The following is a 57,671-nucleotide window of genomic DNA, read 5'->3' as shown; positions in this document are numbered from 1 at the left end:
TTTGCAGATCGACTCCGTGCATTTGCAAAGGGATGATCTGAGCCTGAATCTTTCAGGCCTGCTACAACCCGGCGGCAACTGGCCGCTGACCGCCGAAGGCAAACTGACCTTGCCGGCGCCCGGCACCGAGCCTTGGACGCTGGCCCTGAAGGTCGACGGCGATCTGCTGAAAACCCTGAACCTGAAAGCCGACAGCAGCGGTTACCTGAACGGTCAACTGACCGGTGAACTGCAACCGCTGGTGGAAAACCTGCCGGCCAAGGTGCGGATCACCGCTGACGACTTCAAGCCCAGTGCCGATCTGCCGGACACCCTGCAACTCAATCAGCTTGAACTCAAAGGCGACGGCGACCTGAAAAACGGCTACCAGTTGCTCGGCAAAGCCACGCTGCCCGCAGAAGTCGGCCCGGTCGCGTTGTTGTTGCAAGGCAAGGTCGATGCCAACGGCGCTCAGATCGCCGGGTTGGACCTCACGGCCAATGACAAGCAAAGCCTCAAACTCACCGGAAACCTCGACTGGAGCAAAGGCCTGAGCGCCAACGCGAAAATCGACTGGCTGGATTTCCCGTGGCATCGCCTCTATCCGCTGATCGACGAGCCAGAAGTGGCATTGCGCAGCTTCAACGGTGAAGTCTCCTACACCGACGGCAAATACCTCGGGAGCTTCAAAGCCGCACTCGACGGCCCGGCCGGGGCGTTCAGCCTGACCAGCCCGTTCAGCGGCGACCTGACGAAAATCTACCTGCAACACATTCAGCTCGAAGCCGGGCAGGGCAAGGCCGAAGGGCACCTGAACCTGCAATTCGCCGAGGGCATTGCCTGGGACACCGCGCTGGACCTGTCGGCGATCAACCCGGCGTACTGGGTCGCGGAGTTGCCGGGCACGCTGGCCGGACCGTTGCGCAGCAAAGGCGAGATAAAGAATGAAAAACTCAGCCTGACCGCCGACCTCGATCTCAAAGGCAAACTGCGCGGCCAGCCGGCCGTTCTGCAAGCCAAAGCCGATGGCGGCGGCGAGCAATGGAACCTTAGTGCGCTACAGATTCGTCTGGGCGACAACAGCATCAATGGCAAAGGCAGTCTGCAACAGAAGCTCGCCGGCCAGATCGATATCAAGCTGCCGCGCCTGGCCCAGCTTTGGCCGCAACTGCGCGGTCAGCTCAATGGTCGCATCGATGTCGCCGGCACGCTCAAGGCGCCGCAAGGCAAGCTCGGGTTGCAAGGCACGCAACTGGTGTTCGAAGACAATCGCCTGCAAAGCTTGAATCTGGATGCCGCCCTCGACAGTGCGCAGCGCGCGAAAATCGACCTCAAGGGTAGTGGCATTCAGGCCGGTGAGACGTCACTGGGCACGCTGACCGCCAGCGGCCAGGGCGATATCAAAAACCAGAAACTCGCCCTCGACCTACAAGGACCAAAGCTGAAACTTGCGCTCGGCCTCGATGGCAATCTGGATAAAGGCAATTGGCGTGGGCGGCTGGCCAGCGGTGACATCCAGGCCGGCGGTCAGGACTGGAAGCTGCAAGGTCCGGCGAAGCTTGCGCGGCTGGCGGACGGCAAGGTCAATTTAGGCGCCCACTGCTGGACGTCCGGCCCGGCCAGCCTGTGCGGTGAGGATCAGCGCCTGATGCCTGAGCCGAAGCTGCGTTATCACCTCAAACAGTTCCCGATCGACAGCCTCGCGCAATGGTTGCCGAAAGATTTCGCCTGGAAGGGCCGGCTCAACGCCGACCTGCAACTGGACCTGCCGGCCAGCGGCCCGAACGGCCAGATCAGCGTCGATGCCAGCGGCGGCACGTTGCGCATAAAGGAGAAAGACCAGTGGCTGGACTTCCCGTACCAGACCCTGAAACTCAACAGCAAACTCACCCCCAAGCGCATCGACACGGACCTCAACTTTGTCGGCGGCAAGCTCGGTGAGCTCATGCTCCAGGCGCAGATCAATCCGTTGCCGAAGGACAAACCACTGACCGGCTCGTTCCGCTTGAGTGGTCTGGACCTGTCCGTGGCGCGGCCGTTTGTGCCGATGGTCGAGAAGCTGACCGGTCGTTTGAATGGCAGCGGCACGCTTGCAGGTACGCTGCTGGCGCCGCAGGTCAACGGCAATCTGCTGCTCAGCGACGGCGAGATTTCCGGGGCTGAACTGCCGATGGATATCGAAGCGCTGCAACTTAAAGCCGTGATTGCCGGCGAAACCGTGCAATTGAACGGCGGCTGGAAGAGCGGCAAGACAGGACAGGGCACCTTGAGCGGCAACATCGCCTGGGGTCAGGCGCTGGTGGTGGATCTGGCGCTCAAAGGCACGCAATTGCCCGTCGCTGTCGAGCCGTACGCCAAACTGGAAATGGCGCCGGACCTGAAGATCTCGATGAAGGACGACAAACTGGCGATTGCCGGCAAGGTGCTGGTGCCGAAAGGCGAGATCACCGTGCGTGAGCTGCCGCCGTCGACGGTCAAGGTGTCCGATGACACGGTGATCGTCGGCCAGCAGACCGAAGCGGGCAAACCGCCGATGGCCATGGCCATGGACATCGATGTGGTAGTCGGGCAGGACAAGCTCAGCTTTGCCGGGTTTGGCCTGACTGCCAACCTGCAAGGTCACGTGCACATCGGCGATAACATGGACACCCGCGGCGAACTCTGGCTCAACGATGGGCGATACCGTGCCTACGGTCAGCGATTGACGGTGCGCCGTGCGCGGCTGCTGTTTGCAGGTCCCATCGATCAGCCGTATCTGGACATCGAAGCGATTCGCCAGACCGACGACGTGATCGCCGGCATTCGCCTGAGCGGCAGCGCCGAGCAGCCGACGACACAGATCTTTTCCGAGCCCGCCATGAGCCAGGAGCAGGCGTTGTCCTATCTGGTGCTGGGGCGCCCGCTGGCCACCAGCGGTGAAGACAACAACATGCTCGCGCAGGCGGCGCTTGGATTGGGCTTGATGGGGAGTTCCGGCGTGACCAGCGGGTTGGCCAAGAACCTGGGCATTCAGGACTTCCAGCTCGACACCCAAGGCAGCGGCAACGCAACCAGCGTGGTGGCCAGCGGCAATATTTCCGAGAAGCTCAGCCTGCGTTATGGGGTTGGCGTGTTTGAGCCAGCCAACACCATCGCCTTGCGTTACAAGTTGAGCAAGAAGGTCTACCTCGAAGCCGCCGGCGGCGTGGCCAGTTCGCTGGACATCTTCTACAAGCGGGATTTCTAGACCCCGCATCCTTCAAATTCGAGTCGCGCCCTTCGATCCGAAGCAACTTTCCCGCGCCATTTATCAACTAAATAGCAAGCAACCTAACTATTGCGTTGACATTCGCTGCCTAGGCAGTAACATCTCGTCATACATTCTCTGCCTAGGCAGCTAATTGGTGGTCAGATGAAACATTTCACTCCAGACGAATTCCATACTTGCCATCTCGGCCTCCTGCTCGGGCGTGCTGCGCTGCTCAAGGACCGGATCATCGACACGCACATGGAACCCCACGGCATCACCGCCGCGCAGTTCAAAGTGTTGATCATCATGGCCCAGTTCGGCGTTGATACCCCGGCTGAGCTGTGCCGTCACCTGTCGCTGGACAGCGGTTCGATGACCCGCATGCTCGATCGTCTAGAACAGAAAGGTTTCCTCGCCCGCCAACGTTCCGAGGCGGACCGCCGTCAGGTTCAGTTGGTATTGACCGAGCAAGGCCAGCAGTTGACTGACCGCCTGCCGGAGATCGGCGCCGACGCCATGAATGAGCTGGCAGGCGCGATCACCCCTGAAGAATTGAAAACCCTGGAACAGATCCTGAAGAAAATTTTGGTGGCAGCCGGTGACTCGATCACCCTGCTGCGGGTAGGTGACAAATGAGCAGCAAAACCCTGCGTGCCGGACTGAGCCTGGTGCTGTTGGCCATGACCCTGGCCGGTTGCGCCAGTTACAGTGGCCTGACCACCGAAGGCGTCAGCCTCGATGCGAAAAACCTCAAGGCCGGGCAATCGCTCAATGGCGTGACCCTCTCGCCCGCGGCTTGGCCGAAAAGTGACTGGTGGAAAAGCCTCGGTGACCCTCAGCTCGACGGCTTGATCCGCGAAGCCCTGCACGACAGCCCCGACATGCAAATTGCCGATGCCCGCGCCCACCAAGCGAGCGCCGCCGCTTACGCCGCCGACGCTGCGCGGATGCCAACCCTCGATGCCAGCGCTGGCGTCAGCCGTTCGCGTCTGGCTCGCGATCAGGACCCGAGCGGGCAGGGTGGGACTTATTCCACCGTGCGCAACATCGGCGCCAGTTTCAATTACAACTTCGATCTCTGGGGCGGTCAGCGTGATGCCTGGGAAGCCGCACTGGGTCAGGCCCGTGCTGCCGAAGTTGATCAACAAGCCGCTCAGCTGACCTTGTCCGCCGACGTGGCTCGCGCCTACAGCGATCTGGGTCAGGCGCACATCGTCTATGACCTGGCCAGTGAAGACCTCAAGCGCACCAAACAAATGCTCGACCTGAGCCAGCGTCGCCTGAGTTCCGGAATCGACAGTCAGTACCAGTTCCAGCAGACCGAAAGCCTGGAAGCCAGCTCCGAAGCGAGCTTGATCGACGCCGAGAAACGCCTGCAAAGCGCGAAAATCGCGCTGGCCGTATTGCTCGGTAAAGGCCCGGATCGCGGCAATGAAATCGCCCGGCCGAAAATCCTTCAGGCCAGCGCCGTCGCGTTGCCTTCGGTGCTGCCAGCCGAGTTGCTGGGTCGTCGTCCCGACCTGGTGGCCGCCCGTTGGCGGGTTGAGGCGGCGAGCAAAAACATCGACGCCGGAAAAACCCAGTTCTACCCCAACCTCAACCTGAGCGCTGCGGCCGGTGCCGAGTCGTTGCTGGGCGACGCGATGTTCGGTTCGGCCAGTCGCTTCTTCAATATTGCGCCGACGATCTCGGTGCCGATTTTCGACGGCGGCCGCCTGCGCGCCGACCTCGATTCCCGCGACGCCGACTACGACCTCGCCGTGGCGCAATACAACAAAAGCCTGGTGAAAGCGCTGGGCGATGTCAGCGACACCATCAACCAGTTGCGCGACATCGGCCGGCAGATCGGGGCTCAGCAGCACGCCACCGACATTGCCCAGGATTCCTACAACACCGTGGTCCAGCGTTACGGTTCCGGCATCGGAAATTACCTGGACGTGCTCAGCATCGAGCAGCAATTGCTCCAGGCCCAGCGTCAACTGGCCAACCTGAATGCCGAGCAGATCGACCTGTCGATCCAACTGATGCAGGCGCTGGGCGGCGGCTTCCAGGGCGAAACCCTGACCGCAGCCAACGCAACCTCAGCCACGCAGCACAACTAATTCAAGGTACTTGTCATGGCCACTGCCGAAACGACAACACAAACCCCTGACAACGCTCAAGACACCAGCAACCCGCGCAAGCGCAAAATCATGCTGGTAGTGTTGGCGATCGTGGTGATCCTCGGCGGTGTCGGCGTCTGGGGTTATCACGAATTCTACGGGCGCTGGAACGAAAGCACCGACGACGCCTATGTGAACGGCAACGTGGTGGAAATCACTCCTTTGGTCACCAGCACCGTGGTCAGCATCGGTGCCGACGATGGCGACCTGGTTCACGAAGGTCAGGTGCTGATCAACTTCGACCCGAACGACGCCGAAGTCGGTCTGCAAAGTGCCCAAGCCAATCTGGCCCGCACCGTGCGTCAGGTTCGCGGCTTGTACAGCAACGTCGACGGCATGAAAGCCCAAGTCAACGCCCAGCAGGCTGAAGTGCAAAAAGCTCAGGACAACTTCAATCGCCGGAAAAACCTCGCCGCTGGCGGGGCGATTTCCCAGGAAGAGCTGTCCCACGCTCGCGATGACCTGACCTCGGCACAAAACGCCCTGGCCAACGCCAAACAGCAACTGAAAACCACCAGTGCGCTGGTCGATGACACCGTTGTGTCGTCGCACCCGGACGTGATGTCTGCCGCCGCGCAATTGCGTCAGGCTTACTTGAACAACTCCCGCAGCACCTTGATCGCGCCGGTCACCGGTTACGTGGCCAAGCGCTCCGTACAACTGGGCCAGCGCGTCCAGCCGGGTACTGCACTGATGGCGGTCATTCCGCTGGATCAGCTGTGGATCGATGCCAACTTCAAGGAAACCCAACTGCGTGACATGCGCATCGGTCAACCGGTGGACATCGAAGCCGACCTTTACGGCAGCGACGTGAAGTTCAGCGGCACCATCGACAGCCTCGGCGCCGGTACCGGCAGCGCGTTTGCCCTGCTGCCGGCGCAGAACGCCACCGGTAACTGGATCAAGATCGTGCAGCGTGTGCCAGTGCGGATTCACATCAACGCCGAAGAACTGGCCAAGCACCCGTTGCGGGTGGGCCTGTCTACTCAAGTTGATGTGAACCTGCGTGACCAGAGCGGGCCGGTGCTGGCGCAACAGCCGCCGCAAAAGGCTTCGTTCAGCACCAACGTCTATGACCGTCAGTTGGTCGAGGCCGACGCGATGATCGCTCAATTGATCCACGACAACAGCGCTGCGGTCAGCAAAACCGTTCAACGCTGATTCGCCAATCCCTCAGCGGCGCTCGTTAAAGGGCGCCGCGCCAGTCCAGTTTCAAAGGATTCGCGATGAGCAATAACGCGTCTTTCACGCCGCCAAGCCTGGTGCTCAGCACCATCGGCCTGTCGCTGGCGACCTTCATGCAGGTGCTCGACACCACCATCGCCAACGTGGCGCTGCCGACGATTTCCGGCAACCTCGGCGTAAGTTCGGAGCAGGGTACCTGGGTCATTACCTCGTTCGCGGTGAGTAACGCCATCGCGCTGCCACTGACCGGTTGGCTCAGTCGGCGGTTCGGTGAGGTGAAGCTGTTTCTCTGGGCGACAGTCCTGTTCGTGCTGGCCTCGTTTCTCTGCGGTATCTCGACGTCGATGCCCGAACTGATCGGCTTCCGTGTGCTGCAAGGTCTGGTGGCCGGTCCCCTTTATCCAATGACCCAGACGCTGCTGATCGCCATCTATCCGCCGGCCAGGCGCGGCATGGCCCTGGCGTTGCTGGCGATGGTCACGGTGGTCGCACCGATTGCAGGTCCCATCCTCGGCGGCTGGATCACCGACAGTTACAGCTGGCCGTGGATTTTCTTCATCAACGTGCCGATCGGGATTTTTGCGGTGATGGTGGTGCGTTCGCAGCTCAAGGCGCGGCCGGTGGAAACCAGTTACCAGCCGATGGATTACGTCGGTCTGATCACGCTGATCATTGGCGTCGGTGCCTTGCAGGTGATCCTCGACAAGGGCAACGACCTGGACTGGTTCGAGTCGAACTTCATCCTCATTGGCGCGGCCATTTCAGTGATTGCGCTCGCGGTGTTCGTGATTTGGGAAATGACCGACAAACACCCGGTGGTCAACCTGCGGTTGTTCGCTTATCGCAACTTCCGCATTGGCACCATTGTGTTGGTGCTGGGTTACGCCGGGTTCTTCGGGATCAATCTGATCCTGCCGCAATGGCTGCAAACCCAGATGGGCTACACGGCGACTTGGGCGGGGCTGGCGGTGGCGCCGATCGGGATTCTGCCGGTGCTGATGTCGCCGTTTGTCGGCAAGTATGCGCACAAGTTCGACCTGCGACTGCTGGCCGGGCTGGCGTTTCTGGCGATCGGGTTGAGTTGCTTCATGCGCGCCGGATTTACCAATGAAGTGGACTTCCAGCACATCGCGCTGGTGCAGTTGTTCATGGGCATTGGTGTGGCGCTGTTCTTCATGCCTACCTTGAGCATTTTGATGTCGGACCTGCCGCCGAGCCAGATCGCCGACGGTGCGGGCCTGGCAACGTTCCTGCGGACCTTGGGCGGTAGTTTTGCGGCATCGCTGACGACGTGGATCTGGATTCGCCGGGCGGATCAGCATCATGCCTATATGAGCGAAAGCATCAGCACTTATGAACCTGCGACCCGCGAGGCACTGAATGCGCTAGGCGGGCCGAGCAACCCGGCGTATGCGCAGCTGGATCATGTGCTGACCAGTCAGGCGTACATGCTGTCGACCGTGGATTACTTCACGTTGCTGGGGTGGGGGTTTATGGGGTTGATCCTGCTGGTGTGGCTGGCGAAACCGCCGTTTGCGGCGAAGGCGGGGCCTGCTGCCAGCGGCCATTGATTTAGCGGCGTCTGTTGAAAAGATCGCAGCCTTCGGCAGCTACAGGGTTTTGTGTACACCTGTAGGAGCTGCCGAAGGCTGCGATCTTTTGATCTTAAGAAGCTGCAAAGTCAAACGGCGCCAGCGCAAACCCATTCTCATCCACCTGCAACGCCCACCCCTGACGATCCCAATCCCCCAGCACAATCCGCTTGGCCGCCTGTTCGCCAATCTGCAATTTGTGAATGGCCGGGCGATGGGTATGCCCATGGATCAAGGTCTTCACGCCAGAGGCCTGCATGATCCGCGGCACTTCTTCCGGCGTGACGTCAACAATGTCATTGGCCTTCATCCGCGTCTGCGCACGGCTTTCACTGCGCAGCTTGCGCGCCAGTTTATGGCGAGTCCGCAAGGGCAGGTGCCGCAGGATGAACAAGGTAATGGGATTGCGCAGGTAGCGACGCAGCTTCATATAGCCGACGTCGCGGGTGCAGAGGCTGTCGCCGTGCATCAACAGCACCGGTTCACCGTAAAACTGCACGACACTCGGGTCTTTCAATAACGTACAGCCGGCCTGTTTACAGAAGGCCTGGCCGAGCATGAAGTCGCGATTGCCGTGCATCAGAAAAATGGCCGTGCCGCTGTCGCTGAGTTCGCGCAGGGCCTGGCAGATGGAACGCTGAAAGGGCGTCATGGCATCGTCGCCAATCCACGCCTCGAAAAAGTCGCCCAGAATGTAAAACGCACTCGCCGAGCGGGCGCGTCCGGCGAGCAAATCCAGAAACGCCCGGGTAATGTCCGGGCGCTCCTCTTCCAGATGTAAGTCTGAAATCAGCAGTATCACTCAATGATCTCGGCTTTCTCGATGATCACGTCTTCTGCAGGTACGTCCTGGTGGCCGGATTTCATGGTGGTGGAAACACCTTTGATCTTGTCGACCACGTCGGTGCCGGAAACGACTTTGGCGAATACCGCGTAGCCCCAGCCCTGAGTGGTCTTGGCGCTGTGGTTCAGGAAGCTGTTGTCAGCCACGTTGATGAAGAACTGGGCGGAAGCCGAATGCGGTTCCATGGTGCGAGCCATGGCCACGGTGTACTTCTCGTTCGGCAGGCCGTTGTCGGCTTCGTTCTGGATGCTTGGGCGCTTGTCTTTCTTTTCTTTCATGCCTGGCTCGAAACCGCCGCCCTGGATCATGAAGTTACCGATGACGCGGTGGAAAACCGTGTTTTCGTAGTGACCGGCTTTGACGTACTCGATGAAGTTGGCAACGGTCAGCGGTGCCTTTTCAGCGTTGAGTTCCAGGACGATGTCGCCATGGTTGGTGGTCAGTTTGACTTGGGTCATGATCGGTACTCTTTATATGAATTCGTGGGTTTCGGGGCTTTGCAGCCCTCAACCGGTCCGGCCATTTTTGGCCAAGATGCGCAGTTTAGCGTGCCGGGCGCGAATTTCGAGGCTGTTTTTCATTTGCATCCGATTAAATGCAGCCGTTTTTTAGCCTGCTCTGTCTGCGACTTGACGGCATCGGCTATGATAAGCCCCTTTGATTTAACAGCCGCTTTGATTTGGCCAACTGGCCGCGCACTTGTACGTTCAAGGATCCTATGAGCAAGCCCACTGTCGACCCTACCTCGAATTCCAAGACCGGCCCTGCCGTGCCGGTCAATTTCCTGCGCCCGATCATCCAGGCGGACCTGGACTCGGGTAAGCACACGCAGATCGTCACCCGTTTCCCGCCTGAGCCCAACGGCTACCTGCACATCGGTCACGCCAAGTCGATCTGCGTGAACTTCGGCCTGGCCCAGGAATTTGGCGGCGTCACGCACCTGCGTTTCGACGACACCAACCCGGCCAAGGAAGACCAGGAATACATCGACGCGATCGAAAGCGACGTCAAATGGCTGGGCTTCGAATGGTCCGGTGAAGTGCGCTATGCCTCGCAATATTTCGACCAGTTGCACGACTGGGCCGTTGAACTGATCAAGGCCGGCAAGGCCTATGTCGATGACCTGAGCCCGGAACAGGCCAAGGAATACCGTGGCAGCCTGACCGAGCCGGGCAAGAACAGCCCGTTCCGCGACCGCTCCGTGGAAGAAAACCTCGACTGGTTCGCCCGCATGAAGGCCGGCGAGTTCAAGGACGGCGCACGTGTGCTGCGGGCCAAGATCGACATGGCCTCGCCGAACATGAACCTGCGCGACCCGATCATGTATCGCATCCGTCACGCTCACCACCACCAGACCGGCGACAAGTGGTGCATCTACCCGAACTACGACTTCACCCACGGTCAGTCGGACGCCATCGAAGGCATCACCCACTCGATCTGCACCCTGGAGTTCGAAAGCCACCGTCCGCTGTACGAGTGGTTCCTCGAGAACCTGCCCGTGCCGGCGCAACCGCGTCAGTACGAGTTCAGCCGTCTGAACCTGAACTACACGATCACCAGCAAGCGCAAGCTCAAGCAACTGGTCGATGAAAAGCACGTTCTCGGTTGGGACGATCCGCGCATGTCCACGCTGTCCGGCTTCCGCCGCCGAGGCTACACGCCGAAATCGATCCGCAACTTCTGCGACATGGTCGGCACCAACCGTTCCGACGGCGTGGTCGACTTCGGCATGCTCGAATTCAGCATCCGTGACGACCTCGACCACAGCGCCCCGCGTGCCATGTGCGTGCTGCGCCCGCTGAAAGTCGTGATCACCAACTACCCGGAAGACCAGGTCGAGAACCTCGAACTGGCGTGCCACCCGAAAGAAGACATGGGCGTGCGCGTTCTGCCGTTCGCCCGTGAGATCTACATCGACCGTGAAGACTTCATGGAAGAGCCGCCAAAAGGCTACAAACGCCTTGAGCCTGCTGGCGAAGTGCGTCTGCGCGGCAGCTACGTGATCCGTGCCGACGAAGCGATCAAGGACGCCGATGGCAACATCGTCGAACTGCGTTGCTCCTACGACCCGGAAACACTCGGCAAGAACCCTGAAGGCCGCAAGGTCAAAGGCGTCGTGCACTGGGTGCCGGCTGCTGCCAGCGTCGAGTGCGAAGTGCGTCTGTACGACCGCCTGTTCCGTTCGGCCAACCCTGAGAAAGCCGAAGACAGCGCCAGTTTCCTGGACAACATCAACCCTGACTCCCTGCAAGTCCTCACCGGTTGTCGTGCTGAACCCTCGCTGGGCAATGCACAGCCGGAAGACCGTTTCCAGTTCGAGCGCGAAGGTTACTTCTGCGCGGATATCAAGGACTCGAAGCCCGGTCATCCGGTGTTCAACCGTACCGTGACCTTGCGTGATTCGTGGGGCCAGTGATTCAAGGGATTTAACGTGCTTACGATCTACAACACGCTCACCAAGAGCAAAGAAGTTTTCAAACCGCTGGATGGCAACAATGTGCGCATGTACGTCTGCGGGATGACCGTGTACGACTACTGCCACATTGGCCACGGCCGCAGCATGGTTGCGTTCGACCTGGTGACCCGCTGGTTGCGGTTCAGCGGTTACAACCTGACCTACGTGCGCAACATCACCGACATCGAAGACAAGATCATCAATCGGGCCAAGGAGAACGGCGAGCCGTTCGACGTGCTGACCGAGCGCATGATCACCGCGATGCACGAGGACGAAGCGCGCCTCAACATCCTCAAGCCGGACATGGAACCGCGGGCCACCGATCACATCGCTGGCATGCAGACCATGATCCAGACCCTGATCGACAAGGGTTACGCCTACGCACCGGGCAATGGCGACGTGTACTACCGCGTCGCCAAGTTCATGGGTTACGGCAAGCTGTCGCGCAAGAAGATCGAAGACCTGCGCATCGGCGCGCGGATCGAAGTCGACGAGTCGAAACAGGACCCGCTGGACTTCGTGCTGTGGAAAGGCGCCAAGCCGGGTGAACCGAGCTGGCCATCGCCGTGGGGCGACGGGCGTCCGGGCTGGCACATCGAGTGCTCGGTGATGTCCACCTGCTGCCTCGGCGAGACGTTCGACATTCATGGCGGCGGCAGCGACCTTGAGTTCCCGCACCACGAAAACGAAATCGCCCAGAGCGAAGCGGCCACCGGCAAGACCTACGCCAACGCGTGGATGCATTGCGGCATGATTCGCATCAATGGCGAGAAGATGTCCAAGTCCTTGAACAACTTCTTCACCATTCGCGACGTGCTGGAAAAGTACCACCCGGAAGTGGTGCGTTACTTGCTGGTGTCGAGCCACTACCGCAGCGCGATCAACTACTCGGAAGACAACCTCAAGGACGCCAAAGGCGCACTCGAGCGTTTCTACCACGCGTTGAAAGGCCTGCCGAGTGTGGCGCCGGCCGGTGGCGAAGCGTTCGTCGAGCGCTTCACCCAAGTGATGAACGACGACTTCGGTACGCCGGAAGCCTGCGCGGTGCTGTTCGAGATGGTGCGTGAGATCAACCGCCTGCGCGAGAGCGATCTCAATGCAGCGGCGGCTCTGGCGGCGCGCTTGAAAGAACTGGCCAGCGTGCTGGGTGTGTTGCAGCTTGAGGCTGATGACTTCTTGCAGGCCGGTGCCGAAGGGCGGGTTGATGCGGCTGAGGTTGATGCGCTGATCGCTGCGCGTCTGGCGGCTCGTGCCGGTAAAGACTGGGCAGAATCGGACCGCATCCGCGACCAGCTCACCGCGATTGGCGTGGTGCTGGAAGACGGGAAGGGCGGCACGACTTGGCGTCTGGCTGACTGATTGCTGTGTTTGCTGCAAAACAAAACCCGCCTTGTGCGGGTTTTTGTTTGTTTGGGAGGGGCGTCTGGCAGGGGATAATGTTGCGGGTAAAAGTTCTGATGAAGGCCGAGCACGATGGTCCAGATAATGATGCATGACTCATAAGATAAGGATATGTTTTTTTTGAGCCTCTTCGGTAGATTTCTGATTTTAGGGTGGCGAGAAAATTGTTTTTGTTGGTGTTGAATGAAACGGGTTACGTTTTTTTAGGATGCTATCGAGAGTTAGGATTTGATTAGTATTTCAATAGGTGTAAGTGTTTTGTTTGAATTTAGAGTTTTATTTGCTGTTGTCGTTGTGTTAAAAAACTCAAGCAACTAATCATTTAAGATGTTCAGACTGTTTAGAGAATAATAATTATCCTTGGTCTTGGAGGTTTCAGTATTTTTGAAGTTTTGTTGGTGTAAGTTTATTCCGTATAAAAAATACGGTAAATCTTGATGGGGACAAGAGTACGTGGTTGTGTTTTATATAAGCCCGGCAAGTGTATAAAAGTGCGCGGGGCTGAGTCTCTCAAGTTGTGAGTGTTTGTATTTTTAATTAATATAGGCTCTCTGTCATTATTGTCGGAACTTTCTGACGGATGAGTAGGATTTTGCCTTATTCGCTGTTTTGCCTATGGGGAGGTCGTAGCGATGTATGAGAGGTGTGGTTCAATGGATAATATTACATAGAATCTGCACTTGTCCGAACTTAGGTGCAATCAATCGATAAAAATGGAGTTTTCGCTTCCAGGAGGTAAAGGTGAAGATTACGTCTAAATATCCGGATCATCTGTGCATTAACCATTTATTCGAGGCGCAAGTTGCGCGCAACCCTGAGGCAACGGCACTGGTCTTTGAGGGGGAGGCGCTCAGCTATGGCGAACTCAACGTCAGGGCTAATCGGCTGAGCCATCGGTTGATTGCCTTGGGTGTTGGACCTGACCAGCTTGTGGCGATCTGTGTCGAGCGCTCCCCAGCGATGGTTATTGGCCTGATGGCGATCCTGAAGGCGGGCGGTGCCTATGTGCCGCTCGATCCGGAATATTCGGGGGGACGGCTGGCGTTCATTCTTGCCGATACGGCTCCGGTCCTGGTGCTGGCTGATGCGGCCGGGCGCCAAGCGCTCGGGGCTGCTTTGCAGGCTCATACCGTCCTTGATCCCCGTGATGTCTACGCTGAAGCGGACGCCAATCCTGAAGTCACCGGCCTTACCCCCAGCAACCTCGCCTACATCATCTATACCTCAGGCTCAACCGGACAACCTAAAGGGGTCATGGTCGAGCATGCTCAGGTGGTGCGTCTGTTCGACACGACACATCCATCCCTTGGTTTTGAGGCCAGTGACGTTTGGTGCCTGTTCCACTCTTTTGCCTTCGACTTCTCGGTCTGGGAACTTTGGGGAGCCCTTCGTTATGGCGGCACGCTGGTACTGGTCCCGCATGCCATTACCCATTCTCCGCAAGCGTTTTACCAGCTGATTTGTGAGCAGGGCGTCACCGTCCTGAACCAGACCCCGAGCGCATTCACAGCCTTGATGGCATACGTACAACCGTCATCGGACCGGCTTCGCTATGTCATTTTTGGCGGCGAAGCGCTGCAACCGTCGACCTTGCGAGAGTGGTATGGGGTGCGTGAAGAATCTGTCCCGCAACTGGTGAACATGTACGGAATCACGGAAACCACGGTCCACGTCACCTATTACCCTCTGACTTCATCCGATGCGCAACAAGCCGACAGCGTGATCGGTCAATGTCTGCCGGATTTGAATCTCTATCTTCTAGACGCGCATGGCCAGCCTGTTCCGATGGGGGATGTGGGTGAAATGTATGTCGGCGGCGCCGGTGTGGCGCGTGGCTACCTGAACCGCCCCGAGCTGACGGCAGGGCGCTTCCTGCACGATCCCTTTGCCGGCAAACCTGAAGCGCGGATGTATAAAACGGGGGACTTGGCCCGTTACCTTCCGAACGGCAATCTGGTTTTTCTGGGTCGCAATGACGACCAGGTCAAGATCCGCGGCTTCCGGATTGAGCTGGGTGAGATTGCGGCCAAATTGGCCGAGCACCCCTTCATCCGCGAGGCGGTGGTCGTGGCAAAAGGCGAGGATATCGACAAGCGTCTGGTTGCTTACGTTTTGGCTCATTCCGAGGTTCAGGACGCATCGGTAGATTCTGACTCCGGCTTGGCGCTGGCGGGAAGGCTGCGTGATTATCTGAGTGGCCGTTTACCCGACTACATGGTGCCGTCTGCCTTTGTGCGGATGGAAAGCTTCCCCCTGACGGCTAATGGCAAGCTTGATCGCGAGGCTTTGCCTGTTCCGCCGGAGGGCGCCTTTGCCCATAAGGCCTACGAGGCGCCGTTGGGCGAGATAGAGGTCATCCTTGCCGGGATCTGGTCAGAGCTGCTTGGCATTGAACAAATAGGTCGCCATGACAACTTCTTCGCCCTTGGCGGCCATTCGCTCATGGCCGTGCGGCTGGTCAGTCGAATTGCAGCCTTTGGGGCTGAATTGCCGCTCGCAACCTTGTTCGCCTCTCCAACGCTCCAGGCTGTGGCTTTGGCGATTGAAGCCCAGCGCGATGCTGGCGCTGTGGCGCGTGCATCGATCCGGACCCTCTCTCGCGATGAGTCCTTGCCACTGTCTTTTGCTCAGCAGCGACTGTGGTTTCTGGCCCAACTCGACAGCGGGATCAGCGACGCCTATCACATCCCCTTGGCGCTGAGATTGCGCGGCCAGTTGAACGTGACGGTCTTGCAGCAGGCCCTTGATGCACTGTGGTCGCGCCATGAGGCATTGCGCTCGGTCTTTGTCACCCAAGAGGGCGAGGTCGAAGTGCGTCTGCTGGCCAGCGACCAGGGTTTGCCATTGCGCCAGATTGATCTCCTTGGATCGGGCGCAGAAGTCGAGCTTGCAAGGCTTTGCACCGAAGAGGCTCGGGCGCCCTTTGATCTCGCTACTGGCCCGCTGATTCGGGTTTGCCTGATCGGGGTGCCTGTCGCCGCATCCGCAGATGAACATGTATTGCTACTCACCCAACACCACATCGTCTCGGATGGCTGGTCGCTCGGCATACTTTTGCCTGAGCTGAGTGCGCTGTACACGGCTTTCAGCAACCATCAGGCCAGTCCATTGCCGCCGCTGGCGATCCAGTATCCGGACTATGCCGCCTGGCAGCGGCAATGGCTGTCGGGGGAGCGTTTGAACGAGCAGGCGGCTTACTGGAAGCAGGCGCTGGCCGATGCGCCAACGCTGCTCGACCTGCCAACAGACCGGCGGCGCCCTGAGCAGCAGTCCCTTGTGGGCGCCTCCGTGCCGATCGAATTCGGTGCTGAGCTGACAACGTCCCTCAAGCGTTTCAGCCAGCAGCAGGGTGTGACGCTGTTCATGACGGTGTTGTCGGCCTGGGCGGCAGTACTGTCACGCCTGTCGGGGCAGGAAGACATTGTGATAGGCGCGCCAAGTGCAAACCGGGGGCATTGCGACATCGAGCCGCTGATTGGCTTCTTCGTCAACACACTGGCGTTGCGGATTGATCTCGGTGACAACCCGAGCGTTACCGACCTCGTTGCTCGAGTACGCGAGCGGGCACTCAAGGCCCAGGATCATCAGGATCTGCCGTTCGAGCAGGTGGTAGAGATAACGCAGCCGCCAAGACGGTTGAGCCATACGCCACTGTTTCAAGTGGTATTTGCCTGGCTAAACTACGATGCAGGCCAATGGGCCTTGCCCGGCCTTCAAGCCAGCCCGGTGGGTTCTTCCTATGAAGTCGCCCGGTTCGATCTTGAGCTGAACCTGGCCGAGGCGGGCGATCGAGTCGTGGGGGCTCTTGGCTATGCGACGGCGTTGTTTGACGCAGCCACGATCGAACGCCACGTGGGTTATCTGAAGACTGTCCTTGCCGAGATGACCCGGGATGCCAGCCAGACTGTCGCCAAAATAGACCTGCTTGATGCGTCTGAGCGCACTTTGTTGCTCAAGACGTGGAACTCGATAGATGAATCCTGCCCGGCTCATCTGTGTATGCATCAGCTATTCGAGGAGCAGGTTGCCCGCAATCCTGAGGCAACGGCACTGGTCTTTGAGGGCGAGGTGCTCAGCTATGGCGAACTCAACGTCAGGGCCAATCGGCTGGCGCATCGGCTGATCGCTTTGGGCGTCAGGCCTGACCAGCGGGTGGCGATCTGTGTCGAGCGCTCTGCGGCCATGATTGTTGGCTTGATGGCGATCCTGAAGGCGGGCGGCGCCTATGTACCGCTCGATCCGGAGTACTCGGGGGAGCGACTGGCGTTCATTCTTGGCGATACGGCTCCGGTTTTGGTGCTGGCTGATGCGGATGGGCGCCAAGCGCTCGGGGACGCTTTGCTGGCTCGTACCGTAATCGATCCCAATGAGGCCCACGCTGAAGCGTTGATCGGGGCGCAGGCCAACCCTGAAGTTTCAGGCCTTACCTCCAGTAATCTCGCTTATATCATCTACACCTCGGGCTCAACCGGACAGCCTAAAGGGGTCATGATCGAGCATGCTCAGGTGGTGCGTCTGTTCGACACGACAGACGCCGACTTTGGTTTTGAGGCCAGTGACGTTTGGTGCCTCTTCCACTCTTTTGCCTTCGACTTCTCGGTCTGGGAACTGTGGGGAGCCCTTCGTTATGGCGGCACGCTGGTGTTGGTCCCGCATGCTACCCGTTCTCCGCAAGCGTTCTATCAGTTGATTTGTGAGCACGGCGTCACCGTCCTGAACCAGACCCCAAGCGCCTTCACAGCCTTGATGGAGTATGCACAACCGTCATCTGACCGGCTGCGCTATGTCATCTTTGGCGGCGAAGCGCTGCAACCGTCGACCCTGCGCGACTGGTATGGCGTGCGTGGCGAATCCGCCCCACAACTGGTGAACATGTACGGGATCACGGAAACAACGGTCCACGTCTCCTATTACCCCCTGACTTCATCCGATGCGCGACAAGACGACAGCGTGATCGGTCAGCGTCTGCCGGATTTGAATCTCTATCTTCTCGACGCGTTTGACCAACCTGTTCCGATGGGCGCCGTGGGTGAGATGTACGTCGGCGGCGCCGGTGTTGCGCGTGGCTACCTGAACCGCCCCGAGCTGACGGCAGGGCGCTTCCTGCACGATCCCTTTGCCGGCAAACCTGAAGCGCGGATGTATAAAACGGGGGACCTGGCCCGTTATCTTCCGAACGGCAATCTGGCGTTTCTGGGTCGCAATGACGACCAGGTCAAGATCCGCGGCTTCCGGATTGAACTGGGTGAAATTGCGGCCCGATTGGCCGAGCATCCTTCCATCCGCGAGGCGGTGGTGGTGGCGCAAGGCGAGGATGCCGATAAGCGCCTGGTTGCTTACGTGGTGGCGCAGTCCGAGGTTCAGAAGACGCCGGTCGACTCTGAGTCTGGTTTGGCGCTGGCGGCAGCGCTGCGTGATCACCTGAGCAGCCGTTTACCCGATTACATGGTGCCGTCTGCCTTTGTGCGGATGGAAAGCTTGCCGCTGACGGGTAATGGCAAGCTTGATCGGCGGGCGTTGCCGGTTCCTGAGGGCGATGCCTTTGCCCATGCGACCTACGAGGCGCCGTTGGGCGAGATCGAGGTCACCCTTGCCGGGATCTGGTCGGAGCTGCTTGGCGTTGAACAGGTCGGTCGCCATGACAACTTCTTCGCCCTCGGCGGCCATTCGCTCATGGCTGTACGGTTGATCGAGCGTTTGCGCCGCCAAGGCTTGAGCCTCGCTGTGCGTGATCTGTTTCAGACGCCCGTGTTATCGGTGCTGGCCAGCACGCTTGGCCAGCACCGCGAGGTGGTGGTGCCGCCAAATCTTATCAAGCCCGAGACGTGCAGAATCACGCCCGAACTGCTGCCGTTGATAGATCTCAGCCAATCGGAAATTGACCTGATCGTTTCACAGGTACCTGGGGGGGCAGCCAATATCCAGGATATCTACGCACTCTCACCTATGCAGGACGGCATCCTGTTCCACCACATGTTGGCAAAGGAAGGCGACCCCTATTTGCTGGTGGCCCAGATGGCCTTTGCTGATCGTGAAACATTGGAACGCTATCTCGGCGCCGTTCAACGGGTTGTAGACCGCCACGACATTTTGCGTACCGCTTTTGTTTGGGAAGGGTTGTCTCGCGCCGCGCAAGTTGTCTGGCGGCAGGCTCCGCTCTCCGTCACTGATGTTGTTCTCGATCCGGCAGACGGCCCCGTTACCGAACAGCTTTCCCGGCGCTTCGATTCATGTCGGCATCGAATTGACCTGACCCAGGCGCCGGTGCTGCGCTTTATCGTTGCCCATGACCCTGTCGCAGGCCGCTTCATTCTGATGCAACTGCAGCATCACCTGATTGACGATGCTTCTTCATTGCAGTTTTTTTATAACGAAGTGCAGGCGTTCCTCGTCGGGCGCGGTGAGATACTGCCGTCGCCTCAACCGTTCCGCAACCTGATTGGTCAGGTGCGGTTGGGCAAGAGCGTTGAGGAACATGAGCGGTTCTTCAGATCAATGCTGGCTGATTTAGAAGAGCCGACGCTGCCCTTTGGATTGGCGGAAGTGCATCTGGACGGCGCGCAGGTGGGCCAGACCCACCGCATGGTTTCGGCCGAACTCAATGATCGGCTACGGACGCAGGCGAGGCGATTGAATGTGAGTCTCGCCAGTCTGTGTCATGTTGCCTTTGCCCAGGTTCTGGCACGCACCAGCGGCCAGGAAAAGGTCGTGTTTGGTACGGTGCTGTTTGGGCGCATGCAAGCCGGCCATGGGTCAGATCGAGCCATGGGCATGTTCATCAACACGCTGCCGATCCGGTTTGACTTAGGCGGCATTGATACCGCCGAGAGTGTCCAGCAGGCTCATGCCCGACTGGCTGAGTTGCTCGCCCACGAGCATGCCTCGCTGGCGCTGGCACAAAGGTGCAGTGGGGTCGCTACAGGTACGCCACTGTTCAGCGCATTGCTCAACTATCGGCACAATGATCTGGCGGGTACGGACAACATTGTCCAGACCATGGGGCAAATGCCGGGTGTCGAGTTCTTGAGTGAACAAGAGCGGACCAATTATCCGTTCACATTGTCTGTGGAAGATTTCAGTCACTCACTGGGCTTGACGACCCAAGTGGTCACGCCATTCGATTCCGATCGTGTGTGTGGCTACATGGAGCAGGCTTTGGAAAGTCTGGCGCAGACCCTGGAGCGCTCGCTGCACCGCCCGGTTCGACAGCTGAATATTCTGCCTGCGTCTGAACGTACATTGCTGCTCAAGACGTGGAACGCGACGGATGCATCCAGCCCGGATCATTTGTGCATTCATCATTTGTTTGAAGAGCAGGTAGCGCGCAGTCCAGAGGCAACGGCGCTGATCTTTGAGGGTGAGGCGCTCAGTTACGGTGAGCTCAATGCCAGAGCAAATCGACTGGCACATCAGCTGATCGAGGAGGGCGTCGGGCCAGACCAGCGGGTGGCGATCTGTGTCGAGCGCTCGGCGGCCATGGTTGTTGGTCTTATGGCGATCCTGAAGGCGGGCGGCGCCTATGTGCCACTTGATCCAGCCTACCCGGGAGATCGACTGGCTTACATTCTTGCCGATACGGCGCCGGTCCTGGTGCTGGCCGATGCGGCCGGGCGGCAGGTGCTGGGTGAGGCGTTGCAGTCCCACACCGTGCTAGATCCCAATGAAACCCTGACGAAGGCTGATGTCAATTTCCAGGTCCCCGGCCTGACAGCCCGCAACCTTGCTTATCTCATCTATACCTCGGGTTCAACCGGACAGCCCAAGGGCGTCATGATCGAACACCGTGGATTAATCGCATCGACACTGGCTAGAACCACGGTCTATAAGCCGAGTTCCGACGCTGTATTTTTACTGCTGTCATCGATGGCGTTTGACAGTTCGGTAGCAGGGATCTTCGGAACGTTAACAACCGGAGGTGCTTTGTGTTTACCAGGCAGCAAAGCAGTCGTAGATCCACAAATTATCAGCCGCCTTTTGATTGAAAACAAAGTCACCGCAGTGCTGCTGGTGCCGTCTCTCGCAAGATTGGTTCTGCCGCAAGTCGCCCAACTCGGATATGGACAACTGCGTCAGGTGATCGTGGCGGGTGAAATGTGTCCTGCGAAGCTAGTCCAGGAAGTGACTTCAGCATTTACTGCCGTTGAATTATTCAATGAATATGGCCCGACGGAGGCGACAGTCTGGGCTGCGGTCTATCGCTGTTCCTCTGATGACGTTGATCCAGTTCCGATAGGTCGTCCGATTTCAAACACACGCATTTACCTTCTAGACGCGCATGGTCAGCCTGTTCCGATGGGGGCGGTGGGTGAGGTGTATATCGGGGGAATGGGTGTTGCGCGTGGATATCTGAACCTCGCCGAACTGACTGCTGAGCGTTTCTTGCTCGATCCATTTGCAGGCAAACCTGACGCGCGGATGTATAAGGCAGGAGACTTGGCCCGCTATCTGCCCAACGGAAACTTGGTGTTCCTGGGGCGCAATGATGATCAGGTCAAGATCCGTGGCTTGCGGATTGAGCCGGGTGAAATTGTGGCCAGATTGACCGAGCATCCCTCCATCCGCGAGGCGGTTGTGGAGGTGCAAGGCGTAGACCCGGACAAGCGACTGGTCGCCTATGTAGTAGCTCAGCCAGAGGTCCCGGGAAATGATGCCTTAATACCTAAGGCCGACTCCGAGGCGGGTCTACCGCTTGCAGGACGACTGCGTGATTATCTGAGTGAGCGTCTACCCGACTACATGGTGCCGTCTGCCTTTGTGCTGATTGAACGCTTGCCGCTAACCCCTAATGGCAAGCTTGATCGCAAGGCGTTGCCTGTTCCTGAGGGCGAGGCCTTTGCCCATGCGGCGTATGAGGCACCACAAGGTGAGATCGAGACGATCCTGGCAGCGCTTTGGTCGGGGTTGCTCGGTGTTGAGCCGGTCGGTCGCCATGACAACTTCTTCGCCCTCGGCGGCCATTCGCTCCTGGCGGTCCAGCTGATGCAAAAAGTCAGGAGTTATGGTCTGGAGTGTTCGCTGAGCGACATTTTTGAAATTCCTCGATTGGCTAACCTTGCCACTCAGATTGCACAGTCTCCTGTGTTCAACCCGCAGATCGGGGCAGTCACGGTGCGCGCTGGCGGGACTGAGCCCCCGGTCTTTTTCGTGCCCTCGGGATTAGCCGATTACTCGTATGCTATTTCTCTGGCGCAACAAATCCGCGTCAGCTGCCCGATCCATGTATTGCCGTGGTCGGCCATTGGCGACCCTTTGCCTCACTCGATGGAGGAAATGGCCGAAAGAATGATTCGGCTCATCCAGGCGATCCAGCCTGAAGGGCCTTATCGCATTGCCGGGTATTCCTCTGGAGGGATTCTCGCTTATGCCATCGCCCATGCGCTTATGTGCAAAGAGGCCAGCGTTGAATTTTTAGGCTTTATTGATGTTCCCGCGCCGCACAAGTTGCTTTATAAAAACCAGGGTATTAACCACTATTTTATTGAGCATGTTAAGGCGGTGGCTTCCGAGGCGGAGCGTCATAAATTCGATGTTTTAAATGAGGGTGATGAGTTTGCTGTGCTGATTAACAAAGCACAGGATCTGGGAGGCTATGATTTAAATGCAGACATTTCGCTGGAAACAGTCAAATGGCAAGTCATTTATCATTTCTCACAAATTGCCGGCGCCTATAATCCATCTCCATTGCCGGTCAATATCTATCATTTCTACGCGGCTGATCGTGAGCGTACACCTCTGCCGCAGGTGGATATGGTAGGCGGGTGGAGAGAACTCTTGCCTGATTTGGCGATTAGTTCTGTTTCTATTCCTGGCGGGCATGTGTCCATGATGGAGGACGTCAGTAACCGCAAGCACTTAGCTGAAGCAATGAATCAAGCACTTTCGTAAGAGGTGATGAGTGAGCATTACGCTCATCTACATGCAAGTGGGTTTGTAACTACCCACTTGTATGCTTGCTCAAATAACCATTCAGGCGCCGATATGCCGCCCCATAGTTTGCGTCGCGTGCAGCGGGCTATCCATCAGCGTCGAAGTATAAACAGGAGGAATCATGGCTAATCCCTACCGCGAACTTCTCACAACCCCCGGCGTCATGGGGTTAGTGATCGCGAGTTCCATTGCCCGTCTGCCACAGGCGATGATCGGCATCGGCATCATTACCATGTTGGTGCAGCAGACGGGTCTCTATTGGCTGGCTGGCTCGGTTGCCGGTACATTTACCTTGGCGAATGCGTTAATAGGCCCGCAAGTGTCGAAACTCGTTGATCAGCGGGGTCAGAGTCGGGTTCTGCCCTTTGTGACGGCCTTCAGCATTGGTATGTTGCTGGCGCTGATAATTGCTGTCTATATGAGGGCGCCGACCCTACTGTTGTTTATTCTTGCTGCATTGGCGGGCACGATGCCAAGCATGCCCGCCATGATAAGAGCACGCTGGACGCAGCTTTTCCGTGGCAAGCCGCAATTACACACGGCCTTCTCCCTGGACACTGTTCTAACTGAACTCGCCTTTATTATCGGCCCACCACTCGCCATTGGTCTGAGCACCAGCTTCTTCGCCGAAGCCGGACCTCTTGTCGCCGTCTTGCTGCTCATCATCGGGGTGACGGCTTTTCTTCTGCAGCGGCAGACAGAACCGAAGGTGGTCGTGGGCAATAGGAGGAACGCAAGCTCGACCTTATTTATCCCCGGCGTTCGTACCATCGTTCTGGCACTCTTGGCGATGGGTGTAATTGGCGGATCAATCGATGTGGCGGTTGTTGCCTTCGCCAACGCACAAGGCTGGCCAGCGTCTGCCAGCTTCATCCTGGCAGCCTATGCGCTCGGCTCAATGATCGCGGGCCTGACGTTTGGCGCGTTAAGAGTTTCCTTACCGATTGAAAAGCAGTTCTTTATTGGGGTAGTGATAACGGCAGTAACAGCCGTATTGCCCATTCTGTCACCTGACGTCTATATCCTTTCTGGGATGCTCTTTGTGGCAGGTATGTCATTTGCGCCAACGATGGTCGTCGTCATGAATCTCGGTACGATCATTGTTCCACCGTCCAAGATCACCGAAGGACTGACATGGATGACAACAGGTATCAGCATCGGCGTAGCGCTCGGTGGAGTACTTTCGGGCCTGATCATCGATACTTATGGCGCACGAGCAGGGTTCGGTGTAGCCATTGCCGCAGGGCTCATAATGGTGGCAATCGTGCTTATTGGCCTGCGCACACTTGGTGCCGCGTCAGCGACGTATGCCGAGCCGATCTTCCAGTAATTGGCAATGTCCGGCTTGGACAAATGGATGCAGCACTGACTGGGGGTGATTCAACTCAGCTATGGCAATGGGTTGCTACGCCTATTGTGAATTGGTTCATCACTCAGTCTGACGCAACCGCTTGTAAAGGGTATTTCGGCTAACCCCCAATCTTCGAGCCAAGTGCGAAATATTCCCCCCAGCTGCCTGCAACTGCCGATTCAAATCCTGTGCATCATATAAATCCACCGCCAGCGGCTCCGGTAAATCCATCGGCTCCATCTCCATATCCACAAAAAAATCATCCGGCAAATGCTCCCGCCGCACCGGTTGTTCCTCAGCCATGGCCAGCGCTACCTGCATCACGCTGCTGACCTGGCGAAGATTCCCCGGCCACGGATGGCGGCTGAACAACTCCATCACCTCATGGCTCAATCCAGCCCACTGGCTCGGCTCACGGTGTTGCTCCCACAAGCGCTTGAACAGTGCTTGTTTATCGCTGCGGTCCCTTAACGGCGGTAACTCCAGCGTCAAACCACCAATCCGGTAATAGAGATCTTCACGAAACCGCCCGAGCTGAACCTGCTCGCGCAACGAGCGGTTGGTGGCCGAGATGATGCGAATATCCACCGGGAACAACTCGCTGCTGCCCACCGGTTGCACGCAACGCTCCTGCAACACTCGCAGCAGTCGAGCCTGAGTCGGCAACGGCATGTCACCGATTTCATCAAGGAACAGGGTGCCTTTGTCAGCCTTGCGGATCAGCCCGATGCTGCCTTTCTGGTTGGCGCCGGTGAATGCGCCTTTTTCGTAGCCAAACAGCTCGGACTCCACCAGTTCGGCGGGGATCGCTGCACAGTTGACGGCAATGAACGGTTTTTTGCTCCGAGAGCTGGCCTGATGCAGGGCTTTGACGAAAACCTCCTTGCCGACCCCGGTTTCGCCGTGGATCAACAACGGAATGTCTTTTTCCAGCAAACGCTCGGCCTGGCGCACGGCTTTTTCCACGCGGCTGTCGCCGAAATGCAGGGTATTGAGGCTGATCGCTGCCGGTGCCGTCACCGTAGGTTCGACAAACAGCCGCGCCTGAATCACTGCCTGTTTCGGCCGCTTCAACAGGCACTGGAAGCGGTTGCGTCCCGAGGTTTGCAAGGCGAAGGGAAGGTCGTCCGGCTGGTTCAGCAACTCCAGCAGCGAAACTTTGAACAGACTTTCGACGCTGACGCGCGACAGGCTGATGCCCAGCAGATTGTCAGCCCGGCGGTTGGCGGACAGCACTTGGCCCGTCTCGTCAAAGATCAGCAGCCCGGCCCATTGGCTGTCGAGGTTGTTCAGGCCAGTGTTAAAGGTCAGCTGGAAATGCTGACCATGGAACAGGTTGAGGATCAGCCGGTTTTCCACGGTCTGGCTCATCATTTTGACCATGCCCAGGGTGTGAGACGGCGGCAGGTAGCTGTCGCTGGACACATCCAACACCGCGATCACCTTGCGCTCGGCATCGAAAATCGGCGCGGCGGAACCGGTCATGAAACGGTTGGCCTTGAGGAAATGTTCATCGTGTTCGATGTGCACCGCCTGCTCGCAGGCCAGCGCGGTGCCAATGGCATTGGTGCCGCTGCACCGTTCCATCCAGCTGGCGCCGGCGCTGAAACCGCGGGTCAGACTCGGCTCGATAAAGCGCTGGGTGCCCCAGGTTGTCAGTACCTGGCCTTGGTTGTCGGCGAGCATGATCAGGCAGTTGGAGTTGCTGAGGATGTTCTCGTAATACGGCAGGACTTCCTGGTGAGTGGTCTGCACCAGGGAATGCTGGCTCTCCAGCAACTGTGCGATGCCCTCGGCCGGCAACTGATCAAACGCCGGTGCGCTCTGATGATTGAGACCGAACGCGCGGCAGCGGGACCAGGAGTCCTGAATGATCGCGTCGTGGGAGAGCTTTGATGCGAGTGCGGCCATGGTCGGCAGTCTCTGAAAAAGCTTTGTTGTTTTTGTTATGCGCTCGTCTTTGCGAGCCCAAAGCATCCGTAGAGTGTTGTTCACTATTGTTCATTGTCAACCGACGGATTGTTCAATTGTTCAGTCGTCATTGTTCATTTCTGTTCAGCAACGAACGCGGTTTATCTTTCATATGAAGGATTTCCAAGTCGGATCAACGGCTTGCAATTTCTGGCACGAATGTCGCTCTGTAGCTCCGGTCGCTTGACTCCAATAATAAAAAGGCCGAGCCATGTCATTAACCCTGGAGCACGTCAGCCGCACCGTCGAGGGCCAGACCTGGATCGACGATGCGTGCCTTAGTTTCGAAGCCGGATCTTTCAACGTTTTGCTCGGGCGCACGCTGTCCGGCAAAACCAGTCTCATGCGCCTGATGGCCGGTCTGGACAAGCCCGACAGCGGCCGCATCCTGATGAACGGCGTCGACGTCACCCAGCGTCCGGTGCGTTTGCGCAACGTGTCGATGGTCTATCAGCAGTTCATCAACTACCCGACCATGACGGTGTTCGAGAACATCGCCTCGCCGTTGCGCCAGGGCGGTTTGTCCAATGAGCTGATCCAGAGCAAAGTGCTGGAAACCGCGAAGATGTTGCGCATCGAGAAATTCCTCCAGCGCCATCCCCTCGAACTCTCCGGTGGGCAGCAACAGCGCACGGCGATGGCCCGGGCGCTGGTCAAGGACGCCGAGCTGATCCTGTTTGACGAGCCACTGGTGAACCTCGACTACAAACTGCGCGAAGAACTGCGTCAGGAAATGCGCGAGCTGTTCAAGGCTCGCCACACCATCGCCATCTACGCCACCACCGAACCCAATGAAGCCCTGGCCCTGGGCGGCACCACCACCATTCTTCACGAGGGTCGGGTGATTCAGAGCGGCAAGTCTTCCGAGGTGTATCACCAGCCGCAAACCGTGCTGGCGGCGGAGTTATTCTCCGAGCCGCCGATCAACCTGATGCCGGGGCGTATCGCCGGCAACGAAGTCAGCTTCGCCAATTTCGTGCACTTCCCGTTGAACGTCGATCTGCGGCCGGTGGGTGAGGGCGAGTTCCGTTTTGGCGTACGGCCCAGCCATATTTCGCTGGTGCCGAGCAACGACGATGATCTGGAGCTGGCGGTGACCGTCGAGGTGGCGGAGATCAGCGGGTCGGAAACCTTCCTGCACGTGCGCAACGAACATTTCCTGTTGGTGCTGCACCTGCCGGGCGTTCACGAATACGACGTCGATGCGCCGATTCGCATCTATATCCCGACTCATAAACTGTTTGTGTTCGATATGCAGGGGCGGCTGGTCCAGGCGCCCGGTCGCCGTATCGCGAGGGTTGCCTGATGGCCGAAATTCGTTTGCAGCACCTCGCCCACAGTTACACCCGCACGCCGAGCGGCCCCGAAGATTACGCGATTCGCGAGATGGATCACGTCTGGGAGCAGGGTGGTGCCTATGCCTTGCTCGGGCCGTCAGGCTGCGGCAAGTCGACCTTGCTCAACATCATTTCCGGGCTGCTCAGCCCGTCCCAGGGTCAGGTGCTGTTCGACAACAAAGTGGTCAATGACCTGACCCCCGAGAAGCGCAACATCGCTCAGGTTTTCCAGTTTCCGGTGGTCTACGACACCATGACGGTGTTCGACAACCTGGCTTTTCCGCTGCGCAATCAGGGCATGGCCGAGGCGAAAATTCACAGCAAGGTGCAGGAAATCGCCGAAGTCCTCGACCTCCAGGCGTTGTTGAGCAAGAAGGCGCGCAACCTCACGGCCGATGAAAAGCAGAAAGTCTCCATGGGCCGTGGGTTGGTGCGCGATGACGTCTCGGCGATCCTGTTCGATGAGCCGCTGACAGTAATCGACCCACACTTGAAGTGGAAGCTGCGGCGCAAGCTCAAGCAGATCCACGAGCAGTTCAACATTACCATGGTCTACGTCACCCACGATCAGCTCGAAGCCTCGACCTTCGCCGACAAGATCGCGGTGATGTACGGCGGGCAGATTGTGCAATTCGGTACGCCGCGAGAACTGTTCGAGCGACCGAGCCACACCTTTGTCGGCTATTTCATCGGCAGTCCGGGGATGAATCTGATTGAGGTGCAGCCTCAGCCGGGTGGCGTCGGTTTCGCTTCGACCCATTTGCCTTTGTCAGACGCGCAACAGCAACGCATCGCCGAATCCGAGTGGCATACCTTGAAGGTCGGTATCCGTCCGGAGTTCGTCCATGTGTGGGACGAACCCTTTGATGACGCGATGCAGGCACAGGTCGTACACGTCGAAGACCTCGGGACCTACAAGATCATGACCCTGAACCTCGACGGCGCGCCGCTGAAAGTGCGTTTGGCCGAAGACAAGCCAGTGCCTGAGGGAACCGCCTACATCAGCTTCCCGGCACAGTGGTTGATGGTGTATGCCGACGACTACCTGCTGGAGACGCAGCCATGAACAAGGTGCAGAACAACAAGGCCTGGTGGCTGGTGTTGCCGGTGTTTTTGCTGGTGGCATTCAGTGCGGTGATCCCGATGATGACCGTGGTCAACTACTCGGTGCAGGACATCTTCGACCAGTCCAGCCGCTACTTCGTCGGCGCCGACTGGTACCGGCAAGTGCTGCTCGATCCGCGCCTGCATGACTCGTTGCTGCGTCAGTTCATCTACTCGGGTTGTGTGCTGCTGATCGAAATCCCGCTGGGTATCGCCATCGCCCTGACCATGCCGACCAAGGGCCGCTGGTCGTCGCTGGTGCTGATCATTCTGGCGATTCCCTTGCTGATTCCGTGGAACGTGGTCGGCACCATCTGGCAGATCTTCGGCCGGGCCGACATTGGCCTGCTCGGCGCCAGCCTCAAGGCCATGGGCCTGAACTACAACTATGCGGCCAACACCATGGACGCCTGGGTCACGGTGCTGGTGATGGACGTCTGGCACTGGACGTCGTTGGTGGCGCTGTTGTGTTTCTCCGGTCTGCGGGCGATTCCGGACGTCTATTACCAGGCGGCACGGATTGATCGCGCGTCGGCCTGGGCGGTGTTCCGACATATCCAGCTGCCCAAGCTCAAGAGCGTGTTGCTGATCGCGGTGATGCTGCGGTTCATGGACAGTTTCATGATTTACACCGAGCCATTCGTGCTGACGGGCGGCGGACCGGGGAATGCCACGACGTTCTTGAGTCAGACCCTGACGCAAATGGCGATCGGGCAGTTTGACCTCGGCCCGGCGGCGGCTTTCTCGCTGGTGTACTTCCTGATCATCCTGTTGGTGTCCTGGCTGTTCTATACGGCCATGACTCACTCTGACGCCAACCGCTGAGGTCTGCCATGAGCAAGAGAAAGCTTATTCCGCTGCTGATCTACATCCTGTTCCTGCTGGTGCCGATCTACTGGCTGCTGAACATGTCCTTCAAGAGCAATACCGAAATCCTCAGCGGCCTGACGTTGTTTCCGCAGGATTTTACCTTCGCCAACTATAAGGTGATCTTCACCGATCCGGCCTGGTACACCGGTTACCTCAACTCGTTGTACTACGTGAGCCTGAACACGGTGATTTCGCTGAGCGTGGCATTACCGGCCGCCTATGCGTTCTCGCGCTATCGATTCCTCGGCGACAAGCACCTGTTTTTCTGGCTCCTGACCAACCGCATGGCGCCACCGGCAGTGTTTTTGCTGCCGTTCTTCCAGCTGTATTCCTCGATTGGTTTGTTCGACACCCACATCGCTGTGGCCTTGGCCCACTGCCTGTTCAACGTGCCGTTGGCGGTGTGGATCCTCGAAGGTTTCATGTCCGGCGTGCCCAAGGAGATCGACGAAACCGCCTACATCGATGGCTACAGTTTCCCCAAGTTCTTCGTGAAGATTTTCGTTCCGCTGATTGGCTCCGGGATCGGCGTGACGGCATTTTTCTGCTTCATGTTTTCCTGGGTCGAACTGCTGCTGGCGCGAACGCTGACCTCGGTCAATGCCAAACCGATTGCGGCGGTGATGACGCGCACGGTCTCGGCGTCCGGCATTGACTGGGGCGTGCTGGCGGCGGCGGGGGTGTTGACCATCCTGCCCGGCATGCTGGTGATCTGGTTTGTTCGCAACCACGTGGCCAAGGGCTTTGCCCTGGGCCGGGTCTGAGGAGCTGATGATGGAATGGATGAGTTGGACCACCCCCACAGCAGCGTTCTTTATCGTCATTGGCCTGATACTGGTGGGCATGACGACCTGGGAATTGCGTTCGCCGAGCATTCTTCGGCGAGGTTTGTTGCCGATTGCCACCACCCGTGGCGATCGCTTGTTTATCGGTCTTCTCGGCAGCGCCTACCTGCATTTGCTGGTAATCGGCGTCACCGACTGGAGCATCTGGGTGGCGTCCGCGTTGTCCCTGGTGTGGCTGTTGGCTGTGATGCGTTGGGGCTAGTCGAATCGCTCGGCAAAGTTGCTCCGAAACCCATAAAGGAGGTCTCTATGTTCGACAAAAACAATAAGCTGCGACATAGCGTTTCATTGGCAGCCATGCTGGCACTCAGCGGGCTGAGCGCTGCGGCGTGGGCCGATGCCTATGAAGACGCCGCGAAGAAATGGATTGGCAGCGAATTCACACCGTCCACCCTCACCCCAGAGCAGCAGCTCGCGGAGCTGAAGTGGTTCATCAAGGCGGCCGAGCCGTTTCGCGGGATGAGCATCAAGGTGGTCTCGGAAACCATTGCAACCCACGAATATGAATCCAAAACGCTGGCCAAGGCCTTCACCGAAATCACCGGGATCAAGCTGACCCACGACTTGCTGCAGGAAGGCGACGTGGTGGAAAAGCTGCAGACCCAGATGCAATCGGACAAGAATATCTATGACGGCTGGGTCAACGACTCGGACCTGATCGGTACGCACTTTCGCTACGGCAAAACCGAATCGATCACCGACCTGATGGCCAACGAAGGCAAGGCCTACACCTCGCCGACCCTGGACATCAAAGACTTCATCGGCATCTCGTTCACTACTGCGCCGGACGGCAAGATCTATCAGCTGCCCGACCAGCAGTTCGCCAACCTCTACTGGTTCCGCGCCGACTGGTTCGAACGTCCAGAGCTGAAAGCCAAGTTCAAGGAGAAGTACGGTTACGAATTGGGCGTGCCGGTGAACTGGTCGGCCTATGAAGACATCGCCAAATTCTTCAGCGAAGACGTCAAGGAAATCGACGGCAAGCGTATTTACGGGCACATGGACTACGGCAAGAAAGACCCTTCCCTCGGCTGGCGCTTTACCGATGCCTGGTTCTCCATGGCCGGTGCTGGCGACAAAGGCATTCCCAACGGCTTGCCGGTAGACGAGTGGGGTATCCGCGTCGAAGACTGCCATCCGGTCGGCTCCAGCGTGACCCGCGGCGGCGACACCAACGGCCCGGCGGCGGTGTTTGCCACCACCAAGTACGTCGACTGGCTGAAGAAGTACGCGCCACCCGAAGCGGCGGGCATGACCTTCTCCGAATCCGGTCCGGTGCCGTCCCAGGGCAATATCGCCCAGCAGATTTTCTGGTACACCGCATTTACCGCCGACATGACCAAACCGGGCCTGCCGGTGATGAACGCCGACGGCACGCCGAAATGGCGCATGGCGCCATCACCGCGCGGACCGTACTGGGAGGAGGGCATGAAGCTGGGGTATCAGGACGTGGGTTCCTGGACTTTCATGAAGTCCACGCCTGAGAAACAGAAACTCGCCGCCTGGCTCTATGCACAGTTTGTGACCTCGAAAACCGTTTCGCTGAAGAAAACCATCGTCGGCCTGACCCCGATCCGCGAGTCGGACATCAACTCGCAAGCCATGACCGACCTGGCACCGAAACTCGGTGGTCTGGTCGAGTTCTACCGCAGCCCGGCCCGCGTGCAATGGACCCCGACCGGGACCAACGTGCCGGACTATCCACGGTTGGCACAACTGTGGTGGAGCCACATCGCGGAAGCGGCCAGCGGCGAGAAGACTCCGCAACAGGCGCTGGATGGCCTGGCCAAGGATCAGGACGCGATCATGACTCGTCTGGAACGCTCGAAGGCGCAAGCCACCTGCGCACCGAAAATGAACCCGGAGCGCGATGCGCAATACTGGTTCGATCAGCCGGGTGCACCGAAACCGAAACTGGCGAACGAGAAGCCTAAGGGTGAAACCGTGAGCTATGCCGAACTGCTGAAATCGTGGGAGGCAGCGCGTAAGTAAATAGCTGGAATGTAAATGCGAACGGTACCGAAAGGTGCCGTTTTTGTTGTGCGCCCAGCATGGGCGCAATCTTGTGGGTGAAAGTCCCGCCGTGAGCTGACCACAGCGAACGAAGTGAAGCGCAACTGCATGAGGGCGACCGAGTGTGGGGAGGAAGCGTGAATCGAAACCGTGAGCCGATGGACAAGAACCGGATATAAGGCGATGCCAACCAGGGCGAGCGGGCAACAAACCGCGAAGCTCTTGTGGTCAAGGGTCAGGCAGCGTAAATCCGGCGGTTGTGCGGGGAAGGATTGCGTTCTTACCTGGGGAGATCTCGCCTTGTGCCTGAAAGGGCGACGGCGCCAGCCGGAGCGAGAAGTCAGCAGAGGCCGTAGTAGTCTTTTTTTTTTTGACGAAGGGCCGAACGAGAGAAAGCGTTATAGGCCATATTGATGCGAAAGACCGGAAGTCAGATGCCTGCCAAACGCAGGGCGGATGGAGACTGCGAACGGTGAAGCCGTGAGAAATCCCGTCAGCGACGAGGTCGATCGCCCGCAAGATGAATCCAACAACGCAGGGCAAGGGCTGCTGGAGCGGGCCTTTGCGAGAGAAAACCTGAAGCGGGCGTGGAAGCGGGTCAAGGCCAACAAAGGTGCGGCGGGAGTCGACGGTCTGGATATTGATCAGACGGCCGAATACTTGCTGACCCAATGGGCGGCGATTCGTGAACAGCTTCTATCAGGTGTCTACCGGCCCAGCCCGGTACGGCGTGTGGCCATTCCCAAACCTGACGGCGGTCAACGCGAGCTGGGTATCCCAACGGTCACCGACCGTTTGATCCAGCAAGCCTTGCTGCAAGTCTTGCAGCCATTACTCGATCCGACTTTCAGTGAACACAGCTACGGCTTCCGTCCGGGACGCTGTGCGCAGGACGCCGTTTTGGCGGCCCAGCGCCATGTGTCCTCAGGGCGCAGAGTGGTGGTGGATGTTGATCTGGAGAAGTTCTTCGACCGGGTCGACCACGATATTTTGATTGATCGTCTACGCAAGCGGATTGCGGGTCGGGCGGTTATCCGGTTGATTCGGGCGTATCTGGATGCGGGAACGCTGATCAATGGCGTGGTCGAGAAAAGCCGCTGCGGGGCACCGCAAGGTGGCCCGCTGTCGCCATTGCTGGCGAATGTGCTGCTGGACGAAGTGGATCGGGAGCTTGAACGTCGAGGTCATTGCTTCGCACGCTATGCCGACGATGCGAATGTGTATGTTCGCAGCCGCAGGGCTGGGCAGCGGGTAATGGCTTTGCTGAAGCGTCTGTATGAAAAGCTGCACTTGAGTGTCAACGAGAGCAAGAGTGCGGTGGCGAGTGCATTTGGTCGCAAGTTTCTTGGATATGCCTTTTGGGCGTCGCCCCAAGGCGTCAAAAGAGCTGTGGCGGTCAAAGCGCGCAAGCAGTTCAAGCAACGGATACGCGAACTCACCCGTCGCTCAGGTGGCCGCAGTCTGCGACAAGTCGTCGAAAATCTGCGCCCTTATCTCTTGGGCTGGAAAACTTACTTTGGGTTGTCACAAACACCGAAAATCTGGCGAGAGCTTGATGAATGGATACGACACCGACTGCGAGCGATCCAGCTTAAGCAATGGCGGCGTGGATCGACGATCTACCGCGAACTGAGGGTGCTGGGAGCCAGCAGTCAAACGGCCCGGAAAGTGGCGGCCAACTCGTATAGCTGGTGGCGTAACAGCCGATTTGAGCTGAATCGAGTGTTGGATGTGGCATGGTTCGACAGGCTGGGACTGGTGCGACTCTCATAACCTCAATCTCTCGAACCGCCCGGTGCGGACCCGCATGCCGGGTGGTGTGGCAGGGGAACGGCCTATGAAGGCCGTCCCCTATGCCGATTGTGCCTGTTCCACCGCCTTCACGCCCTGAGCTTTTCCGTCAACACGGTTGTGTGGTGGGCCGATCAGACCAAAACAGCCAAATCCGTGTAGCGGGCAACCAATGGATCGGCGGTGAGAAGTTTCATGGGTTCTGTCATGGCAGTTGCAACAATAAGGCGGTCGAAGGGGTCGCGATGGTGATGTTCGAGGTCTTTCACGGCGATGGCATGTTCCGAAGTAACCGGCAGTTCGATGAACCCGCTTTCGAGGCAGTATTGCCGGATTTCCTCTAGGTCAACGTTCAGCTTTCCCAGCCCGACCTTGATCGCCATTTCCCAGAATGTCGCTGCGCTGACGTAAATATCGGCAGCGTTCTCAATTATCGTTCTGGCTTTGCCGGATAGCCTGGAGTCATCACTGAGCGTCCAGAGCAAAATGTGCGTGTCGAGCAGAAGCCTCATTCTTGAGTGCCTTCAAAAGCATCAAGCATGTCGTCCGGCAATGCGGCGTCGAACTCTTCGGGCAGTACCAGTTTGCCTTTCATTGCTCCGATACGCTGTCCGCAGGGTTTTCCCACGGGAACGAGGCGGGCAAGTGCCCGACCATGTTTGGTAATCGTGATGACCTGTCCCGCGGCGGCTTCATCGACGAGTTTAGATAGATTGTTTTTTGCTTCTGCCAACGGAACGATGAGCATCATGTGTCCCCCGTATTCTGGACAAATATAGCCAGAATTTTTGGGGGCGGCAAAGTTGTGTGGTTCCTCATTGATGACGGAGGCCAGTTTGGCGGCTTTCGCTTTTGGGTGTAGCAGTGAGACTTTGCCTTGGCGCTCAGCGGCCAAGGCGTCGAAGCCTTCTACCAATTCTAAAAAGATGTCACGTTTCATTATTCGTCCTCGCCTCGATTGCTCTATCCAGCAGTCACTCAAGATAGAGCCAAGTGCTCAATGCTGGCTGTAGGACGAGGCGGATTGTCCGGCGAGAGCTTTCGGGGATTGTGGGAGGAGGCGAGGGCTGCGGTAACAAATCCCACAAACGCAAAAACGGCACCCGAAGGTGCCGTTTCTGTTTTCTACCGGGAATCGCTAACCGATCAGCCCGCCAGACCCGATTGCTGAACCAGGTTCAGCAGCGGTTGCGGATACACACCGAGGAAGAACGCCACTACGGCGATGGCCAGCAGCATCACGCCGCCTGCCTTTTGTTCCCAGTGCAGTTGCGCATCGTGGCGACGCAGGTTCGGCTCGATCAGGTACAGGGTGACCATCACGCGCAGGTAGTAGAAGACGCCGATGGCGCTGCCCAGTACCAGGGAGCCGACCAGCCACCATTGGTGCGACTCGACACCGGTAGCGATGATGTAGAACTTGCCGATGAAGCCCGCGGTCAGCGGGATACCGGCAAGGGACAGCATCATCACGGTCAGTACGGCGGTCAGGTACGGACGGCGCCAGAACAGGCCGCGGTATTCGTACAGGGCATCCGCGTCACGGCCGTTGTACGGCGAGGACATCAGCGTGATCACGCCGAACGCGCCGAGGCTGGTGATCACGTAGGTGACCAGGTACACGCCGATGGCTTCCACGGCCAGACCCTTGCTCGCCACCAGGGCGATCAGCAGGTAACCGAAGTGCGCGATGGACGAGTAACCCAGCAGACGCTTGAGGTTGCTTTGGGTCAGTGCCAGCAGGTTACCGAACAGGATCGACGCGATGGCGATGATGGTCAGCACGTCGCTCAGGACACCGCTGCTCGCCGCCGGCGAGATCTGGAACAGACGCACCATCACCGCGAACACGGCGACTTTCGACGCAGTGGCGAGGAACGCGGCCACCGGCGCCGGAGCACCTTCGTAAACGTCCGGGGTCCAGAGGTGGAACGGTACCAGCGACAGCTTGAACGCCAGACCGATCAGCATCATGCCCAGGCCCAGTTGCGCCAGCGAGCTTGGCAGGCCGGTGGCCGCCAGGGCCTGACCGATACCGACAAAGCTCAGGCTACCGGAGTCGGCATACAGCAGGGCCATACCGAACAACAGGAACGCGGAACCGGCGGCCGACAGCACCATGTACTTGATACCGGCTTCCAGCGAACGCTTGTTGAAGAAGGCGTAAGCCACCAGACCGTAAACCGGTACCGAGAGCAGTTCCAGACCGATGAACAACCCGGCCAGGTGCTGCGCGCTGACCAGCACCAGTCCACCGGCGGCGGCCATCAGGATCAGCAGGTAAAGTTCTTCACGGTTGCCCGGGTAGCCCGAACCGCCATCGCCGAGGTAGGCGTGGGCGAGGGTTACACAGGCGAGGGTGGCCACCAGGATCAGCGCCATGTACAAGCAGGCGAAGCTATCGATTTGCAGCAACGGGGTCACGGCCAGAGGCGCGACTTTCAGGGCTGGCAGGATCGACAGCAACGCCAGGTTCAGACCCGCCACGGAAATCAGGAAGGTCTGCGAGTGGTTGCGGCGCCAGGCAATCGCCAGCATCACCACGATGATCGTGGCGCTGGTGATCAACAACGGCGCAAGCGCGATAAAGTGTTGAGTCGTGAATTCCATAGCGCTCTTACCGGGCCGAAGCGAGTTGAGTGAAGGCGGTGCCGAGCCACTGCTGCACGCCATGCATTGTCGCAGCAGAAGTATCGAGGAACGGTTGCGGGTACACGCCGATGTAAATCAGCAGCGCCGCCAGACCGACCACCATGATCAGTTCGCGACCATCCATGCCATGCAGCACCGCGTCCGATTTGGACGGGCCGAAGTAGGCACGGTGGATCATGATCAGCGAGTAGACCGAACCGAACACCAGACCGGACGTCGCGATGATGGTGATCCATGGCGCAGCGGCGAAGCTGCCGATCAGGATCAGGAACTCACCGACGAAGTTACCGGTACCCGGCAAGCCCAGGGATGCGGCGGCAAAGAACAGGCTGAGGGCCGGCAGGTAAGCGATCTTCGACCACAGGCCTCCCATTTCACGCATGTCGCGGGTGTGGGTGCGCTCGTACAGCTGACCACTGAGGATAAAGAGTGCTGCGGCCGACAGACCGTGCGCCAGCATCTGCATCACCGCGCCCTGCAGCGCCAGTTGGCTGCCGGAGTAGATGCCGATCAACACGAAGCCCATGTGGGAAACGGAAGAGTAGGCAATCAGACGCTTGATGTCGGTTTGTGCGAAGGCCAGGAACGCACCGTAGAAGATCCCGATCAGACCGAGGGTCATGGCGATCGGCGCAAACTCGGCCGAGGCATTCGGGAACAGCGGCAGGGCGAAACGCAGCAGACCGTAAGCAGCCGTTTTCAACAAGATACCGGCCAGGTCGACCGAACCCGCTGTCGGCGCCTGGGCGTGAGCGTCAGGCAACCAGGAGTGGAACGGCACCACGGGCAGCTTCACTGCGAAGGCGATGAAGAAGCCGAGCATCAGGATGTACTCGGTGGTCAGCGACATCTTGGTTTTCAACAGGTCGGCGTAGTTGAATGTAATCACGCCGGTGTCGTCGAAGTTGACCAGTACCAGACCCAGGATCGCCACCAGCATGATCAGACCGGAAGCCTGAGTGAAGATGAAGAACTTGGTCGCCGCGTAGATCCGGGTTTTCTTGCCGTCCGAAGAACTGTGACCCCAGAGCGCGATGAGGAAGTACATCGGCACCAGCATCATTTCCCAGAAGAAGAAGAACATGAACAGGTCGAGGGCGAGGAACACGCCGATGACACCGCCCAGGATCCACATCAGGTTCAAGTGGAAGAAGCCAACGTGACGCTGGATCTCTTTCCACGAGCAGAGTACCGAGAGGATACCCAGCAGACCGGTCAGCAGGATCATCAACAGCGACAGGCCGTCGAGGGCCAGGTGCACGCTGATGCCGAAGCGCTCGATCCAGATGTGCTTGAACTCAAGCACCCAGGTCGGGTCGGCGCCAGGCGCCGGAGCAAATGAGTAGTCACCGTGGGCCCACAGCCAGAGGCCGAGAGCGAGTTCCAGGGTCATGGTCAACAGCGCAATCCAGCGGGGGAGGGTAGCGCCGAAGCGCTCACCCATCCAGCACAGCAGGCCGCCGATGAAGGGGATCAGGATTAGCCAAGGCAGAATCATGACGGGCTCAATTCCTTTCGCAAGTTCGCAAGGTTCATATCAGACCGCTACCAGCACGATGGCGCCGATGACCAGCACGGAGCCGGCTGCCATCGATGCCGCGTACCAACGCAGTTGACCGGTTTCGGTACGGCTCAGGGCGGTGTGGCCGCCTTTGGCCATACGCGGGATCAGACCGATAGTCTGGTCGAACGGGTCTCTGCGCAGTGCGTGGCTGATCGCAAGGTATGGCTTGACGAACAGTTTGTCGTAGATCCAGTCGAAGCCCCAGGCAGCGAACCACCAGGCCGAAAGGAAGCGGCCGATGCCGCTGTTGGCGATTGCAGTGACGAAACGACGCTTGCCGAGGAACAGCAGCGCGGCCAGCAGGATACCGGCCAGGGCGATGGCGCCCGAAGCGATTTCCAGACTGTGCTTGGCTTCGCCGCCAGCATGGCCGACGCTTTGGGGCAGTACGCCGTGCAGTGGTGGAACGATCATCGCGCCAATGGCGGTAGACAATACGATCAGCACCGACAGTGGCAGCCAGTGAGCGATGCCGTGGCCGGCGTGGGCTTCGGTCTTCGCTTCACCGTGAAACGCGATGAAGATCAGGCGGAAGGTGTACAGCGACGTCATGAACGCGCCGACCAGACCTGCGTAAAGCAGACCGTGGTTGCCGCTGGCGAACGCTTCCCAGAGGATTTCGTCCTTGGAGTAGAAGCCTGCGGTGACCAGTGGCAAGGCCGACAGAGCCGCGCCGCCGACGATGAAGCTGGTGTAGGCCAGCGGCAGTTTTTTCCACAGACCGCCCATCTTGAAGATGTTCTGCTCGTGGTGGCAGGCAACGATCACCGCACCGGACGCAAGGAACAGCAGCGCCTTGAAGAAGGCGTGGGTCATCAGGTGGAAGATCGCGCCATCCCATGCGCCAACGCCCAGGGCCAGGAACATGTAGCCGATCTGGCTCATGGTCGAGTAGGCGAGGATACGTTTGATGTCGGTCTGGACCAGTGCGGCAAAACCTGCCAGAACCAGCGTGACGCCGCCAACGATGCCGACCAGGTGCAGGATGTCCGGCGCCAACGCAAACAGACCGTGAGTACGGGCGATCAGGTAGACACCGGCGGTCACCATGGTTGCGGCGTGGATCAGTGCCGAAACCGGGGTAGGACCGGCCATCGCATCCGCCAGCCAGGTTTGCAGCGGCAGTTGCGCGGATTTACCGACAGCGCCGCCCAGCAGCATCAGGGTCGCCATGACCATCCAGAAGTCACCAGCCTGGAACTTCTGAGGCGCCAGAACCAGCAGTTCCTGGATGTTCAGCGTACCCAGTTGCGCGAACAGGATGAACAGGCCGATGGCCATGAACACGTCGCCGATACGGGTCACGATGAAGGCTTTGAGTGCCGCGTTACCGTTGTTGCGGTTGCTGTAGTAGAAACCGATCAACAGGTACGAGCACAAGCCCACGCCTTCCCAACCGAAGTACAGGAACAACAGGTTATCGCCCAGCACCAGGAACAGCATGCTGGCGATAAACAGGTTGGTGTAGGCGAAAAAGCGCGAGTAACCGGCTTCACCGCGCATGTACCAGGACGCGAACAGGTGGATCAGGAAGCCGACGCCGACCACCACACCGAGCATGGTCAGGGACAGACCATCCAGGTACAGCGCGAAGTTCGGCGTGAAGCCTTCCACCGCCATCCACTGCCACAACACCTGGGTGTAGTGACCGCCTTCAGGTGGCGCGACGTTGAATTGCCAGATCACATAAGCCGTGACGATGGCCGACAAGCCGATGGAACCGACGCCAATCAGCGCCGACAGGTTTTCCGAAAAGCGGCCGCGTGAGAACGACAGCAGCAGGAAACCTATAAGAGGGAATACGAAAGTCAGATAGAGAAGATTCATCCGCGCATCTCGCTGGCAGCGTCGATATCGAGAGTGTGGAAGCGGCGATACAGCTGCAACAGAATCGCCAGGCCAATACTGGCCTCGGCGGCTGCCAGGCTGATCACCAGGATGAACATGATCTGTCCATCCGGCTGACCCCAGCGGCTACCGGCAACGATGAACGCCAGTGCGGAGGCATTCATCATGACCTCCAGGCTCATCAGCACGAAGAGAATGTTGCGGCGGACCATCAGGCCGACCAGACCGAGGCAGAACAAGATGCCGGCGACCGCCAGACCATGCTCCAAAGGGATAGCAGGCATCGTCATTGCTCCTTGGCTTCGTTGCGGCCCAAGTGGAACGCCGTGACGGCTGCAGCAAGCAGCAGCATCGAGGCGAGTTCGACCACCAGCAGATAAGGGCCGAACAGGCTGATGCCCACGGCCTTGGCGTCTACGGTGGTGTGGCCGATGGCCTGGCCGCTGGCGTCGCTAAACAGCACGTACAACAGTTCAACCAGCAGCAGTGTGCCGAGGGCGACCGGGCCCAGCCAGATGCCGGGCTTGAGCCAGACGCGCTCTTGCTGAACCGAGGCCGGGCCCAGGTTCAGCATCATCACCACGAACACGAACAGCACCATGATGGCGCCAGCGTAGGCGATCACTTCCAGAACACCGGCAAACGGTGCGCCGAGGGCGAAGAACGTCATGGCCACGGCGATCAGCGAAATGATCAGGTAGAGCAGGGCGTGCACAGGGTTGGTGTTGGTGATCACGCGAAGCGTGGACACAACAGCGATACCCGATGCGAAATAGAAAGCGAATTCCATCTTTCTTCCTTAAGGCAGCAAGCTCTTCACGTTGATCGGCTGGGCTTCATTCTGCGCGGAGCCTTTCGGCTTCCCGGCAATCGCCATACCTGCAACACGATAGAAGTTGTAATCAGGGTTTTTGCCGGGGCCGGAGATCAACAGATCTTCTTTCTCGTAAACCAGGTCCTGACGTTTGAACTCGGCCATCTCGAAATCCGGTGTCAGCTGGATCGCGGTGGTCGGGCAGGCTTCCTCGCAGAGGCCGCAGAAAATGCAGCGCGAGAAGTTGATACGGAAAAACTCCGGGTACCAGCGACCGTCTTCGGTTTCAGCTTTCTGCAGCGAGATGCAACCGACCGGGCACGCCACGGCGCACAGGTTGCAGGCCACACAACGCTCTTCGCCGTCGGGGTCGCGAGTCAGGACGATACGTCCACGAAAGCGCGGCGGCAGGTACACGGCTTCTTCCGGGTACTGCAGCGTGTCGCGCTTGCGGAAGGCATGGCCGAAGATCATCACCAGGCTGCGAAGCTGGGTGAAGAAGCCATGCACGATGTCAAAAATGTACTTCATGATTCTCTTTCCTCACTGAGCCGCGACGGCGGGCGTGTTGAGCAACACGATCGCAGCGGTCACCAGCATGTTGACGAGGGTCAGCGGCAGGCAGAACTTCCAGCTGAAATCCATCACTTGGTCATACCGTGGGCGCGGAATCGAGGCGCGCAGCAGGATGAAGAACATGATGAAGAACGCGGTTTTCAGCGCGAACCAGATGAACGGGATCTGCGGCAGAATGCCGAACGGGCCGTGCCAGCCACCGAAGAACAAGGTCACCAGCAGCGCCGAAATCAACACGATGCCGATGTACTCGCCGACGAAGAACATGCCCCATTTCATGCCGGCGTATTCAATGTGGTAACCGTCGGCCAGTTCCTGCTCCGCTTCCGGCTGGTCGAACGGGTGACGGTGAGTCACGGCGACGCCGGCAATGAAGAAGGTCAGGAAACCGAAGATCTGCGGAATCACGAACCACAGGTTCTGCGCTTGATATTCAACGATGTCGCGCATATTGAACGAGCCGACCTGGATCACGATGCCCATCAGCGACAGGCCCATGAACACTTCGTACGACACGGTTTGCGCCGAGGCCCGCAAGCTGCCCAACAGGGCGAACTTGTTGTTACTCGACCAGCCGGCGAACAACACCGCATAGACCGACAGACCGGCCATGGCGAAGAAGAACAGGATGCCGATGTTGATATCCGCCACGCCCCAGGTCGGGGTGATCGGGATGATCGCGAAGGCAATCAACAAGGAGCTCATGGCAACCACCGGCGCCAACGTGAAGATCACTTTGTCGGCGAACGGCGGGGTCCAGTCTTCCTTGAAGAACATCTTGATCATGTCGGCCGCAATCTGGAACGCGCCGAACGGGCCAACGCGGTTCGGACCGTAACGGTCCTGCCAGAGGGCGAGCAAACGGCGCTCGACCCAGCTCAGCAGCGCGCCGCACACCACGACGGCGAGCAGAATCACGATGGCCTTGAGGACCGCGATGATCACGTCAATCACTTCAGGCGTGAACCAGGTCATTGAGCTGCCTCCTGCAGACCGTCAACGGATTTGCCGAAGATCGCTGGCGGAATGCCGGCGATACCGGCCGGCAATGCGACCAGGCCGGCACCCAGCTCTTCGCTGATGCGCAGCGGCAGACGCAAGGTCTGGCCCGCCACGTTCAAGCTGAGCAGGGCGCCGTCATTGACACCCAGGCGATCGGCTTCGGATTTGGCCAAAGCGACGTAAGCGGCCGGGATGCGTTCCTGAACCGGTGCGGCTTTGGAAGAGTTCTCTTCGCTGCCGAACAGGTGGAAGAACGGCACAACCTGCCAGGTGCCCGGAGCCGGGTTGAACGCGCGCGGAACACTGGCGAACCAGTTCAGCGAGTCACCGGTGCTTTCGATCAGGCGGGTGCCCGGGTCGCCAGCGCGGATGTGACCACCGACTTCGTCCTGGAACTTGTTCCAGGCTTGCGGCGAGTTCCAACCCGGAGACCAGGCGAATGGCACTTGCTGACGCGGTTCGACCGAGCCCGAGTAACCTTCCATGGAGAACGAGAACGCGGTGTCGTTATCCTGGGAAGTACGCGGTTCGTGCACGCTGATGTCGGCGCGCATGGCGGTGCGACCGGAGTAACGCAGCGGTTCGCGCGCCAGTTTCAGGCCTTTGATACGGAACGCGGCGGACGGCGCGGCACTGACGATGCCGGCCAGTTGCTCAGTGCTTGCAGCACACGCAGCAGTGACGTGGTCCAGCTGAGTCCAGTCGATTGGCTGGTTCAACAGGGTCGCGCGCAGGGCATGCAGCCAGCGCCAGCCTTCGTGAACGAGGATGCTCGCGTCGAGGTAAGTCGGGTCGAAGACCTGGAAGAAACGCTGGGCGCGACCTTCCTGGCTGACCAGCGTACCGTCGCCTTCAGCAAAGCTGGCGGCGGGCAGAACCAGGTGCGCGCGATCGCTGGTAGCGGTTTTCTGATGGTCCGCCACGATCACTACTTTCGCAGCATTCAGGGCAGCATCGACACGGGCTTTGTCGGTACGGGTGTACAGATCGTTTTCCAGCACGACGATGGCGTCGGCTTTGCCATCGATCACGGCTTGCAGCGCTGCGTCGACCGATTCGCCACCGAGCATGGCCAGGCCGAGGCTGTTGGCCTCTGGCACGATCAGGCTGATGGAACCATTCTTCTCGCGCAGCTTCAGCGCTTTGGCGATGTTCGCCGCCGCTTCGATCAGCGCTTTGGAACCAAGGGAAGTACCGGCGATGATCAGCGGACGTTTGGCGGCGAGCAGGGCATCGGCGATGCGCTTGGCCAGGTCCAGGGCTTCAGCGTCCAGGCCTTCAACGGCAGGCGCGCTGGCGTCGAGGGCGTGAGCCACGGCGAAACCGATGCGGGCCAGGTCGTCTGGCGCCGCGTGAACGCATTCTTCAGCGATGTCGTCGAGCTTGGTTTCAGCCAGGCTGGCAATGAACAGCGGGTTCAGAGCGTTCTGACCGATGTTCTTCACCGCGGCGTCGAGCCAAGGCTGAACGCGCATGGCGTCGGCCATGTCTTCGGCCTTGCCTTTGACCGATTGACGCAGGGACAGGGCCATGCGCGCAGCGGTCTGGGTCAGGTCTTCGCCGAGGACGAAGATGGCATCGTGGTCTTCGATGTCGCGCATGTTCGGGATCGGCAGCGGGCTGTCTTTCAGCACTTGCATGACCAGACGAATGCGTTCCAGCTCAGCGGCTTCGATACCGGAGTAGAAGTGCTCGGCGCCGACCAGTTCGCGCAACGCGTAGTTGCTTTCGAGGCTGGCACGTGGCGAACCGATACCGACGATGTTGCGACCGCGTAGCAGGTCGGCGGCTTTATCCAGCGCTTCGTCCAGCGTCAGCTTGGCGCCGTTGGCCAGCTTTGGCTGACGCGGGCGGTCTTCGCGATTGACGTAGCCGTAGCCGAAACGGCCACGGTCGCACAGGAAGTACTGGTTTACCGAACCGTTGAAACGGTTTTCGATACGACGCAGTTCACCGTAGCGCTCGCCCGGGGAGATGTTGCACCCGCTGGAGCAGCCATGGCAGATGCTCGGCGAGAACTGCATGTCCCACTTGCGGTTGTAGCGCTCGGAGTGAGTCTTGTCGGTGAACACACCGGTCGGGCAGACCTCGGTGAGGTTGCCGGAGAACTCGCTTTCCAGGGTGCCGTCTTCAACGCGACCGAAATACACGTTGTCGTGGGCGCCAAACACACCGAGGTCGGTGCCGCCGGCGTAGTCCTTATAGAAGCGCACGCAGCGGTAGCAAGCGATGCAGCGGTTCATTTCGTGGGAAATGAACGGGCCCAGTTGCTGGTTCTGGTGGGTACGCTTGGTGAAGCGATAACGGCGCTCGTTGTGGCCGGTCATCACGGTCATGTCTTGCAGGTGGCAGTGACCGCCTTCTTCACAGACAGGGCAGTCGTGAGGGTGGTTGGTCATCAGCCATTCAACGACGCTGGCGCGAAACACTTTCGCTTCTTCGTCGTCGATGGAGATCCAGCTGCCGTCGGTAGCTGGCGTCATGCACGACATGACGATCCGACCACGCTTGTCGTTCTCGTCGGTGTACTGCTTGACCGCGCACTGGCGGCAAGCGCCAATGCTGCCTAGGGCTGGGTGCCAGCAGAAATAGGGGATATCGAGGCCTAGCGACAGACATGCCTGTAACAGGTTGTCTGCCCCGTCGACTTCGAGCTCTTTGCCGTCTACGTGGATAGTGGCCATGGTTCAAAGTTCTTCGTTGGCCCGGTGTCAGCGGGCGTGGCTAATGGAATCTTGTTATCCGTGCGAATCAAAACAGCCGTTAAAGGCGTCATCGCGCGAAAAGCGAACGGCACGGACCGTTCGCTTTTTTTAAAGCGTTAAGCGCCGACTACGATCGGCCTTGCCAGAGGTGGGACGACGGCGCTGGTAGGCGCGATGCCGGCTTCGAACTCATGGCGGAAGTATTTGATTGCGCTGCCCAACGGTTCCACGGCGCCCGGTGCGTGAGCACAGAAGGTCTTGCCAGGGCCGAGGAAACCGACCAGACCCAGCAGGGTCTCGATATCGCCGGCTTGCCCTTCACCGTTCTCGATGGCGCGCAGAAGCTTGACGCTCCACGGCAAGCCGTCACGGCACGGGGTGCAGAAGCCGCAGGATTCGCGGGAGAAGAACTCTTCCATGTTGCGCAGCAGGGAAACCATGTTGACGCTGTCGTCCACCGCCATGGCCAGGCCGGTACCCATACGGGTGCCCACCTTGGCGATGCCGCCGGCATACATTTGTGCGTCGAGGTGTTCCGGCAACAGGAAGCCGGTACCGGCGCCGCCTGGCTGCCAGCACTTGAGTTTGTAACCGTCGCGCATGCCGCCGGCGTAGTCTTCAAACAACTCGCGACCGGTGACGCCGAACGGCAATTCCCACAGGCCCGGGTTCTTGACCTTGCCGGAGAAGCCCATGAGCTTGGTGCCCATGTCTTCACTGCCTTCGCGCGCCAACGATTTGTACCAGTCCACGCCGTCGGCAATGATCGCCGGCACGTTGCACAGGGTTTCAACGTTGTTCACGCAGGTCGGCTTGCCCCACACGCCAACGGCGGCCGGGAAGGGCGGCTTGGAGCGCGGGTTGGCGCGGCGGCCTTCGAGGGAGTTGATCAGTGCGGTTTCTTCACCGCAGATGTAACGCCCGGCGCCGGTGTGGACGAACAGCTCGAAATCGAAGCCGCTGCCCAGGATGTTTTTACCCAGCAGGCCTGCAGCCTTGGCTTCTTCCACGGCACGGTTCAGGTGCTTGGCGGCGGTGGTGTATTCGCCACGCAGGAAGATGTAGCCACGGTAGGTTTTCAGCGCGCGAGCACTGATCAGCATGCCTTCGATCAGCAGATGGGGCAGTTGCTCCATCAGCATGCGGTCTTTCCAGGTGTTCGGTTCCATCTCGTCCGCGTTGCACAGCAGGTAGCGGATGTTGATGGATTCGTCTTTCGGCATCAGGCCCCACTTAACGCCCGTGGGGAAGCCTGCACCGCCGCGACCTTTAAGGCCGGCGTCTTTCACGGTCTGGACGATGTCGTCCTGTGCCATGTCGGCGAAGGCTTTGCGCGCCGCCGCGTAACCGTTCTTGGCCTGGTACTCGTCGAGCCAGACAGCTTCGCCGTCGTCACGCAGACGCCAGGTGAGCGGGTGAGTCTCGGCCGACCGCTTGATGCGGTTGGCAGGACCGAAGGAAGTCAGGGTCATACGTAGCCCTCGAGCAATTTGGCAACGCCGGCAGGCTGCACATCACCGAAAGTGTCGTCGTCGATCATCAAAGCCGGCGCCTTGTCACAGTTGCCGAGGCAGCAGACCGGCAGCAGGGTGAAACGACCGTCGGCGGTGGTCTGACCCAGGCCGATGCCCAGATTGCTCTGGATTTCGCTGACAACGGATTCGTGGCCGCCGATGTAGCAAACCATGCTGTCGCAGACGCGGATGATGTGACGGCCAACCGGCTGACGGAAGATCTGGCTATAAAAAGTAGCCACGCCTTCAACGTCGCTGGCCGGAATGCCGAGGATCTCGCCGATGGCGTAGAGCGCGCCGTCAGGCACCCAGCCACGTTCCTTCTGGACGATCTTCAGGGCTTCGATCGACGCCGCGCGCGGGTCTTCGTAGTGATGCAGCTCGTGCTCGATGGCCGAGCGCTCGGTTTCGCTCAGGGCGAAACGGTCTGTCTGGATAAGCGTGCTGTTCATGCTTAGCGGTCCACGTCGGCCATAACGAAATCGATACTACCCAGGTACGCAATCAAGTCCGCGACCATGCTGCCTTTGATCACCGAAGGGATCTGCTGCAGGTGCGGGAAGCTTGGGGTGCGAATCCGGGTGCGGTAGCTCATGGTGCCGCCATCGCTCGTCAGGTAATAACTGTTGATGCCCTTGGTCGCTTCGATCATCTGGAAGGATTCGTTGGCCGGCATGACCGGGCCCCACGAAACTTGCAGGAAGTGCGTGATCAGGGTCTCGATGTGCTGCAGGGTGCGCTCTTTCGGCGGCGGCGTAGTCAGCGGGTGATCCGCCTTGTACGGGCCTTCCGGCATGTTGCGCATGCACTGCTCGATGATCTTCAGGCTCTGGCGCATTTCTTCGACACGCACGATGCAACGGTCATAGGCATCGCCATTGGCCGCCAGCGGTACTTCGAATTCGAAGTTCTCGTAGCCGGAGTACGGACGAGCCTTGCGCAGGTCGAAATCGCAACCGGTCGAACGCAGGCCAGAACCGGTGACGCCCCATTCCAGGGCCTCTTTGGTGTTGTAGGCCGCGACGCCGATGGTCCGGCCACGCAGGATGCTGTTGTCCAATGCGGCTTTCTGGTATTCGTCCAGACGCTTTGGCATCCACTCGATGAAGTCCTTCACCAGTTTTTCCCAGCCGCGCGGCAGGTCGTGAGCGACGCCACCGATGCGGTACCAGGCCGGGTGCAGACGGAAACCGGTGATGGCTTCGATCACCGTGTACGCCTTCTGACGGTCGGTGAACGTGAAGAACACCGGGGTCATGGCGCCGACGTCCTGGATGTAAGTCCCCAGGAACAGCAGGTGGCTGGTGATCCGGAAAAACTCGGCCATCATGATGCGGATGACGTCGACCTTCTCAGGTACTTTGATGCCGGCCAGCTTCTCGACCGAGAGCACGTACGGCAGGTTGTTCATCACGCCGCCGAGGTAGTCGATACGGTCGGTGTACGGAATGAAACTGTGCCAGGACTGACGCTCGGCCATCTTCTCGGCACCACGGTGGTGGTAACCGACGTCCGGCACACAGTCGACGATCTCTTCACCATCCAGCTGCAGAATGATGCGGAACGCACCGTGCGCGGAAGGGTGGTTAGGGCCGAGGTTGAGGAACATGTAGTCCTCGTTCGCACCGGACCGCTTCATGCCCCAGTCTTCAGGCTTGAAGCGCGCGGCTTCTTCCTCAAGCTGTTGCTTTGCCAGCGTCAGGCTGAACGGGTCGAACTCGGTGGCACGAGCCGGGAAGTCCTTGCGCAGCGGGTGACCTTCCCAGGTCGGCGGCATCATGATGCGGGTCAGGTGCGGGTGACCGGCAAAGTTGATGCCGTACATGTCCCACACTTCACGCTCGTACCAGTTGGCGTTCGGCCAGATACCGGTCACGGTCGGCACGCTAAGGTCGCTCTCGGACAAGGCGACCTTGATCATTACGTCACTATTACGTTCGATCGACATCAAGTGATAGAACACAGTGAAGTCGGCGCCGCTTGGCAGCCCTTGACGCTTGGTGCGCAGACGCTCGTCCACGCCGTGCAGGTCATAGAGCATGACGTACGGCTTGGGCAGGTTGCGCAGGAAGGTCAGGACTTCGACGAGTTTGGCGCGGGCAACCCAAAGCACCGGCATGCCGGTGCGGGTAGGCTGGGCGGTGAATGCCTCGGGGCCAAAACGTTTATTCAGTTCGACGACCACATCCTGGTCGTCTGCCTTATAAGGCGGGATGTACAGAGCACTGCCTGTAGTCATGGTTATTTATCGCTTTCGGTCAACGTAAAGAATGAAGCCAGTTTCTCGTTCTATAAAAGAAGCAGAGCTGGATCAGACTTCGTCGGGGCTGCGCAGGTTGGTGACTGCGATTCGCTGTTCGCGGCGCTGTTCCTTTTGCGAAGGCATCTCGGCGCGGTACACGCCTTGATCGCCGACGACCCAGGAAAGCGGACGACGCTCCTGTCCAATCGACTCCTGCAACAGCATCAAGCCTTGCAGAAAAGCTTCAGGGCGGGGCGGGCAGCCAGGCACGTAGACGTCCACGGGCAGGAACTTGTCCACCCCTTGAACGACGGAGTAGATGTCGTACATGCCACCGGAGTTGGCGCACGAACCCATGGAAATAACCCATTTAGGTTCGAGCATTTGCTCGTAGAGACGCTGAATGATCGGCGCCATCTTGATGAAGCAGGTACCGGCGATAACCATGAAATCCGCCTGACGCGGCGATGCCCGGATAACCTCGGCGCCAAAGCGCGCGATGTCGTGGGGCGCCGTGAAGGCGGTGGTCATTTCCACGTAGCAGCACGAAAGACCGAAGTTATACGGCCACAGGGAGTTCTTGCGCCCCCAGTTGATCGTGCCGTTAAGCACGTCTTCGAGCTTGCCCATGAAAATGTTTTTGTGAACTTGATCTTCTAACGGATCGGAAACGGTTTCCCGCTCGCCAATCGGATACTGCTCGTTAGGAGCATCGGGGTCGATCCTGGTGAGATTGTATTGCATTGCCAAAGCCTCATTGTTTCAGCTTCGCCTGCCGCTTGCGACGAGCTTCCGGAGCCCAGTCAAGGGCGCCCACTCGGAACAGGTAGACAAGACCTGCCAACAGAATTGCTATGAAAACGAGAGCTTCGACGAATCCGGTCCAGCCGCTTTCGCGGACGGACACAGACCAGGCAAAGAGAAAAAGGGCTTCGATATCGAAGATCACGAAAAGCATCGCGACCAGATAGAATTTGGCTGAGAGCCGTAAGCGGGCGCCACCTGTAGGTAGCATGCCGGACTCGAACGGTTCGTTTTTGCTGCGTCCCCAGGCTTTTGACCCGAGGAGGCTGGAGACGCCGAGCATGAAGGCGCAAAGGCCGACGACGCCCAGAAGGAAAATGGCAAAGCCCCAGTTGTGGGCCATGAGTCCTGTCGCTTCGGGCATGCTGGTAATCCTTAACAGAGAGCAAAGGTCTCTGAGCTTGAAAAGAAACAAAGCAGTGACGATATGTCGCAGCAATCAATCCCGCTGATTTTATGGCACAACACCGTGCAAGTAAAATTCAGATAGCGAAATTATTTATAGGAATAAGGACATAGCGCACCTCCAAAGCCCCGCAGCCCATGCGTTGCGGGCATTAGCCGGGATTTCATCAAATATGTTTTGTAGGGAATGTAACGAACATAGTTTTGGCCAAATGATAATCAATATTGTTTGCGGCGGTTTTTTAACTGTTTTACGGGTGAGCACTTGGGAAGTTGTCATATAGGCGCGTTATTGCAAGTAGCGAGCAGTACGGTTTTACCTTGTTTTCCTGATCGAGAAGCTGCTCCGGATCAATGATTTTTTTTGGGTTGCCTGATCCATGTGGGAGCGGCGGTGTTGATTAAATCGCGGGCAAAAAAACGCCCCGAACCAGTCGGGGCGTCAGTTGTGCGACGTTGCGGTTAGCTTTCTATCCGGTCCGCAACGGCCGTTTGCTCAGGCGAATCAGATCAGTGGAACTGCTCTTCTTCAGTCGAACCGGTCAGTGCGGTTACCGACGACGAGCCACCTTGAATCACAGTGGTCATGTCGTCGAAGTAGCCGGTGCCCACTTCCTGCTGGTGAGCCACGAAGGTGTAACCCTTGGCAGCGTCAGCGAACTCTTGCTCTTGCAGCTTCACGTAGGCAGTCATGTCGTTACGGGCGTAGTCGTGCGCCAGGTTGAACATGCTGTGCCACATGTTGTGAATGCCGGCCAGAGTGATGAACTGGTGCTTGTAACCCATGGCGGACAGTTCGCGCTGGAACTTGGCGATGGTCGCGTCGTCCAGGTTTTTCTTCCAGTTGAAGGAAGGCGAGCAGTTGTACGACAGCAGTTGGTCCGGGTATTCCTTTTTGATCGCTTCGGCGAAGCGACGAGCCTCGTCCAGATCCGGCTTGGCGGTTTCGCACCAGATCAGGTCGGCGTACGGCGCGTAGGCCAGGCCGCGGGAGATTGCCTGGTCGAGACCAGCGCGCACTTTGTAGAAACCTTCCTGAGTACGTTCGCCAGTCACGAACTCTTTGTCGTACGGGTCGCAATCGGAAGTCAGCAGGTCAGCCGCGTTAGCGTCGGTACGGGCCAGAATGATGGTCGGCGTACCGGCAACGTCAGCAGCCAGGCGAGCAGCGGTCAGCTTCTGTACAGCTTCCTGGGTAGGAACCAGTACCTTGCCGCCCATGTGGCCGCATTTTTTCACGGAAGCCAGTTGGTCTTCGAAGTGAACGCCGGCGGCGCCTGCTTCGATCATGCTCTTCATCAGCTCGTAAGCGTTCAGTACGCCGCCGAAACCGGCTTCGGCGTCAGCCACGATCGGCGCGAAGTAGTCGATGTAACCTTCGTCGCCCGGGCCTTTGCCGGCTTTCCACTGGATCTGGTCGGCACGACGGAACGAGTTGTTGATGCGCTTGACCACGGTTGGAACCGAGTCCACCGGGTACAGCGACTGGTCCGGGTACATCGATTCGGCGGAGTTGTTGTCCGCAGCGACTTGCCAGCCCGACAGGTAGATCGCCTGGATACCGGCTTTAACTTGTTGCACAGCCTGGCCGCCGGTCAGGGCGCCCATGCAGTTGACGAAATCTTTCTCAGGACGGAAGGACGGCTTGGCGCCTTGGGTCACCAGGTTCCAAAGCTTCTCGGCGCCCAATTTTGCAAAGGTGTGCTCAGGTTGAACCGAGCCACGCAGGCGGACGACGTCAGCAGCGGAGTAAGCGCGTGTCACGCCTTTCCAGCGTGGGTTTTCAGCCCAATCTTTTTCGAGGGCTGCAATTTGCTGTTCGCGTGTCAGTGCCATGGAGATAAACCTCGTCGCGTCTTTTACGGAAAGTTGTTCTGCGGTGGAAAATTCATGCGCTCGCTGACCAGAAGCTTAGATGGTCAAGTCGGATTCGGCGGGGATGGCGACGGGATGAACGATGGGCTCGAGGGGAAGTGAGCAGGTAAGGGCGAACTGGCGAGCGCATTCGGGCGTCGTGGGCCTTGGTACGAACTTCAGTGTGGAGCCGGGTTACCTAATTACGCTTCCGTCCCTCGGGACAACTTCGTTCCAGTCGGCAACCTCGTCAAACACACCTTGTGGGCGGTACAGACACGAAGCGGCTCGCGGGGTAGGTGCGAACGGCGCCTCGAAGGCCCTTGCCAGGGCCCCTGATTAGCGGGAGCGAGGCCATCATGCCTTTGCTTTTTTGTATCGTCAAACGTTTTGTAGTGCTTTTTTTCAAGCACTACATCTTTGGTCTAATACGACTAATCAGTCAGTTTTCGGTGGTTTAGTCCAAAGTATCGACTTTCACCCGCAGGGTCATGTCGTCCCGTCCCTGAGTCGAGTAGCTGCGGGTCTGGCCCTGTTTGTCGGCCTGTGTCTGGCGATTCACGCCAGCCAGGGTGATCCACTCCCCAACCCGGCCCGTGACAGTTGTGTCGGTACTTTGCACATTCACTACATCGGGACGTTCCTGGCTGATGCGGTCACGGTTTGTGCTGATCGCCAGGTGCACGATGTCGCCGGTGATGCTGGCGGTGACGTAGAAACCCTGGGTGACGTTACGGTATTCGGTCTGGCTTCGCAGGTCGCCGTAAGAGTCGGTCTGAGTGCTGGTCAGCGGCACGCTCTGGCCGACCTGGATCAGGGCCGGTGCGCCTTCGCTGGCCTGAATCTGTTGGATCCCGCCGTCGCGGCTGTCGGTGCTGCGATTGATGATGCGGGTCTGATTCGGTTTGGCACCGTTCACCGAATAACCCTGATCGCCCTGGAAGTTGTTTTCATTGGTGTCGACGGTGATCAGCAGGCGTTTGGGTTGGGTGTCGAGTTGCGCAATCAGGGCTTTAAGTTCGTCGACCTTGCGCTGATCAGCATTGACAATTAACTGATTGCCGTAGGCGCTGACCTGGCCATCCTTGCCGATGAAATCCTGTGCCATTGGCAGCATGTCGGCGCTGGTGTGGTAGTTCAGGGGCACGATCTCGGTGGCGGCCATGACCGAAAAACTGCAGGCCATCAGCAGCGTGGTGAGCAGGGTGCGTAGGGACATATCCGTTATCTCCGACATCTTGAAGTGTTGATATTGCCAGTTTGTCGGCCCGGCGGGGGGCAAGTTGAATCGTAGACAGCAAAACGCCCCGGCATCCGAAGATAGCGGGGCGTTTTGTGGTGTTCTTCAGGGCCTTTTCGCGAGCAGGCTCGCTCCCACAGGTTAAGCGTAATCCTTGTGGGAGCGAGCCTGCTCGCGAAGGGTGCGACTCGGACTCAAGCCGAATGACGCACCATGTCCACATGCGGTATCCCTGCTTCCAGGAACTCTTCACTGACCAGGCTGAAGCCCAGGCGCTCATAGAACGCCGTGGCTTGTACCTGTGCGCTCAGCATCTGCTGCTTCAGCCCGCGCTTTTCGGCTTCACTGATCACCGCTTGCATCAGCGCATCGCCGACTTTCAAGCCGCGCCAGTCTTTCAGCACCGACACTCGGCCGACGTGACCATCGGGCAGCAGGCGAGCGGTGCCAATGGGGAAGTCGCCTTCGAAGGCCAGGAAATGCACCGCCGTTGCGTCATCGGCATCCCATTCCAGCTCGGGTGGAACGCATTGCTCGGCAATGAACACCGTCTCACGAATGCGCCGGATCTCGGCGATATCCTTCTGCCAGTCTGCGACACGTACGTGAATTTTATTCATCAGCAAACCCCAGGCTTCCTTGCTTGATCAGTTCACACAGCAGGCCGCGACCGTCTTCGTCGCTTAGCCAGTCGCCGAGGTTGTCGGTGTGCAGCGCGTCCGCGGCGCAAATCAACTTCAGCAGCTCGCGCAGTTTGCCCGGCAGGTAACGGCTCTGGCCGCTGGCGAACAGCAGCAGGTCGTCATCGACTTCGGACCAGGCCATGCGCGCGCTCGGGTTGCGAATCAGTACCGCGCCTTGTTCCAGGCTGGCGAGAAATTCTTCTTCTTCGACTTCTTCCGGGCCGACCACCAGTTCCGGGTAGCGCGGCTCGGTCATGTACTGGCCGAACCAGGTCAGCAGCAGGCGCTCGTCGCTCATGTGCTCGGCCAGCAATGCTTTCAGGCGATCAAGGGCGTCGTGCTGAATCTGGTGTGGATCGACCGCCGGCAGGGCGTCGGCATCGGTGTAACGCTCTTCATCTGTCAGGAACTGGCTGAGGAAGTCGGTGAAGTGAGTCAGCACTTCAGAGGCGCTTGGGGCCCGGAAGCCGACCGAGTAGGTCATGCAGTCATCCACCGCAACGCCGCAATGGGCCAGGCGTGGCGGCAGGTAGAGCATGTCGCCCGGTTCCAGAACCCACTCATCGGTGGCTTCGAAGTCGGCGAGGATGCGCAGGTCCGCGTGTGGCAGCAACTTGCTCTCGGAATCGCACATCTGGCCGATCTTCCAGTTGCGCTTGCCGTGACCTTGCAGCAGGAACACATCGTAGTTATCGAAGTGCGGACCGACGCTGCCACCCGGGGCGGCGAAGCTGATCATCACGTCGTCGACGCGCCAGCTCGGCAGGAAGCGGAAGTTTTCCAGCAACTCGCCGACTTCTGGCACGAACTGGTCGACCGCTTGCACCAGCAGGGTCCACTCGGTTTCCGGCAGCTTGCTGAATTCGTCTTCGGCGAACGGGCCGCGACGCATTTCCCAAGGGCACTCACCGTGCTCGATCACCAGGCGCGATTCAACTTCTTCTTCCAGCGCCAGTCCGGCCAGTTCGTCGGGATCGATCGGGCTTTCGAAATCAGGGATCGCCTGGCGGATCAGCAACGGTTTTTTCTGCCAGTAGTCACGCAGGAACTCGCGCGCCGTGATGCCACCCAGAAGTTGAAGAGGAATATCAGGATTCATGTGTAACCTATTGAAAAAAAGTACTTTTCAGACGGGAATAAAAACGCCCGGCGCTGCCGGGCGTTTCAAACGGGTAGAGCGGTCGATCAGATACGTTTGGCTTGCGCTACAGCATTGCCGATGTAGTTCGCCGGGGTCAGCAGTTTCAGCTCGGCCTTGGCGGCAGCTGGCATGTCCAGACCGTCAATGAAAGTTTGCAGTGCTTCAGGGCTGATGCCCTTGCCACGGGTCAATTCTTTCAGTTTTTCGTACGGGTTTTCGATGTTGTAGCGACGCATCACGGTCTGGATCGGCTCGGCCAATACTTCCCAGCACGCATCCAGGTCAGCAGCGATTTTCTGAGCGTTGAGCTCCAGTTTGCTGATGCCTTTGAGACTTGCTTCGTACGCGATCACGCTGTGGGCGAAGCCGACACCGAGGTTGCGCAGTACGGTGGAGTCGGTCAGGTCACGCTGCCAGCGGGAAATCGGCAGCTTGCTCGCCAGGTGCTGGAACAGCGCGTTGGCGATGCCCAGGTTGCCTTCGGAGTTTTCGAAGTCGATCGGGTTGACCTTGTGCGGCATGGTCGACGAACCGATTTCGCCAGCAATGGTGCGCTGTTTGAAATAACCCAGGGAAATATAGCCCCAGATATCGCGGTCGAAGTCGATCAGGATGGTGTTGAAGCGCGCGATCGCGTCGAACAGCTCGGCGATGTAGTCGTGCGGTTCGATCTGCGTGGTGTACGGGTTGAAGCCCAGGCCCAGCTCGTCTTCGATGAAGGCGCGGGCGTTTTCTTCCCAGTCGATCTCAGGGTAAGCCGAGAGGTGTGCGTTGTAGTTGCCGACAGCACCGTTGATCTTGCCCAGCAGCGGAACGGCAGCGACCTGGGCGATTTGACGCTCCAGACGGTAAACCACGTTCGCCAGCTCTTTGCCCAGGGTGGTCGGCGAAGCCGGTTGGCCGTGGGTGCGCGACAGCATTGGCACGTCAGCGAAACGGATCGCCAGTTCGCGGATGGCTTCGGCGGTCTGGCGCATCAGTGGCAGCATCACGTCATCACGGCCTTCGCGCAGCATCAGGGCGTGGGACAGGTTGTTGATGTCCTCGCTGGTGCAGGCAAAGTGGATGAACTCGCTGACCTTGGCCAGTTCCGGCAGCTTGGCTGCTTGCTCTTTGAGCAGGTACTCAATGGCTTTTACGTCGTGGTTGGTGGTGCGCTCGATCTCTTTGACACGCTCGGCGTGCTCCAGAGCGAAGTTTTCCGCCAGGGTATTCAGCACCGCGTTGGCTTCGGCGGAGAACGCCGGCACTTCGCTGATGGCAGGATGAGCGGCCAGGCGCTGGAGCCAGCGCACTTCAACCAGAACGCGAGCACGGATCAGGCCGTATTCGCTGAAAATTGGGCGCAGGGCCTGGGTTTTGCCGGCGTAGCGGCCGTCAACAGGGGAAACCGCAGTGAGCGAAGAAAGCTGCATGGGGTGTTCTCGGACAGTCGGGCAACGAAATGGGGCGCGTATCATACATGAAAAAATCCGCCGGTCCGTTGCCAACTGACCAGCGTCTTACGCGTACAAATTACAAAAGGTCTTGCGGGCGCGGTTCAGCTGCTGCGCATCAGCGGGTAAAGCTCTTTCAGCAACTTGCGACGGCTGATCACCAACTGCCAGCGATGACCACCCAACTGCCGCCACAGGCGCGCCGAACGAATCCCGGCCAGCAACAGGGCGCGAATCTTCGAAGCGTTGCTCGGTTGCTGCAGGTTGCGCATGTCGCCGTGGACCTGAATCCGTTGGCGCAAGGTGCTCAAGGTGTCCTGATACAGCGCACCGCAGGCGGCGATCACGTTTTCGTGAGCCGGGCCGAAGTGCTCGACCTGGGACTGAATCTGCGGCAAGCGCTTGCCGATCTCGTCCAGCATATCGTTGCGCTTGGCCAGTTGACGCTCCAGACCGAGCATCGCCAGGGCGTAACGCAGCGGTTCGCGCTGAAGGGTGCTCGGGTCGCGCTCCAGGGCGCCAATCAATGCGCGGTAACCTTCACGCAGATTGAGGTCGTCGCCGCCGTAGACTTCCAGCGTGTCCTTGGGGTCACGAATCAGCAAGCTACCGAGCATGCAGGTCAGGCCGGCTTCGGTGGTCTGGCCGGTCTTGGCGATCTTGTCGACCAGCACGGCGGCGAGGAATACGCCGCCCAGTGCCGTCAGTTGCTCCTGAGTCGGGCTCATTGCTGCTCGCCTTGAGGAGTGCCCTTGCTCGTCCACGGTTCGGCAATTTCGATCACGCCACCGCCGAGGCAGATCTCACCGTCATAGAACACCACGGACTGGCCTGGGGTGACCGCGCGTTGCGGGTCATCGAAGGTTGCGCGGTAGCCGGTGGCGGTCTTTTCCAGCGTGCAGGGTTGATCGCTCTGGCGATAACGGACTTTGGCCGTCAGCTGGCGCGGCACACTCAAATCGATCGGGTTGACCCAATAGATGTCCGAGGCGAGCAGGGCGCGGGAGAACAGATACGGATGATCATTGCCCTGGCCAACGATCAGTTCGTTGTTCTCCAGGTCTTTGATCAGTACGTACCACGGCTCGTCACCCGCATCTTTCAAGCCGCCGATGCCCAGGCCCTGGCGCTGGCC

General features: G+C 58.9%; 40 protein-coding genes and 1 pseudogene (2 of these 41 cut by a window edge). 16 read left to right on the top strand and 25 right to left on the bottom strand.

What is annotated here, in order from left to right:
- The 5 genes from ACYZTX_RS20625 to ACYZTX_RS20605 form a co-directional block, all read left to right on the top strand.
- Window positions 1-3,205: the 3' portion of a translocation/assembly module TamB domain-containing protein gene (locus ACYZTX_RS20625; RefSeq protein ID WP_462035631.1), read on the top strand. 470 nt of this gene lie to the left of the window's left edge; 3,205 of the gene's 3,675 nt are visible here — the last part of the coding sequence; its start codon lies beyond the left edge, outside the window; its stop codon occupies window positions 3,203-3,205.
- A gap of 165 nt (window positions 3,206-3,370) precedes the next feature.
- Window positions 3,371-3,844, top strand: a complete 474-nt coding sequence (locus tag ACYZTX_RS20620; protein WP_033057114.1) for a MarR family winged helix-turn-helix transcriptional regulator — start codon at window positions 3,371-3,373, stop codon at window positions 3,842-3,844.
- Window positions 3,841-5,310 (top strand): efflux transporter outer membrane subunit, encoded by a 1,470-nt coding sequence (locus ACYZTX_RS20615; protein ID WP_462035630.1) that lies wholly within the window; start codon window positions 3,841-3,843, stop codon window positions 5,308-5,310. Before ACYZTX_RS20620 ends, ACYZTX_RS20615 begins: the two co-directional genes overlap by 4 nt.
- Window positions 5,311-5,325: 15 nt before the next feature.
- On the top strand, window positions 5,326-6,531 hold the full coding sequence (locus ACYZTX_RS20610; protein ID WP_462035629.1) for an HlyD family secretion protein: 1,206 nt from the start codon (window positions 5,326-5,328) through the stop codon (window positions 6,529-6,531).
- Between the two features lie 65 nt (window positions 6,532-6,596).
- Entirely contained in the window at window positions 6,597-8,126 is a 1,530-nt protein-coding gene (locus ACYZTX_RS20605) for a DHA2 family efflux MFS transporter permease subunit (protein WP_462035628.1), read from the top strand.
- Between the two features lie 94 nt (window positions 8,127-8,220).
- Here ACYZTX_RS20605 and lpxH read toward each other — a convergent pair whose 3' ends face one another.
- Together lpxH and ACYZTX_RS20595 are read right to left on the bottom strand one after the other, a co-directional pair.
- On the bottom strand, window positions 8,221-8,949 hold the full coding sequence (lpxH, locus tag ACYZTX_RS20600) for a UDP-2,3-diacylglucosamine diphosphatase (protein WP_462035627.1): 729 nt from the start codon (window positions 8,947-8,949) through the stop codon (window positions 8,221-8,223).
- Window positions 8,946-9,449 carry a peptidylprolyl isomerase gene (locus tag ACYZTX_RS20595; protein WP_462035626.1) on the bottom strand — a complete coding sequence of 168 codons (504 nt, stop codon included), beginning with the start codon at window positions 9,447-9,449 and terminating at the stop codon, window positions 8,946-8,948. The genes lpxH and ACYZTX_RS20595 overlap by 4 nt, the downstream gene beginning before the upstream one ends.
- Window positions 9,450-9,709: 260 nt before the next feature.
- Here ACYZTX_RS20595 and ACYZTX_RS20590 point away from each other — a divergent pair, with 260 nt between their 5' ends.
- The 4 genes and pseudogenes from ACYZTX_RS20590 to ACYZTX_RS20575 all read left to right on the top strand — a co-directional run bounded on the left by ACYZTX_RS20590 (window position 9,710) and on the right by ACYZTX_RS20575 (window position 24,104).
- A complete protein-coding gene (locus ACYZTX_RS20590; RefSeq protein WP_462035625.1) occupies window positions 9,710-11,407 on the top strand; it encodes a glutamine--tRNA ligase/YqeY domain fusion protein in 1,698 nt (565 codons plus the stop codon).
- 15 nt (window positions 11,408-11,422) lie between these two features.
- Window positions 11,423-12,805 (top strand): cysteine--tRNA ligase, encoded by a 1,383-nt coding sequence (gene cysS / locus ACYZTX_RS20585; protein WP_462035624.1) that lies wholly within the window; start codon window positions 11,423-11,425, stop codon window positions 12,803-12,805.
- Window positions 12,806-13,624: 819 nt separating this feature from the next.
- Window positions 13,625-22,732: pseudogene (locus ACYZTX_RS20580) on the top strand (non-ribosomal peptide synthetase); the annotation flags it as partial.
- 163 nt (window positions 22,733-22,895) lie between these two features.
- Window positions 22,896-24,104: an MFS transporter gene (locus tag ACYZTX_RS20575; protein WP_462035623.1), complete on the top strand. Its 1,209-nt coding sequence runs from the start codon at window positions 22,896-22,898 to the stop codon at window positions 24,102-24,104.
- A gap of 99 nt (window positions 24,105-24,203) precedes the next feature.
- Here the strand turns inward: ACYZTX_RS20575 and ACYZTX_RS20570 are convergent, their stop codons facing one another.
- Entirely contained in the window at window positions 24,204-26,036 is a 1,833-nt protein-coding gene (locus ACYZTX_RS20570) for a sigma-54-dependent Fis family transcriptional regulator (RefSeq protein WP_462035622.1), read from the bottom strand.
- 271 nt (window positions 26,037-26,307) lie between these two features.
- Here ACYZTX_RS20570 and ACYZTX_RS20565 point away from each other — a divergent pair, with 271 nt between their 5' ends.
- The 7 genes from ACYZTX_RS20565 to ltrA all read left to right on the top strand — a co-directional run bounded on the left by ACYZTX_RS20565 (window position 26,308) and on the right by ltrA (window position 34,038).
- A complete protein-coding gene (locus ACYZTX_RS20565; RefSeq protein ID WP_462035621.1) occupies window positions 26,308-27,402 on the top strand; it encodes an ABC transporter ATP-binding protein in 1,095 nt (364 codons plus the stop codon).
- Window positions 27,402-28,499 carry an ABC transporter ATP-binding protein gene (locus tag ACYZTX_RS20560; RefSeq protein ID WP_449644664.1) on the top strand — a complete coding sequence of 366 codons (1,098 nt, stop codon included), beginning with the start codon at window positions 27,402-27,404 and terminating at the stop codon, window positions 28,497-28,499. The genes ACYZTX_RS20565 and ACYZTX_RS20560 overlap by 1 nt, the downstream gene beginning before the upstream one ends.
- Complete coding sequence (locus ACYZTX_RS20555; protein WP_283180876.1) at window positions 28,496-29,362, top strand: carbohydrate ABC transporter permease; 867 nt, start codon at window positions 28,496-28,498, stop codon at window positions 29,360-29,362. The genes ACYZTX_RS20560 and ACYZTX_RS20555 overlap by 4 nt, the downstream gene beginning before the upstream one ends.
- Before the next feature lie 8 nt (window positions 29,363-29,370).
- Window positions 29,371-30,171 (top strand): carbohydrate ABC transporter permease, encoded by an 801-nt coding sequence (locus ACYZTX_RS20550; protein WP_017339615.1) that lies wholly within the window; start codon window positions 29,371-29,373, stop codon window positions 30,169-30,171.
- 10 nt (window positions 30,172-30,181) lie between these two features.
- Window positions 30,182-30,454, top strand: a complete 273-nt coding sequence (locus tag ACYZTX_RS20545) for a DUF2160 domain-containing protein (RefSeq protein ID WP_449644666.1) — start codon at window positions 30,182-30,184, stop codon at window positions 30,452-30,454.
- Window positions 30,455-30,501: 47 nt separating this feature from the next.
- Window positions 30,502-32,244: an ABC transporter substrate-binding protein gene (locus ACYZTX_RS20540; protein ID WP_462035620.1), complete on the top strand. Its 1,743-nt coding sequence runs from the start codon at window positions 30,502-30,504 to the stop codon at window positions 32,242-32,244.
- A gap of 477 nt (window positions 32,245-32,721) precedes the next feature.
- Window positions 32,722-34,038, top strand: coding sequence for a group II intron reverse transcriptase/maturase (ltrA, locus tag ACYZTX_RS20535; RefSeq protein ID WP_462035619.1), 1,317 nt, complete (start codon window positions 32,722-32,724; stop codon window positions 34,036-34,038).
- Between the two features lie 152 nt (window positions 34,039-34,190).
- On the opposite strand, the gene ACYZTX_RS20530 is transcribed toward ltrA, so the two are convergent.
- The 22 genes from ACYZTX_RS20530 to mnmA all read right to left on the bottom strand — a co-directional run.
- Entirely contained in the window at window positions 34,191-34,568 is a 378-nt protein-coding gene (locus tag ACYZTX_RS20530; protein ID WP_462035618.1) for a type II toxin-antitoxin system VapC family toxin, read from the bottom strand.
- Entirely contained in the window at window positions 34,565-34,996 is a 432-nt protein-coding gene (locus ACYZTX_RS20525; RefSeq protein ID WP_462035617.1) for a type II toxin-antitoxin system Phd/YefM family antitoxin, read from the bottom strand. The genes ACYZTX_RS20530 and ACYZTX_RS20525 overlap by 4 nt, the downstream gene beginning before the upstream one ends.
- 206 nt (window positions 34,997-35,202) lie before the next feature.
- Entirely contained in the window at window positions 35,203-36,666 is a 1,464-nt protein-coding gene (nuoN, locus tag ACYZTX_RS20520) for an NADH-quinone oxidoreductase subunit NuoN (RefSeq protein ID WP_462035616.1), read from the bottom strand.
- Window positions 36,667-36,673: 7 nt separating this feature from the next.
- On the bottom strand, window positions 36,674-38,206 hold the full coding sequence (gene nuoM / locus ACYZTX_RS20515) for an NADH-quinone oxidoreductase subunit M (protein WP_462035615.1): 1,533 nt from the start codon (window positions 38,204-38,206) through the stop codon (window positions 36,674-36,676).
- A gap of 39 nt (window positions 38,207-38,245) precedes the next feature.
- Window positions 38,246-40,099, bottom strand: a complete 1,854-nt coding sequence (gene nuoL, locus ACYZTX_RS20510) for an NADH-quinone oxidoreductase subunit L (protein WP_462035614.1) — start codon at window positions 40,097-40,099, stop codon at window positions 38,246-38,248.
- Complete coding sequence (gene nuoK, locus ACYZTX_RS20505; protein ID WP_007905077.1) at window positions 40,096-40,404, bottom strand: NADH-quinone oxidoreductase subunit NuoK; 309 nt, start codon at window positions 40,402-40,404, stop codon at window positions 40,096-40,098. Before nuoK ends, nuoL begins: the two co-directional genes overlap by 4 nt.
- Before the next feature lie 2 nt (window positions 40,405-40,406).
- Window positions 40,407-40,910, bottom strand: coding sequence for an NADH-quinone oxidoreductase subunit J (gene nuoJ / locus ACYZTX_RS20500; RefSeq protein WP_007905076.1), 504 nt, complete (start codon window positions 40,908-40,910; stop codon window positions 40,407-40,409).
- Between the two features lie 9 nt (window positions 40,911-40,919).
- The gene (gene nuoI, locus ACYZTX_RS20495; protein ID WP_218244332.1) at window positions 40,920-41,465 is read right to left on the bottom strand and encodes an NADH-quinone oxidoreductase subunit NuoI; all 546 of its coding nucleotides are present in this window, start codon (window positions 41,463-41,465) and stop codon (window positions 40,920-40,922) included.
- Between the two features lie 12 nt (window positions 41,466-41,477).
- The gene (gene nuoH, locus ACYZTX_RS20490; protein ID WP_131062359.1) at window positions 41,478-42,485 is read right to left on the bottom strand and encodes an NADH-quinone oxidoreductase subunit NuoH; all 1,008 of its coding nucleotides are present in this window, start codon (window positions 42,483-42,485) and stop codon (window positions 41,478-41,480) included.
- On the bottom strand, window positions 42,482-45,196 hold the full coding sequence (nuoG, locus tag ACYZTX_RS20485) for an NADH-quinone oxidoreductase subunit NuoG (RefSeq protein ID WP_462035613.1): 2,715 nt from the start codon (window positions 45,194-45,196) through the stop codon (window positions 42,482-42,484). Before nuoG ends, nuoH begins: the two co-directional genes overlap by 4 nt.
- Window positions 45,197-45,333: 137 nt before the next feature.
- Window positions 45,334-46,689 carry an NADH-quinone oxidoreductase subunit NuoF gene (nuoF, locus tag ACYZTX_RS20480; protein WP_017339604.1) on the bottom strand — a complete coding sequence of 452 codons (1,356 nt, stop codon included), beginning with the start codon at window positions 46,687-46,689 and terminating at the stop codon, window positions 45,334-45,336.
- Window positions 46,686-47,183, bottom strand: coding sequence for an NADH-quinone oxidoreductase subunit NuoE (gene nuoE / locus ACYZTX_RS20475; protein WP_008146039.1), 498 nt, complete (start codon window positions 47,181-47,183; stop codon window positions 46,686-46,688). Before nuoE ends, nuoF begins: the two co-directional genes overlap by 4 nt.
- Before the next feature lie 2 nt (window positions 47,184-47,185).
- Window positions 47,186-48,970 carry an NADH-quinone oxidoreductase subunit C/D gene (nuoC, locus tag ACYZTX_RS20470; protein ID WP_462035612.1) on the bottom strand — a complete coding sequence of 595 codons (1,785 nt, stop codon included), beginning with the start codon at window positions 48,968-48,970 and terminating at the stop codon, window positions 47,186-47,188.
- 72 nt (window positions 48,971-49,042) lie between these two features.
- Window positions 49,043-49,717 (bottom strand): NuoB/complex I 20 kDa subunit family protein, encoded by a 675-nt coding sequence (locus ACYZTX_RS20465; protein WP_008146035.1) that lies wholly within the window; start codon window positions 49,715-49,717, stop codon window positions 49,043-49,045.
- A gap of 10 nt (window positions 49,718-49,727) precedes the next feature.
- Window positions 49,728-50,141 (bottom strand): NADH-quinone oxidoreductase subunit A, encoded by a 414-nt coding sequence (locus ACYZTX_RS20460; protein ID WP_003223812.1) that lies wholly within the window; start codon window positions 50,139-50,141, stop codon window positions 49,728-49,730.
- 551 nt (window positions 50,142-50,692) lie between these two features.
- Entirely contained in the window at window positions 50,693-52,018 is a 1,326-nt protein-coding gene (gene aceA, locus ACYZTX_RS20455) for an isocitrate lyase (protein ID WP_282377694.1), read from the bottom strand.
- Window positions 52,019-52,493: 475 nt separating this feature from the next.
- Window positions 52,494-53,255, bottom strand: a complete 762-nt coding sequence (locus ACYZTX_RS20450) for a secretin N-terminal domain-containing protein (RefSeq protein WP_462035611.1) — start codon at window positions 53,253-53,255, stop codon at window positions 52,494-52,496.
- A gap of 215 nt (window positions 53,256-53,470) precedes the next feature.
- The gene (locus ACYZTX_RS20445; protein WP_462035610.1) at window positions 53,471-53,896 is read right to left on the bottom strand and encodes a GNAT family N-acetyltransferase; all 426 of its coding nucleotides are present in this window, start codon (window positions 53,894-53,896) and stop codon (window positions 53,471-53,473) included.
- The gene (locus tag ACYZTX_RS20440; protein WP_462035609.1) at window positions 53,889-55,058 is read right to left on the bottom strand and encodes a ribosomal protein uL16 3-hydroxylase; all 1,170 of its coding nucleotides are present in this window, start codon (window positions 55,056-55,058) and stop codon (window positions 53,889-53,891) included. The genes ACYZTX_RS20445 and ACYZTX_RS20440 overlap by 8 nt, the downstream gene beginning before the upstream one ends.
- Window positions 55,059-55,144: 86 nt before the next feature.
- The gene (gene purB, locus ACYZTX_RS20435; protein ID WP_462035608.1) at window positions 55,145-56,515 is read right to left on the bottom strand and encodes an adenylosuccinate lyase; all 1,371 of its coding nucleotides are present in this window, start codon (window positions 56,513-56,515) and stop codon (window positions 55,145-55,147) included.
- Between the two features lie 125 nt (window positions 56,516-56,640).
- A complete protein-coding gene (gene hflD / locus ACYZTX_RS20430; protein WP_282377699.1) occupies window positions 56,641-57,264 on the bottom strand; it encodes a high frequency lysogenization protein HflD in 624 nt (207 codons plus the stop codon).
- A protein-coding gene (gene mnmA / locus ACYZTX_RS20425) for a tRNA 2-thiouridine(34) synthase MnmA (protein ID WP_462035607.1) crosses the window boundary here: on the bottom strand, window positions 57,261-57,671 show its 3' end. Its footprint extends 735 nt past the window's final position; only the last 411 of its 1,146 coding nucleotides appear in the window; its start codon lies off the right edge, out of view; it ends in the stop codon at window positions 57,261-57,263. Before mnmA ends, hflD begins: the two co-directional genes overlap by 4 nt.

The organism is Pseudomonas sp. MDT1-17 (assembly GCF_054898105.1).
The sequence above is the reverse complement of the archived record's forward strand: the minus strand, read 5'-3'. Positions and strand labels throughout refer to the sequence as shown.

Excerpts from the sequence above, each read along its gene's own strand:
- nuoM (WP_462035615.1), bottom strand. The coding sequence starts at position 38,206 with ATGATTCTGCCTTGGCTAATCCTGATCCCCTTCATCGGCGGCCTGCTG.
- ACYZTX_RS20445 (WP_462035610.1), bottom strand. The coding sequence starts at position 53,896 with ATGAATAAAATTCACGTACGTGTCGCAGACTGGCAGAAGGATATCGCC.
- nuoJ (WP_007905076.1), bottom strand. The coding sequence starts at position 40,910 with ATGGAATTCGCTTTCTATTTCGCATCGGGTATCGCTGTTGTGTCCACG.
- ACYZTX_RS20530 (WP_462035618.1), bottom strand. The coding sequence starts at position 34,568 with ATGAGGCTTCTGCTCGACACGCACATTTTGCTCTGGACGCTCAGTGAT.
- nuoG (WP_462035613.1), bottom strand. The coding sequence starts at position 45,196 with ATGGCCACTATCCACGTAGACGGCAAAGAGCTCGAAGTCGACGGGGCA.
- nuoH (WP_131062359.1), bottom strand. The coding sequence starts at position 42,485 with ATGACCTGGTTCACGCCTGAAGTGATTGACGTGATCATCGCGGTCCTC.
- aceA (WP_282377694.1), bottom strand. The coding sequence starts at position 52,018 with ATGGCACTGACACGCGAACAGCAAATTGCAGCCCTCGAAAAAGATTGG.
- nuoE (WP_008146039.1), bottom strand. The coding sequence starts at position 47,183 with ATGAACAGCACGCTTATCCAGACAGACCGTTTCGCCCTGAGCGAAACC.
- nuoI (WP_218244332.1), bottom strand. The coding sequence starts at position 41,465 with ATGAAGTACATTTTTGACATCGTGCATGGCTTCTTCACCCAGCTTCGC.
- ACYZTX_RS20565 (WP_462035621.1), top strand. The coding sequence starts at position 26,308 with ATGTCATTAACCCTGGAGCACGTCAGCCGCACCGTCGAGGGCCAGACC.
- ACYZTX_RS20525 (WP_462035617.1), bottom strand. The coding sequence starts at position 34,996 with ATGAAACGTGACATCTTTTTAGAATTGGTAGAAGGCTTCGACGCCTTG.
- ACYZTX_RS20545 (WP_449644666.1), top strand. The coding sequence starts at position 30,182 with ATGGAATGGATGAGTTGGACCACCCCCACAGCAGCGTTCTTTATCGTC.
- nuoN (WP_462035616.1), bottom strand. The coding sequence starts at position 36,666 with ATGGAATTCACGACTCAACACTTTATCGCGCTTGCGCCGTTGTTGATC.
- nuoL (WP_462035614.1), bottom strand. The coding sequence starts at position 40,099 with ATGAATCTTCTCTATCTGACTTTCGTATTCCCTCTTATAGGTTTCCTG.
- nuoF (WP_017339604.1), bottom strand. The coding sequence starts at position 46,689 with ATGACCCTGACTTCCTTCGGTCCTGCCAACCGCATCAAGCGGTCGGCC.
- ACYZTX_RS20540 (WP_462035620.1), top strand. The coding sequence starts at position 30,502 with ATGTTCGACAAAAACAATAAGCTGCGACATAGCGTTTCATTGGCAGCC.
- ACYZTX_RS20605 (WP_462035628.1), top strand. The coding sequence starts at position 6,597 with ATGAGCAATAACGCGTCTTTCACGCCGCCAAGCCTGGTGCTCAGCACC.
- ACYZTX_RS20615 (WP_462035630.1), top strand. The coding sequence starts at position 3,841 with ATGAGCAGCAAAACCCTGCGTGCCGGACTGAGCCTGGTGCTGTTGGCC.
- purB (WP_462035608.1), bottom strand. The coding sequence starts at position 56,515 with ATGCAGCTTTCTTCGCTCACTGCGGTTTCCCCTGTTGACGGCCGCTAC.
- ACYZTX_RS20560 (WP_449644664.1), top strand. The coding sequence starts at position 27,402 with ATGGCCGAAATTCGTTTGCAGCACCTCGCCCACAGTTACACCCGCACG.
- ACYZTX_RS20440 (WP_462035609.1), bottom strand. The coding sequence starts at position 55,058 with ATGAATCCTGATATTCCTCTTCAACTTCTGGGTGGCATCACGGCGCGC.
- nuoC (WP_462035612.1), bottom strand. The coding sequence starts at position 48,970 with ATGACTACAGGCAGTGCTCTGTACATCCCGCCTTATAAGGCAGACGAC.
- hflD (WP_282377699.1), bottom strand. The coding sequence starts at position 57,264 with ATGAGCCCGACTCAGGAGCAACTGACGGCACTGGGCGGCGTATTCCTC.
- nuoK (WP_007905077.1), bottom strand. The coding sequence starts at position 40,404 with ATGCCTGCTATCCCTTTGGAGCATGGTCTGGCGGTCGCCGGCATCTTG.
- ACYZTX_RS20595 (WP_462035626.1), bottom strand. The coding sequence starts at position 9,449 with ATGACCCAAGTCAAACTGACCACCAACCATGGCGACATCGTCCTGGAA.
- ACYZTX_RS20460 (WP_003223812.1), bottom strand. The coding sequence starts at position 50,141 with ATGCCCGAAGCGACAGGACTCATGGCCCACAACTGGGGCTTTGCCATT.
- ltrA (WP_462035619.1), top strand. The coding sequence starts at position 32,722 with ATGGAGACTGCGAACGGTGAAGCCGTGAGAAATCCCGTCAGCGACGAG.
- ACYZTX_RS20555 (WP_283180876.1), top strand. The coding sequence starts at position 28,496 with ATGAACAAGGTGCAGAACAACAAGGCCTGGTGGCTGGTGTTGCCGGTG.
- ACYZTX_RS20575 (WP_462035623.1), top strand. The coding sequence starts at position 22,896 with ATGGCTAATCCCTACCGCGAACTTCTCACAACCCCCGGCGTCATGGGG.
- ACYZTX_RS20570 (WP_462035622.1), bottom strand. The coding sequence starts at position 26,036 with ATGGCCGCACTCGCATCAAAGCTCTCCCACGACGCGATCATTCAGGAC.
- ACYZTX_RS20465 (WP_008146035.1), bottom strand. The coding sequence starts at position 49,717 with ATGCAATACAATCTCACCAGGATCGACCCCGATGCTCCTAACGAGCAG.
- ACYZTX_RS20590 (WP_462035625.1), top strand. The coding sequence starts at position 9,710 with ATGAGCAAGCCCACTGTCGACCCTACCTCGAATTCCAAGACCGGCCCT.
- ACYZTX_RS20550 (WP_017339615.1), top strand. The coding sequence starts at position 29,371 with ATGAGCAAGAGAAAGCTTATTCCGCTGCTGATCTACATCCTGTTCCTG.
- ACYZTX_RS20610 (WP_462035629.1), top strand. The coding sequence starts at position 5,326 with ATGGCCACTGCCGAAACGACAACACAAACCCCTGACAACGCTCAAGAC.
- ACYZTX_RS20450 (WP_462035611.1), bottom strand. The coding sequence starts at position 53,255 with ATGTCCCTACGCACCCTGCTCACCACGCTGCTGATGGCCTGCAGTTTT.
- ACYZTX_RS20620 (WP_033057114.1), top strand. The coding sequence starts at position 3,371 with ATGAAACATTTCACTCCAGACGAATTCCATACTTGCCATCTCGGCCTC.